We start from the raw sequence: 55,571 nt of genomic DNA on the forward strand, positions 1-55,571 counted from the left end.
CGAACAACGAGATCTTCGTGCCGCACCTGGGCAAGTGGCTCGAAGTGCGCTCGCGCTACCTCACCTGGGTCGACGGCCGGCTGGCGCAACTCGTGATCGCCACCGACATCACGCCGCGCCGCGACGCCGAGGAACAGGCGGCCGCGCAGGCCGACAAGGCCCAGTCGGCGAGCCGACTCATCACGATGGGCGAAATGGCGTCCAGCGTGGCGCACGAGCTCAACCAGCCGCTGACCGCCATCACCAACTACTGCAACGGAATGATGTCGCGCATCAAGGGGCAGACGATCGACACCGAAGCGCTGCTGGCCGCACTCGAGAAGACGTCGAAGCAGGCGCAGCGCGCGGGGCAGATCATCCAGCGCATCCGCTCCTTCGTGAAGCGCAGCGAGCCCAACCGCACGCCGGCCGACGTGGCCACCATGGTGAGCGAGGCGGTCGAACTCGCCGGCATCGAGCTGCGGCGGCGCAACGTGCGCCTGAACCACTACGTGGCCGCGCGGCTGCCGGTGGTGCGGGTCGACCCGATCCTCATCGAACAGGTGATGGTCAACCTGCTGAAGAACGCGGCCGAATCCATCGACATTGCCGATCGGCCGCTGGCGCGCCGCAGCGTCGAGCTGCGGGTGTTGCCCAAGGTCATCGAGGGCCACAACGCCATCGAGTTCTCGGTGCAGGACACCGGCAAGGGCCTGGCGCCCGAAGTGATGGACCGGCTGTACGAGGCCTTCTTCTCCACCAAACCCGAAGGCATGGGCATCGGGCTGAACCTGTGCCGCACCATCGTCGAGTCGCACCGCGGCCGGATGCAGGCGGAGAACATCTACAATGGTCCGGATGTGATCGGATGCCGTTTTTCCTTCTGGATTCCGGTGTTGGACGCTATCAGTTCCGTAGCTAGCGACGAGACAAAGGTACCTGCATGAGTTTGATTCCGAAGAAGGGCACGGTCTATGTCGTCGACGACGACGAAGCCGTACGCGATTCGCTGCAATGGCTGCTCGAAGGCAAGGACTACAGAGTCCGCTGTTTCGATTCCGCCGAATCCTTTCTCTCCCGATACGACCCGCGCGAAGTCGCCTGTCTGATCGTCGACATCCGCATGGCCGGCATGACCGGCCTCGAACTGCAGGATCGACTGATCGAGCGGCGCTCCCCGTTGCCCATCGTGGTCATCACCGGGCACGGCGACGTGCCGATGGCGGTCGACAGCATGAAGAAGGGCGCAATGGATTTCATCCAGAAGCCCTTCAACGACGAGGAACTCGTCACGCTGGTCGAGCGCATGCTCGAACATGCGCGCGGCGCCTTCACGCAGCACCAGCAGTCGGCCAGCCGCGACGCGCTGCTGTCCAAGCTCACGGGCCGCGAGGCGCAGGTGCTCGAACGCATCGTGGCCGGCCGCCTGAACAAGCAGATCGCCGACGACCTGGGCATCAGCATCAAGACGGTCGAGGCGCACCGCGCCAACATCATGGAAAAGCTCAATGCCAACACCGTCGCCGATCTGCTCAAGATCGCCCTCGGGCAGGCGGCGCCAGCGGCCAAGGCCTAGCAAACAGCTATCTCTTCGATAGCAACGAATGTCCACCACGCCTGCGCAAGCGGGCGTTTTTACTTGGAAAATCAGAACCGATGACCGCCCAACTGATCGACGGCAACGCCCTCGCCAAAACCATTCGCGCCGAAGTCGCCGGCCGCACCGCCGCGCTCAAGGCCCGAGGCGTGAACCCGGCTCTTTCCATCATCCTCGTGGGCGAAGATCCGGCCAGCCAGGTCTACACGAAGCACAAGGTCAACGACAGCGCCCAGACCGGCCTGCAGGCCACGCTCGAAACCTACCCCGCCGACCTGAGCGAAGCCGACCTGCTGGCGCGCATCCGCACGCTCAACGACGACCCGAAGGTGCACGGCATCCTGGTCCAGTTGCCCTTGCCGAAGCACATGGACAGCCAGAAGGTCATCGAGACGATTTCGCCCGCCAAGGACGTCGACGGCTTCCACGTCGCCAGCGCCGGCGCGCTGATGACCGGCGCCCCCGGTTTCTGGCCCTGCACGCCGCACGGCTGCATGAAGATGCTCGAATCCATCGGCTACGACCTGCGCGGCAAGCACGCCGTGGTCATCGGCCGCAGCAACATCGTCGGCAAGCCGATGGCCATGATGCTGCTCGCCAAGAGCGCCACCGTGACCATCTGCCACAGCGCCACGCAAGACCTGGGCGCCATCACGCGCCAGGCCGACGTGATCGTCGCCGCGGTGGGCAAGCTCAACCTGCTGACCGCCGACATGGTCAAGCCCGGCGCGGTGGTCATCGACGTGGGCATGAACCGCAAGGAAGACGGCAAGCTGGCCGGCGACGTCGATTTCGACGGCGTGAAGGAAGTGGCCGGCTGGATCACGCCCGTGCCGGGCGGCGTCGGCCCCATGACGCGCGCCATGCTGCTCGCCAACACCCTTGAAGCGGCCGAACGCGCCGCCAAGTAACTCTCATGGCCATGACGAACAACCCCCTCCTCGACTTCAACGATCTCCCGCTGTTCGACCGCATCCGGCCCGAGCATGTCGCGCCCGCCGTCGACGTTCTGCTGGCCGATGCCGAAACCGCGCTGCAGGCCGTGACGGCGGCCGAATTCCCGGCCGACTGGAATGCCATCTCGAAGGTGCTCGACGTGGCCTCCGAACGCTTCAGCCGCGCCTGGGGCGCCGTGGGCCACCTGAACGCCGTGGCCGACACGCCCGAGCTGCGCGCCGCCTACAACGAGGCCATGCCGCGCGTCACCGCCTTCTGGACCCGCCTGGGTTCGGACGAGCGGCTGTACGCCAAGTACAAGGCCATCGACGTGTCCACGCTCAACGCCGAGCAGCGCCAGGCGCATCGCAACGCAGTGCGCAACTTCGTGCTGGGCGGCGCCGAACTGCAGGGCGAGGCCAAGAAGCGCTTTGCCGACATCCAGGAGCGCCAGGCCGAGCTGAGCCAGAAGTTCAGCGAAAACGCCCTCGACGCGACCGATGCCTTTGCGTACTACGCGGCGTTCGGTGAACTCGAAGGCGTGCCCGAAGACGTGGTGAGCGCCGCGCGCTCGGCCGCCGAAGCCGATGGCAAGGACGGCTACAAGCTCACGCTCAAGATGCCGTGCTACCTGCCCGTGATGCAGTTCGCCAAGAGCAGCGCGCTGCGCGAAAAGCTCTACCGTGCGTACGTCACGCGTGCCAGCGAATTCGGCGACGCCGCCTTCGACAACACGGCGCTGATCACCGAGATCCTCGCGCTGCGCGAAGAAGAAGCGAAGCTGCTGGGCTACAACAATTTCGGCGAGCTGTCGGTCGTGCCGAAGATGGCCGAATCGCCCGAGCAGGTCGTGAAGTTCCTGCGCGACCTGGCCGTCAAGGCCAAGCCCTACGGCGAACGCGACCTGGCCGACCTGCGCGTCTTCGCGTCGGAGCAACTGAGCATCACCGACCCGCAGCCCTGGGACTGGAGCTACATCGGCGAGAAGCTCAAGGAAGCGCGATACGCTTTCAGCGAACAGGAGGTCAAGCAGTACTTCCCAGCGCCGAAGGTGATGGCGGGCCTGTTCAAGATCGTCGAGACGCTGTTCGAAGTGTCGATCCGCCGCGACAGCGCGCCGACCTGGCACCCGAGCGTCGAGTTCTATCGCATCGAACGCGCCGGGCAGAAGGTCGGCCAGTTCTACCTCGACCCCTCGGCCCGCGCTGCCAAGCGCGGCGGTGCCTGGATGGACGACGTTCGCGCCCGCTGGCTGCGCCCCGACACTGGCGTGCTGCAGACGCCCGTCGCGCAACTGGTGTGCAACTTCGCCAGCGGTGTCGACGGCAAGCCGCCGCTGCTCACGCACGACGACGTGACCACCCTCTTCCACGAGTTCGGCCACGGCCTGCACCACATGCTCACCCAGGTGAACGAGCGCGACGTCTCGGGCATCAGCGGCGTCGAGTGGGACGCGGTAGAGCTGCCGAGCCAGTTCATGGAGAACTTCTGCTGGGAGTGGGATGTGCTCAAGCACATGACCGCCCATGTCGACTCCGGCGAGCCGCTGCCGCGCGCGCTGTTCGACAAGATGACGGCCGCCAAGAACTTCCAGAGCGGGCTGCAGACGCTGCGCCAGATCGAGTTCTCGCTGTTCGACATGCTGCTGCACACCGAGTACCACGCCTCGGCGGCCCAGACAGGCGACGTGATGGCGCTGCTCGGCGCGGTGCGCAGCGAAGTGGCCGTGATGCCTTCGCCCCCCTTCAGCCGCACGCCGAACACCTTCAGCCACATCTTCTCGGGCGGCTACGCGGCCGGCTACTACAGCTACAAATGGGCCGAGGTGCTGAGCGCCGACGCCTACGCGGCCTTCGAGGAAACCGTGGGCGCCGATGGCGAACCGAACATCGAGACCGGCCGCAAGTACCGCCAGGCCATTCTCGAGGCCGGCGGCAGCCGCAGCGCGATGGATTCGTTCAAGGCCTTCCGCGGCCGCGAGCCCCAGCTTGATGCGCTGTTGCGACATCAGGGCATGGCGCAGGCCCAGCCCGCTTGATGCGGCGCTGAAGCTTGCGATACTCGGGCGATGCACACGATCCCTTACAAATTCTCACTGCATCGCCTGGGCGCGCGGACGGCAGGCGTCTGCCTCCTGCTCGTTGCTGCCGGCGCCATGGCGCAGTCGGTCTACCGCCAGGTCGACAAGAACGGCAAGGTCACTTTTTCGGACCGTGCCCCGGCCGCCAGCACCGAGCCCGCCTCGGGACCGCAAGGCGCCGTGGGTACACCGGCCGGCGCAGGCCTGCCTTACGAGCTTCGCCAGGTGGCGCAGCGCTATCCGGTCGTCCTGTACACGAGCGACGAATGCGCGCCCTGCGGCGCGGCGCGCTCGATGCTCGTCACGCGCGGCATTCCCTTCGATGAACGCACCGTCAAGAGCAACGAGGATATCGAGGCGCTGCAGCGCCTGAGCAGCCAGAGCTCGCTGCCGCTGCTCACCATCGGATCGCAGCAACTCAAGGGCTATGGCGACGCCGAGTGGTCGCAGTACCTCGACGCAGCCGGCTACCCGAAGAGCAACAGTCTGCCTGCGGGCTATCGCAACGGACTGGCACGCCCGCTGGTCGCCCAACAGGCGACGCCGGCGCCGCGTGCCGCCGCGGCACCGTCAGCACAACCCGCGCTGCCGCCCGCATCCAGCGAACCTGGTCCGAGCAACCCGGCCGGCATCAAGTTCTGAGCCTGGCCGCCGGCGGCCCTGCCCGGGCGCCGGTTCAGGCGAATTCCAGGGTCTTCACGCCCGCCGAGGTGCCCAGCAGGCAGACATCGGCCTTCTGGTGCGCGAAGACGCCGACCGTCACCACGCCGGGCCACTGGCTCACTTCGGACTCGAAGGCCAGCGGCGCGGTGATCCGCAAACCCGTCACGTCGACAATGTGCTGCCCGTTGTCGGTGACCAGCGGCAGCCCGTCCTTCTCGCGCACCTGCGCGATGCCGCCCATGGCGGCAAACTGCCGCATCACGCGGCGCACCGCCATCGGGATCACTTCGACCGGCAACGGAAAGGCGCCCAGCGTCTCGACCAGCTTGGACGCGTCGGCAATGCAGATGAACTTGCGCGACTGGGCGGCCACGATCTTCTCGCGCGTGAGCGCCGCCCCGCCGCCCTTCACCATGAAACCGCGATGGTCGATTTCGTCGGCTCCGTCGATATAGACGGCCAGTTCTTCCACCTCGTTGCTGTCGAACACCGGAATGCCCAGCGCGCGCAGGCGCTCTGTCGAGGCCACCGAGCTGGAGACGGCGCCCTTGATCTCGTCCTTGATGGTGGCCAGCGCGTCGATGAACTTGTTCACCGTGGAGCCGGTGCCGACGCCGACGATCTCGCCCTTGGCCACGTAGGCCAGTGCGGCGCGGCCGACCTGGGCCTTGAGTTCGTCCTGAGAAAGCGGGTTTGAAGGGGTTGCGGAGGCGGGTGCGGTCATCGCGGAGAATCCTTGGCTCATAGAAGTCCAGAATTATCCGATGCCCCTGCTGATGCCCTCCTCGCTTTACGGCCTCGCCCGCCCTTTCCTGTTCGGCTTCGACCCCGAGCATGCCCACGAAATCACGCTGGACGGGCTGGCGCGCACGCAGAACACGCCGCTGGCCTGCGCCTACTCGGCACCACGCGTGAACGACCCCATCGAGCTCGCCGGGCTGACATTTCCGAACCGCGTGGGCCTTGCGGCCGGGCTCGACAAGAACGCCCGCTGCATCGATGCCTTTGCCGCCATGGGTTTCGGCTTTGTCGAAGTCGGCACCGTCACCCCGAAGGGCCAGCCAGGCAACCCGAAGCCGCGCATGTTCCGGCTGCCGCAGCGCGACGCCCTCATCAACCGGCTGGGCTTCAACAACGACGGGCTCGACGCCTTCCTGGCCAATGTGCAGAAGGCGCGCTTTCGCAAGGGCGGCGGCAACAAGGCGCCGATGCTGCTGGGCCTCAACATCGGCAAGAACGCCGCCACACCGATCGAGCGCGCGGTGGACGACTACCTCGCCTGCCTCGACGGCGTGTACCCGCACGCCGACTACGTGACGATCAACATCTCGAGCCCGAACACCGCCAACCTGCGCTCACTGCAGAGCGACGAAGCGCTCGATGCGCTGCTCGGCGCGGTGGCCGAACGGCGCGAGGCGCTGGCCGCGCGGCACGACAAACGCGCGCCGCTGTTCGTGAAGATAGCCCCCGATCTGGACGAGGCCCAGGTGACCGTGATTGCCGCCACGCTGAAGCGCCACGGCATGGACGGCGTGATCGCCACCAACACCACGCTGGCGCGCGATGCGGTGAAAGGCCTGCCGCATGCCGAGGAAGCGGGCGGCCTTTCGGGTGCACCGGTGCGTGAATCGAGCAACCGCGTGATTTCGCAGCTTCGCGCGGCGCTGGGCGCGGGCTTTCCGATCATCGGGGTGGGCGGCATCCTGAGTGCGGCCGACGCCAGGGCCAAAATCGCCGCGGGTGCGGACGTGGTGCAGATCTACACCGGACTGATCTACCGCGGCCCGGGGCTGGTCCGCGAAGCCGCCCAAGCGCTGCTGCGCGATCGCAGCAAGGCCTGAGCTTTCGGCTTTTTCTTTTCGCTCAGCGCATGCGCCACAGCACGGGCGCAATGAACGCGGCCCAGCGCAACAGCCGCTTCGGCCGGATCACCACGACAGCGGCCGCGGCGACAACACCCGCGGCCACTGGGTGTGCGCGAGCGATACGCAGCGCCGCGGCACCGGCTGATTCATTCGACGGGGGCATTTCGCGCTCGCTCGCACCGCCTGCACCCTCCGCCGCGGCCGGCTGGGTTTCTCGTCCACCCTGCAAGGTCGCGATGCGCTGGCGCTGACGCTCCATGCGCGCGAGCAGTTCTTCGCGCGTCGCAGGCCGCGCGGGACGCGGCGACTCTTCGTCCTGATCCGGGTCCTTGCCAAGGCCGAACTGGTCCTGGACCCAGGCCCAGTCGCGTTCGAATTCATGGCGCGCCGGCACGAAGCTGTTGGACGCGTTGCGCAGCGTCAGCAGCAGGCCGACAGCCGCTGCCAGCCACAGCACCACCCACACACCCGCGACCGACCAGGCGGCCGTGATGCGGTACGGCGTTTCCCAGAAATGAACGACCACCGCCACAGACAGCAAAGCCACCGTGACCGTGGTCAGCCCCAGCACGGCGACCACGAGGAGGAGCATCAGCTTGAGGCGCTGTTTCTCGTCCTCCCAGGCCATGCGCAGCAGTTGCACCCGGTCTTCGGCCGCCAGGGCGCCCTCGGCCGCGGCGATGCGCAACCGACGAATCCGGGCGTCCAGCCCGAACAGGGACAGCAGCCTCATGGGCTGGCTCCGGTCATCCCCGACTGAAGGCTTCGGTTCGAGTTCAGGTCAGCGGCGGCCAAGCAACAGACCCACCAGCACGCCGACGGCCAGTGCGGCACCGGCGATCTGCCACGGTTCGTCGTGGGCGTAGGCGTTGGCGGAGTTGGCCGCTTCGCGGGCCTTCTTGGCGGCGAGCTTGCTCTTCTCTGCGGCGAGTTCGCGTGCGATGGCCAGCTTGGTGTCGATGCGCTGGCGCAGCGCCTTGATGTGGGGAACCGAATCCAGGTCCTTGCTTGCCAGCACGCCGCGCACGTCGCTTGCAATGTCTTCGGCTGCTGCTTCAAGATTTTGGGATGCACTCATTGGAATCTTTCCTCCGTGATGACACCGGCACCGCGCCGGCGGCTTCACGCCAGCAAATGGCGTGCTGTCATGTTACAGGCACAAAAGACCCTCGTGCGCGACGGACGCGCAGACTTTGACGCGCCTCGCGTCACGCATTCGCCAGCAGGCCGGCGACATGGCGACCGATGGCCAGGCTGCTCGTGAGCCCGGGCGATTCGATGCCGAACAGATTGACCAGGCCCGGCACACCATGCGATGCAGGCCCATCGATCACGAAGTCGGCGGCATGCTCGCCCGGCCCGGAAATCTTGGGCCGCATGCCCGCATAGCCCGGGATCAAGGCACCGTCGGGCAGTGCGGGCCAGTACTTGCGTACCTCTGCGTAGAAGCCCTCGCCGCGGGCCGGGTCCACGACCAGGTCGTCAGCCGATTCGACCCACTGCACGTCGGGTCCGAACTTCGCCTGGTTTCCAAGGTCGAGCGTCAAATGCACGCCCAAGCCACCCGGTTCGGGTACCGGATACACCAGGCGGCTGAACGGCGCGCGCCCCGAGAGCGTGAAATAGTTGCCCTTGGCGAAATACGCCTTCGGCACCGAAGAAAGAGGCAGTCCTTCGAAACGCCGGGCCAGTGCCGGAGCCCCCAGCCCGGCAGCATTGACGACGCTGCGGCAGCGCAGCGAAGTCCCGTCCTGCGCGACCAGGACAATGCCGCGGTCGCTGCACTCGGCATGCAGCACCGGCGATTTCAGCGCCAGCATGCCGCCGGCGTTCTCGAGATCCCCGAGCAGGCTCAGCATCAAGGCGTGGCTGTCGACGATGCCGGTACTCGGAGAATGAAGCGCCGCCACGCAATGCAATTGCGGCTCCAACTGGATCGCCTGCTGCGCGGTCATCAGCTCAAGGTCGTCGACACCATTGGCGGCGGCTTTGGTTCGAATCGCATCGAGCTGAGCCGCCTGCTCCGGTGACGTGGCCACGATGAACTTGCCGCAGCGACGGTGCGGCACGCCACGCTGCGCCGCATAGGCATAGAGCAGTTCCTTGCCTTCGACGCAAAGCCTGGCCTTCAGCGAGCCCTGCGGGTAATAGATGCCTGCATGAATGACCTCGCTGTTGCGCGAACTGGTTCCCGTGCCGATGGCACCTTCGGATTCCAGCACCAGCACCTCGCGGCCCGCCAGCGCCAGCGCGCGACCGACGGCCAAGCCCACAACCCCGCCGCCGATGACGGCGCAATCAATTTCGTCCATCGAGCGAGCTTAGCGCGGCTCGCACGCCGCGCACACTCACAACACGCTGGGCGGCGGCTCGGGATCGGTGGTTTCGTCGGGCGGCGTGCTCGGTCCTTGATCGGGCTCTACAGGCAGGTCCGGCGTGAGTGGAGTCGGAAGGTCGGGATGCGTGGCCATGGTGTTGCTCCTTTGGCCCAGGTTGTAGGCCTGTGCCATGGGAGCTGCGCCAGCGCTTGGCTGTACTTGCCGTCGGCGGGAGCCGACAGGTCAGCCACTGAGGCCGCGACGCCGAATGTCGCGCAAGGGGCACGAACGAACGGACAACAAAAAAGCGACCTGGAAATCCAGGTCGCTTTTTCTGATTTGGTGGGCGGTGGAGGTTTCGAACCTCCGACCCCAGCAGTGTGAATGCTGTGCTCTACCCCTGAGCTAACCGCCCTGAGACACTGCTTTTGAGTTCAGTGTCTTGAACACGTATCGCGTTGTGCGAAGCCTCAGATTATGCCACAGCTTTTTCGCTGTTCTGGCGAAACAGTGTTCGGCCACCGCTCGATTTGTCGAGCTGAGACAACACGGCCTCGTGCGCGGCGAGTTCCTGCTCGCCCGCCGCGATCACCGGCAGCGCGAACTGGCTCAGGTCGATGGCCACCACGGTGGTGCCCAGCGCCGGCTCGTTCGAGGCCACGTCGATCAGCAGCGCGTCCTGCCCGCGCGTAAGGTTGATGTAGACGTCGGCCAGCAACTGCGCATCGAGCTTCGCGCCGTGGAAGGTGCGGTTCGAACGGTCGACACCGAAGCGGTCGCACAGCGCGTCGAGCGAATTGCGTTTGCCCGGGTACACCAGCTTGGCCATGGCCAGCGTGTCGGTCACTTCGCTGACGAAGGTGCGCAACGGCGGCAGGCCGGCGCGCTCGAACTCCTTGTTGAGGAAGCCGACGTCGAAGGCCGCGTTGTGAATGATCAGCTCGGCGCCGCGCAGGTACTCGATGATGTCGTTGCCCAGCGTGGCGAACTTCGGCTTGTCGCGCAGGAAGTCGGTGGTCAGTCCGTGCACCTTGAGCGCGTCCTCGTGGCTCTCGCGCTCGGGGTTGAAGTAGATGTGCAGGTCGTTGCCGGTGAGCTTGCGATTGAACAGCTCCACGCAGCCGAGCTCGATGATGCGGTCGCCGTTCTCCGCCGAGAGCCCGGTGGTTTCGGTATCGAGAACGATCAGTCTGGACATCAGTGGTTTTCCTTGGCGTGGTTGATCGAGTACTTCGGAATCTCGATGGTCACATTCTCCTGCGCCAGGATCGATTGGCAACTCAGGCGCGACTGCGGCTCCAGGCCCCAGGCGCGGTCGAGCAGGTCTTCTTCACCCTCCTCGGCTTCGTTGAGCGAATTGAAGCCCTGGCGCACGATGACGTGGCAGGTCGTGCAGGCGCAGCTCATCTCGCAGGCGTGCTCGAGGTTGATGTGGTTGTCGAGCAGCGCCTCGCAGATCGAGGTGCCGGCGGGCGCGGTGATTTCGGCGCCCTGCGGGCAGTATTCGGGATGCGGGTAGATCTTGATCGTGGGCATGTTGTTGTTCTACAGGGATTCGACCTTGCGGCCCGAAAGCGCGCGCGCAATGCCCGCGTTCATGCGCTGAGCGGCAAAGGCCTCGGTGTCGTCGGCCAGTTTCTTGGTGGCGGCCTCGATGGCAGCCGCCTCGTTGCTCGCCTTGGCGGCTTCGCGCAGCCGCGCCATCGACGCGTCGATGACGGCGCGTTCCTCGGCGCCGAGCAGGTAGCCATCGGCGTCGAGCGCGCTCTGCGTGGCCAGCAGCATGCGGTCGGCATCGACGCGCGACTCGACGAGCGCGCGGGCCTGCATGTCTTGCTGCGCAGTGGAGAAGCTCTCCTGCAGCATGGTTGCGATCTGGTCGTCCGACAGGCCGTACGACGGCTTGACCGTCACGCTGGCCTCGACGCCGCTGCCCTGCTCCTTCGCGCTCACGCTCAGCAGGCCGTCGGCGTCGACGGTGAAGGTCACGCGGATGCGCGCCGCGCCGGCCGCCATCGGCGGGATGCCGCGCAGCGTGAAGCGCGCGAGGCTGCGGCAGTCGGATACGAGGTCGCGCTCGCCCTGCACCACGTGCAACGCCAGCGCGGTCTGGCCGTCCTTGTAGGTCGTGAAGTCCTGCGCCATGGCCGTGGGAATGGTCTGGTTGCGCGGCACGATGCGCTCAACAAGCCCCCCCATGGTCTCGATGCCGAGCGACAACGGAATCACGTCCAGCAGCAACAGCTCGCCCGCGCCGTTGTTGCCGGCCAGCTGGTTGGCCTGGATGGCAGCGCCGAGGGCCACGACTTCGTCGGGGTTCAGGTTGACCAGCGGCTCGCGGCCGAAGAACCCGGCAACGGCCGCGCGGACCTGCGGCATGCGCGTGGACCCGCCGACGAGCACGATGCCCTGCAGATCGTCGGGCTTGAGCCTGGCATCGCGCAGCGCCTTGCGAACGGCAGCGATGGTGCGGTCGGTGAGCGGCTTCGTGGCCGCGTCGAACTGCTCGCGGGCCAGATCGAACGTGACCGTTTCGCCCGCGACGCTCGCGCTGAATGCGGTCGATGCCGATTCGGTCAGTGCCTCCTTGGCGGCACGCGCAGCCACCAGCAAGGCGGCCTTGTCGGTGTCGCTGCCGGCTTGCAGGCCGGTCTGCTCGAGCACAAAACCGGCCAGCGCGTGGTCGTAGTCGTCGCCGCCCAGGGCCGAGTCGCCACCCGTGGCAATCACTTCGAACACGCCCTGCGTCAGTCGCAGGATCGAGATGTCGAAGGTGCCGCCGCCCAGGTCGTAGACCGCGTAGACGCCCTCGCTCGCGTTGTCGAGGCCGTAGGCGATGGCGGCGGCCGTGGGTTCGCTGATCAGGCGCAGCACATTGAGGCCGGCAAGCTGCGCGGCGTCCTTGGTGGCCTGGCGCTGGCCTTCGTCGAAGTACGCCGGCACGGTGATGACCGCGCCGTAGAGTTCAGCGTCGAAGGTGTCCTCGGCGCGGAAGCGCAACGTCGCAAGAATCTCGGCACTGATCTCGACGGGCGACTTCTCGCCCGCCAGGGTCTGTACCGTCACCATGCCGCCGTCATTGCTGCCGATGCGGAACGACATGGCCTCGCGGTTGGCGATGTCGGCCAGGCCTCGGCCCATGAGCCGTTTCACCGAGGTGATGGTGTTGGCCGGGTCCTGCGCGCGCGCGGCCAGCGCGTCGAAACCGATCTGGCGGCGGTCGCCCTCGAGGTAGCGCACGGCCGAAGGCAGCAGCACGCGGCCCTGGTCGTCGGGCAGGCACTCGGCCACGCCATTGCGCACGGAAGCCACCAGCGAATGCGTGGTGCCGAGGTCGATGCCCACGGCAATGCGGCGCTGGTGCGGGTCGGGCGCCTGGCCGGGTTCGGAAATCTGAAGAAGAGCCATAAGGGCCTATTGTCCCAACTGATCGAATTTGGCTTCGACGTCCTGTCCGAAGCGCTCAATGAACATGAGGGCTCTCACCTGCTGGGCGGCGGCGGGGTAGTCGCCCTTCTCGTCGATGAGCCAGTCGAGCGAAGACAGCGCGCGTGCTCGGCCCGCATCGACCTCGGCCTGCAGCTTCTCGAGCGCGGCGGTGTCCTCGACCTCGTCGAGCGCCTCGCGCCATTCCATCTGCTGCATCAGAAACTCCGGCGGCATCGCCGTGTTGTTCTCGGCGTTCAGCGGCGCGTCGTGCAGCTCGCAGATGTAGCTGGCGCGGCGCACCGGGTCCTTGAGCCGCTGGTAGGCCTCGTTGATGCGCACCGACCACTGCATGGCCACGCGCTGCGCCGCAGCGCCCTGTGCGGCGAAGCGGTCCGGGTGGGCTTCGCGCTGCAGCTCTTTCCAGCGTGCGTCGAGCGCCGCGCGGTCCTGCGCAAACGTCGCCGGGACGGCGAACAGTTGAAAGTCGGTGTCGTTCAGGTTCATGGCAAGAAAAAACCGCCAGCACATGACATGGTGGCGGCTGTGGTCGCGGTCAGCGACGGTGCATCAGATGCGAAAACTCTCGCCGCATCCGCAACGGTCGCGTTCGTTCGGGTTGATGAACTTGAAGCCTTCGTTCAGGCCTTCGCGCACGAAGTCGAGCTGCGTGCCGTCGATGTAGGCCAGGCTCTTCGGGTCGACCAGCACCTTCACGCCGTGGTCTTCGAACACCACGTCTTCGGGGGTGAACTCGTCCACGTACTCGAGCTTGTAGGCCAGGCCCGAGCAGCCGGTCGTCTTCACGCCCAGCCGCACGCCCACGCCCTTGCCCCGTTTACCGAGGTAGCGGGTGACGTGTCGCGCAGCGGCTTCGGTAAGCGTGACGGCCATGTCAGTGAACGGCTTCCGCAGCAGCTTCGGTCTTGACGCCGTGCTTGGCCTTGTAGTCGCTCACCGCCGCCTTGATCGCGTCTTCGGCCAGGATGGAGCAGTGGATCTTCACGGGCGGCAGCGCCAGTTCTTCGGCGATCTGCGCGTTCTTCAGCGCAGCCGCTTCGTCGAGCGTCTTGCCCTTGACCCATTCGGTCACGAGCGACGACGAGGCAATGGCCGAGCCGCAGCCGTAGGTCTTGAAACGTGCGTCTTCGATCACGCCGGTTTCGGGGTTGACCTTGATCTGCAGCTTCATCACGTCGCCGCAGGCCGGGGCGCCGACCATGCCGGTGCCTACCGAGTCGTCGCCTTTTTCGAAGGAGCCGACGTTGCGTGGATTTTCGTAGTGGTCGATGACCTTGGAAGAATATGCCATGGTGTACCTCTCAAACTTTGTTCAATCGTGGAGCCTTGGGCTGGCCTGGGTCAGTGGGCCGACCACTGGATCGTGCTGATGTCGACGCCGTCCTTGAACATCTCCCACAGGGGGCTCAGCTCGCGCAGCTTCGCGACGTTGTGCTTGATGGTCGAGATCGCGTAGTCGATTTCTTCTTCGGTCGTGAAACGGCCGATGGTCATGCGCAGGCTGCTGTGGGCCAGTTCGTCGCTGCGGCCCAGGGCGCGCAGCACGTAGCTGGGTTCCAGGCTGGCCGAAGTGCAGGCCGAACCCGACGACACCGCCAGGCCCTTGATGCCCATGATCAGCGACTCGCCTTCGACGTAGTTGAAGCTCATGTTCAGGTTGTGCGGCACACGACGCTCGAGGTCGCCGTTGATGAACACCTGTTCGACGTCCTTCAGGCCGTCGAGCAGGCGCTGCTGCAGGCGGCGCGCGTGGGCGATGTCGTCCTTCATTTCGAGCTTGGCGATGCGAAACGCCTCGCCCATGCCGACGATCTGATGCGTAGGCAGCGTGCCCGAACGCATGCCGCGCTCATGGCCACCGCCATGCATTTGCGCTTCGAGGCGAATGCGCGGCTTGCGACGCACGTACAGCGCGCCGATGCCCTTGGGGCCATAGGTCTTGTGCGAGGCGAGGCTCATCAGGTCGATGGGCAGTGCGGTGATGTCGATCTCGACCTTGCCGGTGGCCTGGGCCGAATCGACGTGGAAGATCACACCCTTTTCACGGCAGACGTTGCCCAGCGCAACCACGTCTTGAATGACGCCGATTTCGTTGTTCACGAACAGCACGCTGGCCAGGATGGTGTCGGGGCGGATCGCGGCCTTGAATTTCTCCAGGTCAACGAGACCGTTTTCCTCGACGTCGAGGTAGGTTACTTCGAAGCCCTGGCGCTCGAGTTCGCGCATGGTATCGAGCACGGCCTTGTGCTCGGTCTTCAGGGTGATCAGGTGCTTGCCCTTGCCCTTGTAGAACTGGGCCGCGCCCTTGAGCGCGAGATTGATCGACTCGGTGGCACCCGACGTCCAGACGATCTCGCGCGGATCAGCATTGATCAGCTCAGCGACCTGGCCGCGCGCCTTCTCGACCGCTTCCTCAGCCTCCCAGCCCCAGGCGTGGCTGCGAGATGCCGGATTGCCGAAGTGTTCGCGCAACCACGGAATCATGGCGTCGACCACACGGGGGTCCACCGGCGTGGTGGCGCCGTAATCGAGATAGATCGGGAAATGAGGAGTTACGTCCATGGCTGGCTCGTGCTGGCGTGGGGGTTGTTTTTTGATCTGGCGGCTCTTGGCGGCGCCCGCAGGCGCTGCCGACACTCAGGACTTGGCGAAGACGTTGCCGAGGGCGAACACCGAATTCGGCGCGTTCACACGAATCGGCTTGACCACCGGCTGGGCCGAGATCGCACGCTTGACGACCGGCTTGTTCTCGATCTGCACGCCCTTGGCGATCTGGTCGTCCACCAGCTTTTGCAGCGTGACGGAATCAAGGAACTCGACCATGCGCTGGTTCAGCGAGGCCCAGAGTTCGTGCGTCATGCAGCGGCCGGCTTCGCCGAGGCAGTTTTCCTTGCCGCCGCACTGGGTGGCATCGATGGGTTCATCGACGGAAACAATGATGTCGGCCACGGTGATGTCTGCCGCCTTGCGGCCGAGGCTGTAACCGCCGCCGGGACCACGGGTCGACTCGACCAGCTCGTGACGGCGCAGCTTGCCGAACAATTGTTCGAGGTACGACAGCGAAATTTGCTGCCTTTGGCTGATTGCAGCCAGCGTGACCGGACCGGTGTTCTGACGCAGTGCCAGATCGATCATTGCTGTGACCGCAAAACGGCCTTTGGTAGTGAGACGCATCGCAAGCTCCTTCAAGTGCTTACCGTTGAAATGACACCGCAGTCCCGGACCGCGGTGACTTCGTCTCCGCCCTGCCCGACCCCAGACACTGGTGAACCAGCTGGTAGGAGTCGGTCCTTCATCGCGAAGTTCTTTTTATGTTGTTGACTGTTTCGGTCAAGTATAACAGAAACCCCGAACTCTGCTCGGGTAAACCCCAGCGCGGTTCGCTTGAAGAATGCGAACCTCCGAACCAGGGCCAGCCGGACACCAGACCTACTGCGGCAAAACCGCGATGTTGTCGCCGCCGGACGCCCCGAACGCCCGCTCCCGCAGCAGCGCCAACTGGTCGCGCACCCGGGCGGCCTTCTCGAATTCGAGGTTCCGGGCGTGCTCCAGCATCTGCTTTTCGAGCCGCTTGATTTCCCGGGCGATGTCCTTCTCGCTCATGTCCTCGACCTTGGCACGCTCCAGGTCGAGCTTGGCCATTTCCTTGCCGGTCTTCTCGCTGTAGACACCGTCGATCAGGTCGCGCACCTGCTTGACGATGCTGCGCGGCGTGATGCCGTTGGCCTCGTTGTGGGCAACCTGCCGCGCACGCCGGCGCTCGGTTTCGCCAATGGCCAACTTCATCGAATCGGTCATCCGGTCGGCGTAGAGAATGGCCTTGCCGCTCAGGTTGCGCGCTGCCCGGCCAATGGTCTGGATCAGCGAGCGCTCGGAACGCAGGAAGCCTTCCTTGTCGGCGTCGAGAATCGCTACCAGCGACACCTCTGGAATGTCCAGTCCCTCGCGCAGCAGGTTGATGCCCACGAGCACGTCGAAGGTGCCCAGGCGCAGGTCGCGCAGGATTTCGACCCGCTCCACGGTGTCGATGTCGCTGTGCAGGTAGCGCACCTTCACCCCGTTGTCGCCCAGGTAATCGGTCAGTTGCTCGGCCATGCGCTTGGTGAGCGTGGTGATGAGCACGCGTTCGTTCTTGTCCACGCGGATGCGGATCTCGCCCAGCACATCGTCCACCTGATGCGTGGCGGGACGCACCTCGACCTCGGGGTCGATCAGCCCGGTGGGCCGCACCAGCTGTTCGACCACATTGCCCGCATGGTCCTTCTCGTACTGCGCCGGCGTGGCCGACACGAAGATGCACTGGCGCATGCGCGTCTCGAACTCTTCCAGCTTGAGCGGCCGGTTGTCCAGGGCGCTCGGCAGGCGAAAGCCGTATTCGACCAGCGTGGTCTTGCGGGCCCGGTCGCCGTTGTACATGCCGCCGAGCTGCCCGATCATCTGGTGGCTCTCGTCGAGGAACATCAGCGCGTCCTTCGGCATGTAGTCCGTCAGCGTGGCGGGCGGCTGGCCCGGCGCGGCGCCCGACAGGTGGCGGGTGTAGTTCTCGATGCCCTTGCAGTGGCCGATCTCGGCGAGCATCTCGAGGTCGAAACGCGTGCGCTGCTCCAGCCGCTGCGCCTCGACCAGCTTGCCCGCGCCCACCAGTTCCTTGAGGCGGCCGGCCAGCTCGATCTTGATGGTTTCCACCGCCGCCAGCACCTTGTCGCGCGGCGTCACGTAGTGGCTCGACGGGTACACCGTGAAGCGCGGCACCTTCTGCCGGATGCGCCCGGTCAACGGGTCGAACAGCTGCAGCGATTCGATCTCGTCGTCGAACAGCTCAAAGCGGATCGCCAGTTCGCTGTGCTCCGCCGGAAACACGTCGATGGTGTCGCCCCGCACGCGAAAGGTGCCGCGCGCAAAGTCCTGCTCGTTGCGCGTGTATTGCATGCGGATGAGCCGCGAGATCAGGTCGCGCTGGCCGACCTTGTCTCCCACGCGGGCAATCAGCCGCATCTCCATGTAGTCCTCGGGCGTCCCGATGCCGTAGATGGCGCTCACCGTGGCCACGATCACCGTGTCGCGGCGCTCCAGCACGCTCTTGGTGGCAGACAGCCGCATCTGCTCGATGTGCTCGTTGATCGAGGAGTCCTTCTCGATGAACAGGTCCCGCTGCGGCACGTAGGCCTCTGGCTGGTAGTAGTCGTAGTAGCTCACGAAGTACTCGACCGCGTTCTTCGGGAAGAACTCGCGGAACTCGCTGTAGAGCTGGGCCGCGAGGGTCTTGTTGGGCGCAAAGATGATGGCCGGGCGGCCCAGTTGCGCGATCACGTTGGCCATGGTGAAGGTCTTGCCCGAGCCGGTCACGCCCAGCAGGGTCTGGAACACCTCGCCGTCGTTCACGCCCGCCACCAGCCCCTCGATGGCCTTGGGCTGGTCCCCGGCGGGCGGATAAGGCTGGAAAAGCTCGAACGGAGAGCCGGGGTAGCGGACGAATTCGCCCTGTTTTGCAGGCCCGATCGGGTCCAGCTTCTTCAGGTCTGCTATGGCTTCGTTGTTCTCTGGCATGGCTGTTCCCGACAGGTGGCGATCACGCCGGTAAAATTCAAGGCAACCGGAAAGCGTAGCGCAAACCCGGTTGCCAGCGAAGCTTTCATCCCAAAGGACCTTTCCATGTCTATGTTCACCGCGGTCGAAATGGCACCGCGCGACCCGATCCTCGGCCTCAACGAGCAGTTTGCCGCCGACACCAACCCCTCCAAGGTCAATCTCGGCGTCGGCGTCTATTACGACGACAACGGCAAGCTGCCCCTGCTGCAGTGCGTGCAGGCGGCCGAGCAGAACATGATGAAAGCGCCCACGGCGCGTGGTTATCTGCCCATCGACGGCATCGTCGCGTACGACAACGCCGTGAAGGCATTGGTCTTCGGCGCCGACAGCGAACCCGTCACGTCGGGCCGCGTGGCCACCATCCAGGCCATCGGCGGAACCGGCGGCCTGAAGGTCGGCGCCGACTTCCTGAAGAAGCTCAACCCCAACGCCAAGGTCCTGATCAGCGACCCGAGCTGGGAGAACCACCGCGCGCTGTTCACCAACGCCGGCTTCGAGGTCGAAAGCTACCCCTACTACGACGCCGCCAAGCGCGGCATCGACTTCGACGGCATGCTGGCCGCCCTGAACGCGGCGCCCGCCGGCACGGTCGTCGTGCTGCACGCCTGCTGCCACAACCCGACCGGCTACGACATCACGTCGGCCCAGTGGGACCAGGTCGTCGCCGCCGTGAAGGCCAAGAACCTCGTGCCCTTCCTCGACATGGCCTACCAGGGCTTCGGCTACGGCCTGACCGAAGACGGCGCGGCCGTCGGCAAGTTCGTCGATGCCGGACTGACCTTCTTCGTGTCGACCTCGTTCTCCAAGAGCTTCAGCCTGTACGGCGAGCGCGTCGGCGCCCTGTCGGTGCTGTGCGAGAACAAGGAAGAAGCTGGCCGCGTGCTGTCGCAGCTGAAGATCGCCATTCGCACCAACTACAGCAACCCGCCGATCCACGGCGGCGCCGTGGTGGCCGCGGTGCTCGGCACCCCCGAACTGCGCGCCCTGTGGGAAAAGGAGCTCGGCGAGATGCGCGTGCGCATCAAGGCCATGCGCCAGAAGCTGGTCGACGGCCTGAAGGGCGCCGGCGTGAAGGAAGACATGAGCTTCATCACCACGCAGATCGGCATGTTCAGCTACTCGGGCCTGAGCAAGGACCAGATGGTTCGCCTGCGCAATGAATTCGGCGTGTACGGCACCGACACCGGCCGCATGTGCGTGGCCGCGCTGAACAGCAAGAACATCGAGCACGTCTGCGCCTCGATCGCCAAAGTCATCTAAGTGACAGCAAAGTGTGAGGGAATCGCCTTCGCGACGATTCCTTCACATTCCGTGGAAAAAGCACCCCGGCCTTGGCGTCCGTGTAGGGGTTAGGCCTCCTGCACCGCAGCGAAGGCACTGATATATTGCACTGCAACATTCCACTCCAACACCAGCGATGCTCTATCAACTCTACGAAGCCCAGCGTTCCCTGATGGAGCCCTTCTCGGACTTCGCCCAGGCAGCCTCCAAACTCTACGGCCCCGGCGCCGTGTGGGGCCAGATGCCCATGGCGCAGCGCATGGCCGCAGGCTACGACCTGCTCTACCGCCTCGGCAAGGACTACGAGAAGCCCGAATTCAACATCAAGTCGGTGAAGGTCGGCGGCGAAGATGTCGTCATCCAGGAAGCCATCGCACTCGACAAACCCTTCTGCGAGCTGCGCCGGTTCAAGCGCTTCACCGACGAGCCGCACATCCTCAAGACGCTCAAGAGCCAGCCCGTGGTGCTGATCGTGGCGCCCCTGTCGGGCCATTACGCCACGCTGCTGCGCGACACCGTGCGCACCATGCTGCAGGACCACAAGGTCTACATCACCGACTGGAAGAACGCGCGGCTGGTGCCGATGTCGGAAGGCGAGTTCCACCTCGACGACTACATCAACTACGTGCAGGAGTTCATCCGCCTGCTGCAGGCCGAGTACGGCAACTGCCACGTGGTGAGCGTGTGCCAGCCGACCGTGCCGGTTCTGGCGGCCGTGTCGCTCATGGCGAGCCGCGGCGAAGCGCTGCCGCTCACCATGACCATGATGGGCGGCCCCATCGACGCGCGCAAGTCGCCCACGGCGGTGAACAACCTCGCGATGAACAAGAGCTTCGAGTGGTTCGAGAACAACGTGATCTATCCCGTGCCGCAAGGCTTCCCGGGTGCGGGCCGCCGCGTGTACCCAGGCTTTTTGCAGCACACCGGCTTCGTGGCGATGAACCCTGACCGCCACGCCACCAGCCACTACGACTACTTCAAGGACCTCATCAAGGGCGACGACGCCAGCGTCGAGGCCCACCGCAAGTTCTACGACGAGTACAACGCCGTGCTCGACATGGACGCCGACTACTACCTCGACACCATCCGCACCGTGTTCCAGGAGTTCGACCTGGTCAACGGCACATGGGACGTCAAGAACCCCGAAGGCCAGGTAGAGCGCGTGCGCCCGCAGGACATCCGCGGCGCCGCCCTGCTCACCGTCGAAGGCGAACTCGACGACATCTCCGGCTCGGGCCAGACCGAGGCCGCGCACAGCCTGTGCACCGGCATCTCGGACAGCAAGCGCGAGCACTACGAAGTCAAGGGCGCGGGCCACTACGGCATCTTCAGCGGCCGCCGCTGGCGCGAACTGGTCTACCCGAAGGTGGTGAAGTTCATCGCAGCCAACGACGAGCCGCAGAGCCGCGCGGGCAACCGCGGCGAGCTTGCCGCCGAAGACACCGTGAAGCCGCCCCGCAAGACCGCCGCCGTCGCCGCCAAGAAGGCGCCGGCAAGAAAGGCTGCGACCGTGGCCGCGCCCGCTGTGCCCGCAGCGGCCAGGAAGACCGCCGCGCGCAAGAAGGCCGGCGCCAGCGCCGCGCGCTGAAGCGCGCCCGCCAAGCTCCAGTGAACGGACTCGCCGCGCGCATCAACGACGCACTGCCCCAGACGCAGTGCACCCGGTGCGGCTACCCGGACTGCGCCGGCTACGCGCAGGCCGTGGCAAACGAGGAAGCGGGCATCAACCAATGCCCGCCGGGGGGTGAGGAAGGTATCGCGCGCCTGGCGCTCATCACCGGGCGCCCCCCGCTACCGCTCAATCCCCAGTTCGGTACCGAAGGGCCGCGCGCCATGGCCGTCATCGACGAGGCCTGGTGCATCGGCTGCACCCTGTGCCTGGACGCCTGCCCGACCGACGCCATTGTCGGCATCAACAAGCGCATGCACACGGTGATCGAGGCGCACTGCACCGGCTGCGAGCTGTGCATTCCGGTGTGCCCCGTCGACTGCATCTCGCTCGAGGTCGAAACCCCCGGCCGCACCGGCTGGCAGGCCTGGTCTGCCGAGCAGGCCGCCAGCGCGCGGCGCCGCTACGAAGTGCACGGCAAGCACCGCAACACCGACGCCCGCCTGGCTGAAACGGCGCCCCAACCCGAAACCCCGCAGGACGCCGGCGCACGCAAGCGCGCCATCGTCGAAGCCGCGCTGGCGCGGGCACGTGCCGCTTCACAGCAACGCACCCAGGGGACGAAGCCATGACCCTCGACACCCTGCTCATCTACGCCGTCGCATCGCTCGCGCTGGCCCTGATTCCGGGACCGACGATGCTGCTGGCGCTGTCCAACGGCATCGAGGGCGGCATGCGCCGCGCGAGCTGGGGCATTGCGGGCGCATCGCTCGGCAGCATCACATTGATCGCGGTGGTCGCGCTCGGGCTGGGGTCGCTGCTGGCGGCTTCGGAATGGCTCTTCAACGCGATACGCGTCGCCGGCGTGGCCTACCTCGTGTGGCTGGGCGTCAGGCTCTGGCGCAGCGAGGCGACCGATCTCGGCGCCGTGCTGGCCAAGTCGCCGCTCGAAGTTCGCCCGCACGGCCGCATCGCGCTGCTGCGCAGCCTGGCCGTGGCGCTGTCGAACCCGAAGACCGTGCTGTTCTTCGCAGCCTTCCTGCCGCAGTTCGTCGATATTGCGAAGCCGCAAGGTCCGCAGTACCTGCTGCTGGGCGCTGTGTTCGTCGCGCTCGACACCTGCGTGATGCTGGCCTATGCCGGCGCCGGCACACAGGCCGTGCGCTTTCTTTCGCAGCGCGGCGTGAAAGCCATGAACCGCGGCTGCGCAGCCGGCATGTGGCTGCTGGCCGCTACCCTTGCCGTGTGGCGCCGCCCCGGCGCTTGAAGAGCAACAGCAGCACCCCCGCCAGCACCACGCCCACGGCGTACCACTCGAAGCGCGTGACCGTTTCGCCGGCGATCCACACGCCCAGCAGCATCGCGATCACCGGATTCACGAAGGTGTAGCTCGACGCCAGCGCGGCCGGTGCCCTCGCCAACAGCACCATGTAGGCATTGAAGGCGATCAGCGAGCCGAACACCACGAGGTAGAACCACGCGGCCACCGCCTCGGCGTGCAAGGGCCAATTCAGCGTTTCACCGGACACCGCGGCCAGCCCCATCAGCACCACGCCACCACACAGCATCTCGCTCGCGAAACCCATCGCGCCGGGCGCCAGCGGCAGGCCGCGCTGGCTCAGCACGCTGCCGAGCGACCAGCAGCAGCAGGCGATGCAGATCGCCAGCAAGCCTTCGGGCGAAGACCGGAAGCCGGTGCCCTGCGTCAGCATCAGCACGCCGACAAGCCCGAGCGCAATGCCCGCTGCCTCCAGCCGCGACGGCTTCACACCCCAGATCAGGTTGAGCAGCGCAATGAGCAGCGGAATCACCGCGATGAACGCGACGACCAGCCCAGAGCCGATCGACACCTCGGCACTGGCCGTGCCGCCCATGCCGCCGCCCAGCATCAACGCGCCGACGATGAAGGCATTGCGCCATTGCACCGGCGACGGCCACGGCGCCCCGCGCCAGCGCATCCACACGATGAGCAGCACGCCCGCGCAGAGGAAGCGCGAGCCCATCTGCAGGAACGGCGGAAAGCTCACGAGCGCGTACTTGATCGCGAGGTAGGTCGAGCCCCAGACCACCCAGGTGGCGGCAATGCACAGCCACAGCAGCAGCGGCAATCCGGAGCGCCCGGCAGACGTGGGCTTGGCTGGAGAAGCGAGGGTGGCCATGGCCGAGGGAAGTCTCTTGTTGGTATGTGAAGGCAGCCATGGTATGAAAGCCAACCTCCGGCATCCATGCGACTTTCATGGTTCTGCCCTCTTCCAACCGTTGATTTGAAGGAGTTGCATGGACTTCACCTTGACACCCACGCTGGATGCGCATGACACCCGCATCCTGGCCGAACTGCAGAACGATGCGCGCCTGACCTTGGCCGAACTCGGCCGCCGCGTGCACCTGAGCCAGCCCGCCGTGACCGAACGCGTGAAGAAACTGGAGGCCGCTGGCGTCATCAGCGGCTACCGCGCCACCGTGAACCTGGGCAAGCTGGGCTACGGCATCCGCGCCATCATCCGCGTGGGCCGTGCCGACTACGCACGCGTGGTCGAACTGGTGCAGCAGACGCCGGAATGCGTCAATGCCTACAACGTGACAGGGGAAGACAGCTGGATCCTCGAGATCGCTGTGATTGACGTGAGCCACCTCGATGCGGTGGTCACCAAGTTCTGCATCCTCACGGAGACGGCGACCTCGATCATCCTGAACCCGGCGCGCGAGCACCAGGCGATGCTGCCGCCCCGGCGTTCCGACGTGAAGCCGCCGATCAGGAAAGTGCTCAACGCGTAGCTGCGAACGCGCTGAAAGCCGCCACCACTTCCGGCGGCGCCTGCACCATCTCGATCAGCACGCCCTCGCCCGCAATCGGAAACTCGTCGTTCGCCTTCGGGTGCAAGAAGCAGATGTCGAAGCCGGCCGCGCCCTTGCGGATGCCGCCGGGCGCAAAACGCACGCCCTGCGCCGTGAGCCATTCGACGGCCTTGGGCAGGTCGTCGATCCACAGGCCCACATGGTTCAGCGGCGTCGTGTGAACGGCGGGCTTCTTCTCGGGGTCCAGCGGCTGCATCAGGTCGACCTCGACCTTGAACGGACCCACGCCCATCGTGCAGATGTCCTCGTCGACGTTCTCGCGCTCGCTCCTGAACGTGCCCGTCACCTCGAGCCCCAGCATGTCGACCCACAGCTTCTGCAGCCGCAGCTTGTCGGTACCGCCGATGGCGATCTGCTGGATGCCCAGCACCTTGAAAGGACGTGTGACGGTGGTCATGCGGCGCATCCCTCTTCGCTTGTTGCCTGAACCTGGCGGGCCTGCAGGCCAAGCCTGCGCAGCAGCACCGTGTCGGCCTCGACGTCGGGGTTGCCGGTGACCAGCAGCTTGTCGCCGTAGAAGATCGAGTTCGCGCCGGCCATGAAGCACAGCGCCTGCACCGCGTCGCCCATCTGCTGGCGCCCCGCCGACAGCCGCACGCGCGCGGTCGGCATGGTGATGCGCGCAACCGCGATCATGCGCACGAAGTCGAAGGGGTCGACCGGCTCCGAATCGGCCAGCGGCGTGCCCGGCACGCGCACCAGGCTGTTGATGGGCACCGACTCCGGGTAGGGGTTCAGGTTGGCCAGCTGCGCGATGAGCCCGGCGCGGTGCACCGGCGCCTCGCCCATGCCGACGATGCCACCGCAGCACACGCTGATGCCGGCGCTGCGCACGTGGGCCAGCGTGTCGAGCCGGTCCTGGTAGGTGCGCGTGTCGACCACGTCGGTGTAGTACTCGGGCGCCGTGTCGAGGTTGTGGTTGTAGTAGTCCAGGCCCGCGGCCTTGAGCTGGTGCGCATGGTGCGGCTCCAGCATGCCCAGCGTGGCGCATGTCTGCAGGCCCAGGCCCTTGACGGCCTCGACCAGCACGGCGACCTTCTCCACGTCGCGGTCCTTGGGCGCGCGCCATGCGGCGCCCATGCAAAAGCGCGTGGCGCCGGCGTCCTTGGCGGCCTGCGCGGCGCGCACCACCTCGTCGACCTCCATGAGCTTCTGCGCCTTCACGCCGGTGTCGAACTCGGCCGACTGCGGGCAGTAGCCGCAGTTCTCGGGGCAGCCGCCGGTCTTCACCGACAGCAGCGTGGCCAGCTCGATGTCGCCGGCGGGAAAGTGCGCGCGGTGCACGGTCTGCGCCTCGAACAGCAGGTCCATCAGCGGCCTGTCGAGCAGCGCCTGGATGGCCTCGACGGACCAGCGTACGTCACTCGTCGGTGCCGTGGCCTTCGACGGCCGGTGCAGCGTGATCGCCTGTTGCAGGTCGTTGGCACCCATCAGTTGAACTCCATGATGATCTGGTCCACCGCGAGCGACTCGCCCTTGTTCGCGGAAATCTTGCCCACCACGCCGTCCTGCGTGGCGAACAGCACGTTCTCCATCTTCATCGCCTCGATCACGGCGAGCTTCTCGCCGGCCTGCACCTGCTGCCCCGGCTGCACCGCCACCTCCACCAGCAGGCCCGGCATCGGCGACATCAGGAACTTGCTCAGGTCCGGCGGCGCCTTGTAGGGCATCAGTTCGAGCAGGCGCGCGCCCAGCGGCGACAGCACCATCGCCTCGATCTGCGTGCCGTCGTGCGACACGCGCAGTGCCAGCGGGTTCTTGCCAGCGCCGCGCTCCACCTGCGCGGTGAAGGGCTTGTCGTTGACGATGCCCGTCACGCGAATCGCACCCAGCGCAAAGCTGCTGTCGATCTTGTAGCTCTTGCCGGCCACGGACACCGCGCTCGCGCCGGTCTTGCCCTGGAAGTCGCTGACCGACACCGGGTGGTGCACGTGCTTGCCTTCGGGCCCCATTTCGACCACCACGAACTGCTCGCCCACCTTCACGCCATGGCCTTCGAGCTGACCGCTGATGCCCGAGGCACGCGCACGATAGCGGCGGTGCACGTAGGCAGCCAGCGCCACCAGGAACGAGGGATCGGTGTGCGGCACGTCTTCCGCATGGAAGCCCTTGCCGTAGTGCTCGGCGATGAAGCCGGTGTTGAAGTCGCCCGCCACGAACTTCGGATGCGCCAGCAGCGCCGCCTGGAACGGAATGTTGCTGCTCACGCCGCGGATCACGAAGCCGTTGAGCGCCTCGCGCATGCGGGCAATCGCATGCTGGCGGTCCTTGCCGTGCACGATGAGCTTGGCGATCATCGAGTCGTAGTACATCGGGATCTCGCCGCCGTCGTACACGCCCGTGTCCACGCGCACGCCTTGCAGGTGTTCGGTGTCGCTGGCGAACATGGTCTGCGCCGGCGGCTGGAACTTCACCAGGCGCCCGGTCGAGGGCAGGAAGTTGCGGAACGGGTCTTCGGCATTGATGCGGCACTCGATGGCCCAGCCGTCGCGCTTCACCTGCTCCTGCGTGATCGGCAGCTTCTCGCCGGCCGCCACGCGGATCATCAACTCGACCAGGTCCAGCCCGGTGATGCATTCCGTCACCGGATGCTCCACCTGCAGCCGCGTGTTCATCTCCAGGAAGAAAAAGCTCTGGTCCTTGCCGACCACGAACTCCACCGTGCCCGCGCTCTGGTAGTTCACCGCCTTGGCCAGCTGAACCGCCTGTGCGCCCATCGCCTTGCGCGTGGCGTCGCTGATGAAGGGCGAAGGCGCCTCCTCGATCACCTTCTGGTGGCGGCGCTGAATGGAGCACTCGCGCTCGTTCAGATAGATGACGTTGCCGTGCGAATCGCCCAGCACCTGGATCTCGATGTGGCGCGGCTCCTCGACGAACTTCTCGATGAACACGCGGTCGTCGCCGAAGCTGTTGCGCGCCTCGTTGCGGCACGAGGTGAAGCCCTCGAAGGCCTCCTTGTCGTTGAAGGCCACGCGCAGGCCCTTGCCGCCGCCGCCGGCCGAGGCCTTGATCATCACCGGGTAGCCGATGCCCTGAGCAATTTCGACGGCGCGCTCGGCCGTCTCGATGGCGTCGTTCCAGCCCGGAATGGTGTTGACCTTGGCTTCATTGGCGAGCTTCTTCGAGGCGATCTTGTCGCCCATCGCCGCGATCGAGTGGTGCTTGGGCCCAATGAAGACGATGCCCTCTTCCTCGACCTTGCGCGCGAAGGCTTCGTTCTCCGACAGGAAGCCGTAGCCGGGGTGCACCGCCTCGGCGCCGGTCTTCTTGCAGGCCGCGATGATGCGGTCGGCCTGCAGGTAGCTCTCGCGGCTGGGCGCGGCGCCGATGTGCACGGCCTCGTCGGCCATCTCGACGTGTCGGGCTTCCTTGTCGGCGTCGGAGTACACGGCGACCGTGAGGATGCCCATTTTCTTCGCGGTCTGGATGACGCGGCAGGCGATTTCGCCGCGGTTGGCGATCAGGATCTTCTTGAACATGTTCTTCTTCTCCGTACCGCTCACAGTGGAATATTGCCGTGCTTGCGCCACGGGTTCTCGAGCTTCTTCTCGCGCAGCATCACCAGAGAGCGGCAGATGCGCTTGCGCGTCTCGTGCGGCAGGATCACGTCGTCGATGTAGCCGCGTGCGCTCGCCACGTAGGGGTTCGCGAAGCGTGCCTTGTATTCGGCTTCGCGCGCAGCCAGCTTCTCGGGGTCGTTCTTGTCCTCGCGGAAGATGATTTCCACCGCGCCCTTCGCGCCCATCACCGCGATCTCGGCGCGCGGCCATGCGAGGTTGACGTCGCCGCGCAGATGCTTGGAAGCCATCACGTCGTACGCGCCGCCGTAGGCCTTGCGCGTGATGACGGTGATCTTGGGCACCGTGCATTCCGCGTACGCGTAGAGCAGCTTGGCGCCATGCTTGATGATGCCGCCGTACTCTTGGCCGGTGCCAGGCATGAAGCCTGGCACGTCGACGAAGGTGACCACCGGAATGTTGAAGGCGTCGCAGAAGCGCACGAAGCGCGCGGCCTTGATGCTGCTCTTGATGTCCAGGCATCCCGCCAGCACCAGCGGCTGGTTGGCCACGATGCCGATGGTCTGGCCTTCCATGCGCGCGAAGCCGATCACGATGTTCTTCGCGTAGTCGGGCTGCAGCTCGAAGAAGTCGCCGTCGTCCACCACCTTCAGGATCAGTTCCTTGATGTCGTAGGGCTTGTTCGGGTTGTCGGGCACCAGCGTGTCGAGCGAATAGTCGGGCCGGTCGGCAGGGTCGCCCTGGCCGTTGTTGCCCAGTCGCACCGGCGGCTTCTCGCGGTTGTTCAGCGGCAGGTAGTTGTACAGGCGGCGCAGCATCATCAGCGCCTCGACGTCGTTCTCGAACGCCATGTCGGCCACGCCGCTGCGCGTGGTGTGGGTGATGGCGCCGCCGAGCTCTTCGGCGGTCACGCTCTCGTGCGTCACGGTCTTCACCACTTCGGGGCCGGTGACGAACATGTAGCTCGAGTCCTTCACCATGAAGATGAAGTCGGTCATGGCCGGTGAATACACCGCGCCGCCCGCGCACGGGCCCATCACCATGCTGATCTGCGGCACCACGCCCGAGGCCATCACGTTGCGCTGGAACACGTCGGCATAGCCGCCCAGCGACGCCACGCCTTCCTGGATGCGCGCGCCGCCCGAGTCGTTCAGGCCGATGACCGGTGCGCCGACCTTCATCGCCTGGTCCATCACCTTGCAGATTTTTTCGGCATGGGCTTCGCTGAGCGCGCCGCCGAACACGGTGAAGTCCTGGCTGAACACGAACACCAGGCGCCCGTTGATCATTCCGTAGCCGGTGACCACGCCGTCGCCGGGGATCTTCTGCTCGGCCATGCCGAAGTCGACCGAGCGGTGCTCGACGAACATGTCCCACTCTTCGAAGGTGTTGTCGTCCAGCAGCAGCTCAATGCGCTCGCGCGCCGTGAGCTTGCCCTTGGCATGCTGCGCGTCGATGCGCTTCTGCCCGCCGCCGAGGCGCGCCTTGGCGCGGCGCTGTTCGAGTTGTTCAATCAGTTCTTGCATGGTGTGTTCCGAAGCTGTGGTCCTGAATTTCTCTGCGATGTGCGATGTGATCTGCAGCCGTCAAAGGCGCGCGGTGATGGCCGCCGCCGCGAGCAGGCTGCGCGCCGCCGTGGAGGCCGGCAAGGTGCCCTGCGCCACCTGTTGTGTGAGCTGAGGCAGGAGCTCGCGCACCTGCGGGTGGTGTTTGAAAGCCTGCTTCAGCCCGGCGTCGATGCGCTCCCACATCCACGCCGTGGCCTGCTTTTCGCGCCGCCGGGCGAGCTTGCCGTTGGCGGTCTGCAGTTGCCTGAACTGGGCGACGGCGTCCCAGAACGCGTCGACGCCTGTGCCCGCGAGTGCGCTGAGCTGCAGCACCTTGGGCAGCCAGAAGCGCACTTCGGCGCCGCTGTGCGCGTCGTGCACCGCATGCGCGTGGTCCGGGTTGCCCTGGTGGCCGAAGAGGCGCAGCGCCGAGGTGATCTGCGCCTGCGCGCGCGTGGCGGCATCCTTGTCGATGTCGGCCTTGTTGATGACCACGAGGTCGGCGATTTCCATCACGCCCTTCTTGATCGCCTGCAGGTCGTCGCCGGCGTTGGGCAGCTGCATCAGCACGAACATGTCGGTCATGCCCGACACCGCCGTCTCGCTCTGGCCCACGCCCACGGTCTCGACGATGACCACGTCGTAGCCAGCGGCCTCGCACACCAGCATGGCCTCGCGTGTCTTCTCGGCCACGCCGCCCAGCGTGCCGCTCGACGGGCTCGGGCGGATGTAGGCGCGCTCGTGCACCGACAGGCGCTCCATGCGCGTCTTGTCGCCGAGGATGGAGCCCCCCGACACGGTGGACGACGGGTCGATGGTGAGCACCGCCACGCGGTGGCCCTTGTCGATCAGCAGCAGCCCCAGCGTTTCGATGAAGGTCGACTTGCCGACACCGGGAACGCCCGAAATGCCGAGGCGAAACGACTGGCCGGTGCGCGGCAGCAGCGCGGTGAGCAGTTCATCGGCCTGCGCGCGATGGTCGGTGCGCGTGGATTCGAGCAGCGTGATGGCCTTGGCGATGGCACGGCGTTGGGCCATGCCCGGCGAACCGGTGACGGCACCTTCCAGCGCCTGCACGGTGTTCAGCACGCCGCCTCCGACGCCACGTGCCATCGGTAGTGCAGGTCGACGCCCTCCTCGCCTTCGAGCACGAAGCCGTGCCGCAAGTAGAAGCGATTGGCGTCGCTCTCCACCAGCGCGGTGAGCGCGATGTCGCGCTGCTGTTCGCGCGCCTGCGACTTGGCCCAGTGCAGCACCCACTCGCCGATGCCCAGGCCCTGGAAACCGGTGCGCAGGTAGAGATGGTCCAGGCGCAGCGCATCGGCGCCTTCGGGCTTGAGCGTGACGAAGCCCACGCGCTGGTCGCCGTCGAGCACGATGTGGTGCATGAAAGGCACCACGAAGCCCGCGCTCAGGCGCTCGCGCGAACGCTCGGGGTCGAAGCGGCCCACGCGTTCCAGGCTGGGGCGCATCGCATCGACACGCAAGGCCAGCATGGCCTCGAAATCGCTGGAATCGACCGGCTGCAGCGACAGCCGCGACAAGAGATCGCTCACGTCGGTGCTTTTCTTCAGGCCGCGACGGCCGCGCGAATCTGCTCCAGCACGTCCTTCGCGCTGGCCGGAATGGGCGTGCCCGGTCCGTAGATGCCCTTGACGCCGGCTTCGTACAGAAAGTCGTAGTCCTGCCGCGGAATCACGCCGCCGACGAACACGATGATGTCGTCCGCACCCTGCTTCTTCAGTTCCTCGATGATGGCCGGCACCAGCGTCTTGTGGCCGGCGGCGAGCGTGCTCACGCCCACGGCATGCACGTCGTTCTCGATGGCCTGGCGCGCGCATTCCTCGGGCGTCTGGAAGAGCGGGCCCATGTCCACGTCGAAGCCCAGGTCGGCGAACGCCGTGGCCACCACCTTGGCGCCGCGGTCATGGCCATCCTGCCCGAGCTTGGAGATCATCACGCGCGGACGGCGGCCCTGTTCTTCTGCGAAGGCGTTGATCTCGGTCTTCAGTGCTTCCCAGCCTTCGGCCGAGTCGTAGGCGGCTGCGTACACGCCGGTCACCTTCTGCGTGTCGGCGCGATGGCGGCCGAAGATCTTTTCGAGCGCGTCCGAAATCTCGCCCACCGTGGCGCGCAGGCGCACGGCGTCGATGCTCAGCGCCAGCAGGTTGCCGGTGCCGTTCTCGGCGGCGTCGGTCAGCGCATCGAGCGCGGCCTGCACCTTGGCGGTGTCGCGCGAGGCGCGAATGGTCTGCAGCCGCGCCACCTGCTGGTCGCGCACCTTCACGTTGTCGATCGACAGGCTGTCGATCGCGTCCTCGGTCTTCAGCTTGTACTTGTTGACGCCCACGATCACGTCCTTGCCGGAGTCGATGCGCGCCTGCTTCTCGGCCGCGGCCGCCTCGATCTTGAGCTTGGCCCAGCCGCTGTCGACCGCACGGGTCATGCCGCCCATGGCCTCGACCTCTTCGATGATGGTCCAGGCCGCATCGGCCATGTCCTGGGTGAGCTTCTCCATCATGTAGCTGCCGGCCCAGGGATCGATCACGTTGGTGATGTGGGTCTCTTCCTGGATGATCAGCTGCGTGTTGCGCGCGATGCGCGAGCTGAACTCGGTGGGCAGCGCAATGGCTTCGTCGAGCGCGTTGGTGTGCAGGCTCTGCGTGCCGCCGAACACCGCGGCCATCGCCTCGATGGTGGTGCGCACCACGTTGTTGTACGGGTCCTGCTCGGTGAGGCTCCAGCCCGAGGTCTGGCAGTGCGTGCGCAGCATCAGGCTCTTGGGGTTCTTGGGCTCGAACTCCTTCATGATGCGGCACCACAAGAGGCGAGCGGCGCGCATCTTGGCCACTTCGAGGTAGAAGTTCATGCCGATGGCCCAGAAGAAGCTCAGGCGCCCGGCGAAGCCGTCCACGTCGAGGCCCTTGGCCAGCGCGGTCTTCACGTACTCCTTGCCGTCGGCAAGCGTGAAGGCGAGTTCGAGCGCCTGGTTGGCGCCGGCTTCCTGCATGTGGTAGCCGCTGATGGAGATCGAGTTGAACTTGGGCATGTGCTGCGCCGTGTACTCGATGATGTCCCCGATGATCCGCATGCTAGGCGCCGGCGGAAAGATGTACGTGTTGCGGACCATGAACTCCTTGAGGATGTCGTTCTGGATGGTTCCGCTCAGCAGCTCCTGCGACACGCCCTGCTCTTCGGCCGCGACCACGTAGCCCGCCAGCACCGGCAGCACGGCGCCGTTCATCGTCATGGACACGCTCACCTTGTCCAGCGGAATCTGATCGAACAGGATCTTCATGTCCTCCACCGAATCGATTGCCACGCCGGCCTTGCCGACGTCGCCGGTCACGCGCGGATGGTCGCTGTCGTAACCGCGGTGGGTGGCCAGGTCAAAGGCCACGCTCACGCCCTGCCCGCCGGCGGCCAGCGCCTTTCGGTAGAAGGCGTTCGATTCCTCGGCGGTGGAAAAACCCGCGTACTGCCGAATGGTCCAGGGGCGCACCGCATACATGGTGGCCTGCGGGCCGCGCAGGTAGGGTTCGAAGCCGGGCAGCGTGTCGGTGTACTTCAGGCCCTGCAGGTCGGCCGCGGTGTACAGCGGCTTGACGGTGATGCCGTCGGGCGTGATCCAGTTCAGCGCGTTCACGTCGCCACCCGGCGCGGACTTTGCGGCGGACTTGGCCCAGGCACCGAGGTCGGCGGGCTTGAAGGTGGGGTCGGGAGTGCTGCTCATGAGGGGGCCGTTCGCAGTGTCTGCAGGGTATTCGCAAATTCGCCTGCACGGATTTGCAAGCCGGGCGCGAGTCTAACCCATCCATAATTATTAATTCAAACGTCTTTTTTGAAGTACAGTCCGGCCCATGTCCGCCGTCACCCTCACCCCCCGCGCCCTCTATGAAGAGGTGGCCGAGCTGCTGCGGCAGCGGATCTTCCGGCGCGAGCTGGAGCCCGGCAGCTGGATCGACGAACTCAAGCTGGCCGAGGAATACGGCATCAGCCGCACCCCGCTGCGCGAAGCGCTGAAGGTGCTGGCGGCCGAGGGCCTGGTGACGATGAAGGTGCGGCGCGGCGCCTACGTCACCGAGGTGTCGGAGCAGGACCTGGCCGACGTGTACCACCTGCTCTCGCTGCTGGAGAGCGACGCCGCGGGCGTGGTGGCCGAGCGCGCCACCGACGCGCAGCGCGCCCAACTCAAGGCGCTGCACGCGGAACTCGAAGCCGCGGCCACGCCCGAAGACCGCGAGCACTTCTTCGCGGTGAACGAGCGCTTCCACATGCAGCTGCTGGCCATCGCCAACAACAAGTGGCGCGACCAGATGGTGGCCGACCTGCGCAAGGTGATGAAGCTCAACCGGCACAACTCGCTGCTGAAGGCCGGCCGCATCGGCGAATCGCTGGCGGAGCACCGCGCGGTGATGGCGGCCATCGAGGCGCGCGACGCCGAAGCCGCCATGGCCCGCATGCGGGAACACTTCCAGAACGGCCTCGAAGCCGCCGCATAGCCCTCCCCCAGGCTGCGCGGCACGGCGTGTCCGCTGCGTTGTGCTTCAGTCCAGGTTGAGGGTGCCGGCCTCGCCGGCAATGCGCTGGGCGGTTTCCAGCAGCAGCGGCACGATGCGCGCCACCATCGCGTCCTTGGGCAGCAGGTAGGCCGGGCCGCCGCAGCTGACCGCGTAGCGCTCGCCGCCCGGGCCTTTGAGCGCAAAGCCCAGCGCGTGAATGTGCGGATTCCAGTCGCCGAAGGAGCCGCAGTAGCCGAACTGCATGTACTCGTCGAGGCCGGCCATCAGGCGCGGTTCGATGGCGCTCCAGTTCTCCCCGCTTTCCAGCCGGATCTGCTCCAGCAGCACCGACTGCTCGGGCTCGGGCAGCGAGGCCAGGTAGGCCCGGCCGGCAGCCGAAGTGGCGATGGTCATGCGCGTGCCCACCTCGATGCGCGAGCTGATGACCACCGAGCGGGGCCGCAGCGAATCGATGACCACGATGTCCACGTCGTCGCGCACGCCCAGGTGCACGCTCACGCCGGCCGACTCCGAGAGCTGCGCCAGGTAGGGACGCGCCATCGTGCGCAGATCGAAATGCCGCAGGTAGCGGCTGCTCATGTCCAGCAGCGCCGGGCCCAGGCTGAAGCGCTCGCTGTCCTGTGACTGTCGCAAGTACCCGGCGCTCACCAGCGTGGCCGTGAGCCGGGACACCGTGGCCTTGGGGATGCCGGTGGCATCCGCCAGTTCGCGATTGCCTGTGGGGGCCGCCGCCATGCCTATGACCTTCAGCAGGGCTAGGCCCCGGGCGAGCGCACTTACTTCTTCCTTGCCGCCAATCGCGTCCTTCATGTATCCGAACCTTTTTATTTCCCTGAACTCCTTATTTTTCAGCAAAAAACGGTTGACGCGCCACTTATCAAGAAGTAGCGTTTTTTGAAACGATGTTTCAGTCTGACGGAGTGCGCGGCCGCAAGGGCCGTGGCTGGGCTGTTCGGGCTCAGGCGGCCTGGGCGACCGGCTCGTGCGCCAGGGCCATGACTTCGTGCGCCGGACGCGTCTTGAGCTTGTGGTCGCTCCAGACCTGGCGCCAGCGGCGCGCACCGGGCAGGCCGTTGCGCAGGCCCAGCATGTGGCGTGCGATCGACCACCAATTGGTGCCGTGCGCGGCCGCTTCGCGGGCCATGTAGTCGCACATCAGCGACTCGACCTCTTCGCGCGTGAGCGGCTGCGGCGTGGCGCCGTAGAACTCGGCGTCCCACTCGGCCAGCCACCAAGGGTTGTGGTACGCCTCGCGCCCCACCATCACGCCGTCGAGCAGGCGCAGGTGCTCATGCACTTGCGCGTTGACCGAGATGCCGCCGTTGATCGAAAACTTCAGCGCCGGAAAGTCGTGCTTCAGCCGGTGCACCAGCTCGTAGCGCAGCGGCGGAATCTCGCGGTTCTGCTTCGGGCTCAGGCCCTGCAGCCAGGCGTTGCGCGCATGCACGATGAAGGTCTGGCAACCCGCCTCGCTCACCGTGCCGACGAAGTCGCGCACGAACTCGTAACTCTCGATCTTGTCGATGCCGATGCGGTGCTTCACGGTGACCGGAATGTCGACCACGTCGACCATCGCCTTCACGCAATCGGCCACCAGCTGCGGCTCGTTCATGAGGCAGGCGCCGAACGCGCCGCGCTGCACGCGCTCGCTTGGGCAGCCGCAGTTGAGGTTGATCTCGCCGTAGCCCCATTCCTCGCCAAGCTTGGCGCAGTGCGCCAGGTCGGCCGGCTCGCTGCCGCCGAGCTGCAGCGCCAGCGGGTGCTCTTCGGCGTTGAAGCGAAGATGCCGTGGCACGTCGCCGTGGATCAGCGCGCCGGTCGTCACCATCTCGGTGTAGAGCAGCGCGTGGCGCGACAGCAGGCGATGGAAGTACCGGCAATGCCTGTCGGTCCAGTCCATCATGGGTGCAACGGAGATGACCTTCTCTTCCAAAACGCGCGATCCTGTGGTTGTCTGCATGGGCCCGGACATCGGGCAGGCAGGCCCCGGAGTTTCTCACGCAGCCCTTTCCGTGCGCTGCCGCACGGCCATGCAATTCCTCCGCGTCAGCCGAAGCAGCGGCGGAACCAGCGCTTCAGGCCTTCACGGCTCGACCAGCGACTGCGACCGCTCCAGCACCGCCGTCAGCTGCTCGACCGTGTAGGGCTTGCGCAGCCACACCGTGCCCTTCATGGCCGTGGCCGGCTCCGATTGCCCGGTCACGAAGATCACCGGCACCCGGTGAGCGCTCAGCAATCGCTCGGCGAAGTCATGCCCCGACAGCGCGGGCAGGCCGATGTCAACCAGCACCACGTCGAAGGCGCCGTCGAAGAAACGCGCAATGGCCGCTTCTGCGCTCTTCACGCCCGTGGCCCAGTGCCCCATCGCTTCGAGCAGTTTCAAGGTGGTGGCCAGCGTGTCGGCGTCGTCCTCGACAAGGAGCACACGAAGCTTTTTTTGTTCTTCCGAGGATGAAAGCGGTTCGGTTGTCATTGATTTGCATTTTTCCAGACAAACCGTCGCCGTGCCGCGCGCAGGGTGGGCTTCGCACAGGGATCTACGGCAGATGGCGGCGTTGTCCGACTCGCCACCCCGTCTCGAAGGAGACAATCGAGGCGTCGGCACGAGACAAGCCGAGCCATAACTCAAAGACCGAAGCGCTTTTTCGCCTCAAGATGACCCGCATCTACCTCATCGAAGACAACCCCCTGATCGCCGACACGCTGACCGACGGCTTGCAGCACTTTTGCGAATGCGACGTCATCGGCAACGCCACGACGTCCGACGACGCGATCCACTGGCTCAAGGAAAACCCCGAGGGCTGGGACGCGGCGGTCATCGACATCTTCCTGGCAGAGGGCAACGGCCTGACCGTGGCGCAGTACCTCAAGGAGCACAAGCTGCCGGCCCAGCGCACGGTGGTGCTCATGAACTATGCGAGTTCCGAGGTGCGCGAAGGCGCGCTGTCCGCGGGGGTCGATGCGGTGTTCGACAAGTCGCTGGAGCTCGAGGCCTTCTACGCGTTCTGCAAGCAGCTGAACATTTCACCGCGCCGCTGAAGCAGACTCGGGGCATGACCACATTGCCTCCGCCCATGCTCGACGCCGCAGGGCTGAAACAACTCGCACAGGCATCCGCTCCCACGGTGTCGCCCTGCCCTTGCCGGCTCGAAGGCGCCACGGCCTGGGAAAGCATCACCGAAGAGCGCTGGCCCGATGCCTTGATGCAGCGCGTCGGCACGCTGCGCGATGCCGAGCTTCATGAGCCGACCTTCGAGGAATGGCACCCCGCCGGCACACGCTACGACTCACCCGACGCGCCGATTTCGGTGCGGCACTTTCCGTACAACCGCTGCGACGTCTACCGTTGCGCGTCGTGCACGCGGCTCGTGCTGCGCTACACCGAGTTCGGTGGCTACTACGTCGATCATCGCGTGCGCGTGGTCGATGCGGCGCTGATCACCGACTGACCGGGCCGGGTCACCCCCTCTCGCCCATGAGGTGCGCGGCCAGCGCGCGAAAGGCCGGCATCGACGTCGGCAGGTGGGCGTTCGCCGCCAGCGGGTGTGAGGCGAAGCGCGCCACCACCATCTCGGCCACCGGGTCGATGTGCAGCACCTGCCCGTGGATGCCTTGCGCAGTGAACGTGCCGTGCGCGTCGTGCGCCACCCACCACATGTTGCGGTAGCTCCAGCCGGGCAGCCGCGTGTAGCCCGCGAGCGCGAAGCGCGCCGCATCGGCCCCGCGCCGGATCTCCGCGACCACCGCCTCCGGCACGATCTGCTTGCCGTTGAAGAAGCCGCCCAGGCGCATCGTCTCGCCCAGCCGCGCCAGGTCGCGCAGGCCCGTGCACAGGCCGCCGCCGGCGAAGTCCGCGCCCTGCCCGTCGACGGCGAAGGCGGCGTCCTGCTCGGCGCCCAGGCGCGACCAGATCAGCTCGCTCAGTACCTGCGCCAGCGGCTGCCCCGCCGCGCGGCCGATCAGCCAGCCCAGCACGTCGGTGTTGACCGTGCGGTATGCAAAGGCCCGGCCGTGCGCGCCCTGCCCCTGCACGGTCTGCAGAAACTGCCGGTAGCCCTCGGCACCCGCGTAGCCCGCGGGGCGCGGCAGCAGCTCGCCGGCGCGCGCGTGCTTCCACACGCCGGCCTCGGGGTCGGCGTAGTCCTCCGAATAATCGATGGCGGTCGTCATGTCCATCACCTGCCGCACCGTCGCGCTGCCGAAGGCGCTGGCGCCCAGCTCGGGGACGTAGTGCGTGACGAGCGCGTTCTCGTCCAGCGTGCCGTCGGCCGCGAGCATCGCGCCGAGCGTGCCGACCACCGACTTGGTGACCGACATCGCCATGTGCTGGCCGTGTTCGTCCAGCGCACCGAAGTAGCGCTCGTACACGATGCGCCCGCGGTGCAGCACCACCGCGCCGTCGGCGCAGATCGCCTCGAGCGCGCCCGGCCAGTCGGTCGGTGCGCCGTCGCCGAAACGCGCGAAGCGCAGCGCATCGAGCTCCGGCCGCAGCGCGCGCGGCAGCACCGACACCGGCCCCGGTCCGCGCGGCACGTTGCGCGTGGGCTGCAGCTCGCGCAGGTGCGAAAAGGCCCAGCGGTTCTGCGGCGCCTGGAAGACCGGGCGCTCGCGCGGGCGTTGCACTTCAGCGCCGGCCAGGGGGAATCCGTCGCGCCAGCCATCGGCCAGCGCGGTGTTGTCGTGGTGTGTCATGAAGTGGTGGTGTTCAGTCGCCCAGCACGCCCCGCACGCGGCGTTCGAGCAGGTCGCTGGCGCGGCCCAGGTGCAGCCGCATGTGTTCGGACGCGGCGGCCAGGTCGTTGCGCTCCACCGCGTCCAGGATCTCCAGGTGCTCGTGACACGACTTGTGCAGCAGGTCGATGTTCACGAGCGGGTAGTCCGACAGGTCCGACATGCGGCGCAGCCGGTTCTGCTGGCGCACCGCGTCCAGGATGAAGCGGTTGCCCGAGGCGCTGGCCAGCAGCTCGTGGAACTGTGCGTTGGCCTCGAAGAAATCCATCCACGAATAGCGCGAGGCATGCGCCAGCAGTCCCTGCTGGCGTTCCCTGCAGGCAAGCAGCCGCTGCTGGTCGACCTCGAACCCGGGCTCGCGCAGGCCGGCGCATTCGACGGTCAGGCGAAACCGGTAGCTCTCGCGCTCGCTCTCGACCGAGTCCAGCGTTTCGGTGAACTCCCAGCGCTGGTAATGGCGCCCGCGCAGCACGCCGTCCTGCAGCAGCGTGGTGAGCACGGTGCGCAGCAAGGGGCGCGGCACGGCGTAGCTCTGCGCCAGCTCCAGCTCGTTGACGCGGGTGGGCAACTTGCCCGCGAGGCGGTCGCGCAGCAGCCGGTAGTAGAGCGTCTTCTCCTCGTCTTCGGGCATCTCGCGCCGCGCGCGGCCCAGCGTCTCGCGGTCGGCGACCAGGGTGTAGCCGCGGTTGGGCACATGGGCCAGCAGGGCACGTTCATGCAGGAAGCGCAGCGCGGCGCGCACCGGCGTGCGCGAAATGCCCAGGCGCCCGGCCAGGTCGGCCTCAGTCATGTGGCGGCCGTTTTCGTAGCCGCCCGCCAGCGCCTGGTCGAGGATGTAGCGGCTCACGCGCTGGGTGAGCGGCGGGATCGGTCGGTCCATCTGTTCGGCCATCGAAGGGGTCTCCGGAATCGCGGGGGCTGGAGGCCGATCATCGCCGGGTCTTTGTATTTTTGACGGCAAAAAACCATGTACATCTCATGTCAAAAATACAATTTGGGTTTCAAGATCGGCCCCACGACGACCCGAGAGCCGGGTCGCTTCCAACGGAGAAAACCTCGTGGCCCCAGCCGACACCCTGTCTTCGCGCACTGCAGCGCCGCACCCGACCGCTTTGCCCGCATCGCCCGCATCCCTCGAGGCGTTCTGGATGCCCTTCACCCCCAACCGCAAATTCAAGCAGGCGCCACGCCTGATCGTCGGCAGCGAAGGCCTGTACTACGACCTGGCCGACGGCCGCCGCGTGCTCGACGCCATTGCCGGCCTGTGGTGCGTGAACGCGGGGCACCGCAACCCGCGCATCAGCGCGGCCATGAAGGCGCAGATCGACGTGCTCGACTACGCCTCGAACTTCCAGATCGGCCACCCCGGCGCCTTCGCGCTGGCCGAGCGCCTCGCACAAATGGCGCCGGCGGGCATCGACCATGTGTTCTTCACCAACTCGGGCTCCGAGTCGGTCGACACCGCATTGAAGATTGCCCTGGGCTACCACCGCGCACGCGGCGACGCGGGCCGCTACCGCCTCATCGGCCGCGAGCGCGCGTACCACGGCGTGGGCTTCGGCGGCATCTCGGTGGGCGGCATCGGACGCCAGCGCAGCACCTTCGGGCCGCTGCTCAACGGCGTGGACCACCTGCCGCACACGCTCGACCTGGCGCGCAACGCCTTCTCGCGCGGCGAGCCCGGCCACGGCATTGACAAGGCCGATGCGCTGGAGGCGCTGCTCACGCTGCACGACGCATCGACCGTGGCCGCCGTCATCGTCGAGCCCGTGGCCGGCTCCACCGGCGTGCTGCCGCCGCCGCGCGGCTACCTGAAGCGCCTGCGCGAGATCTGCGACAAGCACGGCGTGCTGTTGATCTTCGACGAGGTCATCACCGGCTTCGGCCGCCTGGGCGCCAACTTCGCGGCCGACCTGTTCGGCGTGGTGCCCGACCTCATCACCACCGCCAAGGGCCTGACCAACGGCGCGGTGCCCATGGGCGCGGTGCTGATGCGCGGCGCGGTGCACGATGCGTTCATGCAAGGCAGCGTCAGCGCCGTCGAGCTCTCGCACGGCTACACCTACTCGGGCCATCCGCTGGCCTGCGCGGCCGCCATGGCCACGCTCGACGCGTACACCGAGGACGGCCTCATCGCCCAGGCCGGCGCGCTGTCGCCCTACTTCGAGGAATGCCTGCACGCGCTGCGCGGCCTGCCCGGCGTGGCCGACGTGCGCAACGTGGGCCTGCTCGCCGGCGTCGAGCTGCAGACCTGGGCCGCGGGCCCCGGCACCCATGCGCAGGCCGTGGCGCAGCATTGCCTGGACAGCGGCGTGCTGGTGCGCTCGGTGGGCGACACCATCGCGCTGTCGCCGCCCTTCACGCTGGAGCGCAAGCACATCGACCAGATCGTCGACAGCCTGCGCACCGCCATCGCGCAGACCGCGCAGGCCACGGACACGGCCGCCTGAAACCCCTGAGAGAGCAATCCATGGACATCGAATCCTTCCCCCTCTACGACATCGAAGGCGACGCCCTGCAGTGCGGCCGGCAGTACGGCCGCGCCGCCGGCGACCGCATCGACCTGAGCCTGCGCACCTACCGCGCCGCCTTCGAGCGCGTGGGCCTGAGCTGGGACCGCACCCGCGCGCTGGCGCGCCGCTTCATGCCGATGATCGAGGCCTTCGACGCCGGCATGCTGCGCGAAATCGAGGGCGTGGCCGAAGGCGCGGGCGTGCCGGCGGAAGACATCGTGGCGCTCAATGCGCGCAGCGAAATGCTCTACGCCTTCCAGCAGCTCGAAGCCACCGAGCCGCCCGACGGCTGCACCGGCGTGGTGGTCATGCCCTCGGCCTCGCGCGACGGCAAGCTCATCCACGCGCAGAACTGGGACTGGCGCGTCGAAAGCCTGGAGCTCGGCGTGGTGCTGCGCATCCAGCCGGCCAAGGGCCCGTCGATGCTGACCTTCGCCGAAGCGGGCACGCTGGCGCGCGCCGGCCTCAACAGCGCGGGCATCGCCGTCACCGGCAACTTCATCAAGGCCGACGGCGACGGCAGGCAGCAGGGCGTGCCGCTCGCGCTCATTCGCCGCGGCATCCTGCAGTCTGAGCTGTACGCCAACGCGCTGGGCGTGGTGTGCCGCACGGCGCGCTCCATCTCCAACAACATGATCCTCACGCACGCCGAGGGCGAAGCCGTGAGCCTGGAGACCTGCCCCGAGCAGGTGTTCTGGCAGCAGCCCGAGGCCGGCATCCTGGTGCACGCCAACCACTTCAAGACGCCGGCCGCGCTCGCACGCGTGGTCGACCGCAGCCTGGAGACCACGCCCGATTCGCTCTACCGCGACCGCCGCGTGACCGAAGCCCTGCACCTGCAATGCCAACGCGCCGGCGGCCTCGCCGAGCAGGACGTGCTCGACGCGCTGCAGGACCGCTTCGGCGCGCCGCGCGCCGTGTGCCGCAGCCCGAGCGCGGGGCCCGGCGGCGCGTCGTCGGCCACCGTGGCAACCATCGTGATGGACCCGGCGGCACGAAAGATGCGCATCGCACCGGCGCCCTTCAGGGCCCACCGCTTCACCGAATATTCCCTCTGACCCGTTTTCGCCCAGCCCACGCCAGGAGTGTTGCCATGAACCTACCCGTGCCCCCCTCTCGCCCACCCTCTGCATGGCGCACCGCGGCCCTGGTGCTGGGCCTGGGCGCCGCCGCTGCAGCCGCTGCCTCGGCATCGGCGCAACCCGCCGCCGGCGCCGGCCAGACGCTGCGCATCCAGATCAACTCCGACATCCGCACCACCGACCCCGGCGGCAACCGCGACGACAACACCGACAACGTGCTGCTGCACGTGGGCGAAGGGCTGGTCGCGCTGCGCGAGGACACCTCCGTGGGCCCGATGCTGGCCAGCAAGATCGACACCTCCGCCGACGGCCTGACCTACACCTTCACCCTGCGCGACGGCGTGAAGTTCCAGAACGGCGCCACGCTCGTGGCCGACGACGTGGTGTGGAACTGGCAGCGCTACCTCAAGCCCACCAGCGGCTGGCGCTGCCTGCCGGAGTTCGACGGCAAGGGCATGACCAAGGTGCTGGCCGTGGAGGCGCCGAACCCGAAGACGGTGGTCTTCAAGCTCGAACGCCCCAGCGCACTCTTCCTCACCATGATGGCGCGCCCCGACTGCGGCAGCGCCGCCATCGTGCACCGCAGCTCCGTCGGCCCCGACGGCGCGTGGAAGGAACCCGTGGGCACCGGCCCCTACAAGCTCAAGGAATGGAAGCGCGGCCAGTACGTCGAGCTCACGCGCTTCGACGGCTACACCTCGCGCGCCGAGCCGCGCGACGGGCTCACGGGGGGCAAGAAGGCCGAAGTCGAGAACCTGCGCTTCGTCGTCATTCCCGACTCGGCCGCCGCCAAGGCCGCGCTCTACAGCGGCGGCATCGACGCCTTCATCAGCCCCAGCCCCTCCGACGTGATCGAGGTGCGCAAGCGCACCGACGTGCTGGTCGACACCACGCCGGTGATGACCATGGTCGCGCTGCTGCTCCAGACCAACGACCCGGTGCTCAAGGACGTGCGCGTGCGCCGCGCACTGGCGCTGTCGCTCGACACCCCCGAAATTGCGCGCACCGTGACCGAAGGCCTCTCGGCCGTCAACAACTCGGTGGTGCCTTCGTCCAGCCCCTACTACGACGCGGCGCAGGCCGGCGGCTTCAAGCGCGACCTCGCGGCCGCCAGGAAGCTGCTCGCCGAGGCCGGCTACCGCGGCCAGCCGATCCGCCTGATCGCCAACAAGCGCTACGAGGCGCTGTACTCGGCCGCCGTGCTGGTGCAGGCCATGGCGTCGGAGGCGGGCATCAACGTCGAGCTCGAGGTGCTCGACTGGGCCACCCAGCTCGACCGCTACACCAAGGGCCAGTACCAGAGCATGGCCTTCATCTACTCCGCGCGCATCGACCCCTCGCTCAATTACGAGATGGTGTCCGGCGACAAGGCCAGCCAGCCGCGCAAGGTGTGGGACAGCCCCTATGCGCAGGCGCGCCTGACCGAATCGATGGTGTCGCGCGACAAGGCGCGCCGCCAGGCGCTGTTCGACGAGATGCACAAGCAGATGCTGCAGGACGTGCCGATGATCGTGCTGTTCAACGCCAGCGACGCCACCGCCATGCGCAAGAACGTGGTCGGCTTCAAGGGCTGGGCGCCGGCCAAGCCGCGCTTCTGGAACGTGCGGCTGGCAGCGGCCGGCTGATAGAGGGACCGCATCTTCATGCTCGCCTACCTCCTGCGCCGGATCGCGATGACGATCCCGACGCTGCTGCTGGTCTCCATCGCGGTGTTCGCCCTGATGCGGCTGATTCCGGGCGACCCGGTGCTGCTCATGCTGGGCGAAGGCGCCGACCCTTCGCAGCTCGCGCTCATGCGCCACCAGATGGGGCTGGACCAGCCCCTGCCCGTGCAGTACGTCGTGTGGCTGCGCCATGCGCTCACCGGCGACCTCGGCGTGTCGACCACCAACGGACTGGCGGTGCTGCCGCTGATCTGGGAGCGCTTTCACGTGAGCGCCTTCATCGTGCTGGTCGCGGTGGCGCTCGCCTCGCTGATCGCCGTGCCCGCCGGCCTCGTCGCCGCCTGGCGCAAGGATCGGCCGACCGACCTGGCCATCATCGGCGCGGCCACGCTGATGCTGTCGGTGCCCAGCTTCTGGCTCGGCCTGCTGCTGCTGATGTTCTTCGGCCAGTACCTGGGCTGGCTGCCGGTGGTGGGCTACGTGCCGCTGTCCGAGAACTTCTCGCAGGGCGTGCTCTACGTGATTCTTCCGATCGTCACGCTGCTGCTGGTGGAGACTGGCGTGCTCACGCGCATGTCGCGCGCCAGCACCATCGAGATCCTGCGGCTCGAATACGTGACGCATGCGCGCGCCAAGGGCGTGCCCGAGTCGCAGGTGCTGCGCCGCCACGTGCTGCCCAACGCCTTCAACCCCACGCTCACCATGATCGGCCTGATCCTGGGCCACCTGCTCAGCGGCATCGCGGTGCTGGAAACGGTGTTCACCCTGCCCGGCCTGGGCCGCCTGATGATCGATTCGATCTTCGCGCGCGACTACCCGGTGCTGCAGGGCTGCCTGCTGTTCACCGCCTGCATCTACGTGGTGATCAACCTGATCGTGGACATGTGCTATCCCCTCTTCGACCCCCGGGTCTCGGTGCAGTGAAGAAGCTCAAGACCCATACCCTCATCGGCGGCGTGCTCATTGCGGTGCTGCTGGTCCTGGCCGTGCTGGCGGCCGTGTGGACGCCCTACAACCCGCTGGGCATCGACCTGCGTTCCAAGCTGCAGCCGCCTTCCATGGCGCACTGGCTGGGCACCGACGAATTCGGCCGCGACGTGGCCAGCCGCGCCATGCAGGGGGCCGCCACCAGTTGCCTGGTCGCATTGCTCACGGTGACGCTGGCCACCGCCATCGGGCTGGTGGTGGGCGTGGTCGCGGGCTTCGTGCGCGGCTGGACCGACCGCGTGCTCATGGCCTTCAACGACACGCTGCTGGCATTCCCGGGCCTGCTGCTGGCGCTGGGCGTGATGGTGATCGTGGGCGCCAACAAGTGGGGCATCGTGCTGGCGCTGAGCATGGCCTATGCGCCCTCGGTGGTGCGCGTGGTGCGCGGCACCGTGCTGTCGCTGCGCGAGCGCGAATACGTGGAGGCCTCGCGCATGATCGGCAACAGCGAGATCTACACCATGTGGCGCCACATCCTGCCCAACTGCGTGGCGCCCGTCGCGGTGCTGGCCACCAGCATGTTCGGCTGGGTGCTGCTGTCGGAAAGCGCGCTGAGCTTTCTCGGCCTGGGCGTGCCGCCGCCCGCGCCCACCTGGGGCAACATGCTCGCGAGCGCCCGGCCCTACATGGCCTCGGCCGTGTGGCTGTGCGTGGTGCCGGGCCTGTGCATCGCGCTCACGCTGCTGGGCATCAACCTGTTGGGCGAATCGCTGCGCGACCGGCTCGACCCGCGCACGGAGAAGGCATGAACACACCCTTGACCCCCCCCGTGCTGTCGGTCGAGCACCTGAAGATCGAGCTGCGCCACGGCACCCAGCCGCTGGTGCACGACCTGTCCTTCGACGTGAAGCCCGGCGAGTTCCTCGCGGTGGTCGGCGAATCGGGCAGCGGCAAGACCATGGCCGCGCGCGCCATCCTGCAACTGCTGCCACCGGGCATTGCGCAGACCGGCGGGCGCATCGTGTTCGACGGCGAAGACCTGAGCACACGTGACGTGAAAGCGATGCGCCCCATTCGCGGCCCCGGCATCGGCATGGTGTTCCAGGAGCCGATGGTCTCGCTCAACCCCGTGCACCGCATCGGCGAGCAGATGGCCGAGGGGCTGCGCATGCACACCAAGCTCTCGGCCGCGGAGATTCGCGCGCGCATTCTGGACATGCTGCACCGCGTGCAGATTGCCGACCCCGAGCGCTGCATGCACGCCTACCCGCACGAGTTCTCGGGCGGCATGCGCCAGCGCATCATGCTGGCCAGCGTGATGCTGCTGAAGCCGCGCCTGCTGATCGCCGACGAACCGACCACCGCACTCGACACGCTGAGCCAGCGCGAAGTGCTCGACCTGATGGTGGGCCTGGCGCGCGACAACGGCACGGCCGTGCTGCTCATCACGCACAACCTCGGGCTGGTGGGCCGCTATGCGCAGCGCGCCATCGTGCTGGAGAAGGGCCGGCTGGTGGAGACCGGCGACGTGCCCGCCATCCTCGTCGAACCGAAGCAGGCCTACACCCGCAAGCTGGTCGATGCGCTGCCGCGCCGCCAGGCCGCCAAGGCGCAAAGCGCCGTGCAACAGCAGCCGCTGGTGCAGGTGCGCGGCCTGTGCGTGAGCTACCCCGGCGCGCGCGCCGGCCTGTTCAAGCGCCATGCGCCGCAACGCGTGATCGACACGCTCGACCTCGACATCCACCCCGGCGAGATGGTCGCGCTGGTCGGCGGCAGCGGCTCGGGCAAGACCACGCTGGGCCGCGCCATCCTGCGGCTCGCGCCGTCGCAGGGCGGGCAGATCCTGTTCCGCGGCGAAGACGTGCGCACGGCCGACCGCGCCGCGCTGCACCGCTTCCGGCTGGCCTGCCAGCTGGTGTTTCAAGACCCGTTCTCTTCGCTGGACCCGCGCATGCGCGTGCAGGACATCGTGGCCGAGCCGCTGCGCCACCTGCCCTCTCTCGACGCGGCGGCACGCGTGCGGCGCATGAAGGAAACGCTGGACGAAGTCGGTCTGGACGGCCTGGGCGCGCGCTACCCGCACGAGCTGTCGGGCGGGCAACGCCAGCGCGTGGCGATTGCGCGTGCGCTGGTGCGCCGGCCTGCCTTCGTGGTGGCCGACGAGCCCGTGTCCGCGCTGGACATGACCATCCAGGCGCAGGTGCTGCGCCTGTTCCAGAGCCTGCAGGCGCACCACGGCTTCGCCTGCCTCTTCATCAGCCACGACCTTGCGGCCGTCGAGCAGATCGCCGACCGCGTGATCGTGATGGAGCGCGGGCGCATCGTGGAACAAGGCCCGCGCGACGCGGTGTTCGACGACCCGCGCCATGCCTACACGCAGGCGCTGCTCGCGGCCACGCCGCGGCCTCTTGCCACCTTGGCCCCCCTTGCCGCCCTGAACATCGCCGGCCCCCCCGTTCCCGAGAAGGCCTTCGCGTGACGTCTACTTCGCCGTACTCCTGGCTCGACCCTTCAGCGCCGCCGCCGCTCGACCCGCAGATCGTCGAGTTCATGCGCCTCATGGCCGCCGAGGGCGGGCGCTACCCGAAGCGCCACACCATTCCCATCGCCGAGGGCCGCGCCAACGCGGAGAAGGTGCGCGCGCCGTGGACACAAGGCGGCCCGCAGATGGCGCGCACCGTCGAGCGCCATGTGCCGACCCGCCATGGCGACGTGCGCATCCGCGTGCACTACCCCGAGGCCCGCAGGCTGCAAGGCGCGCTGGTCTACATCCACGGCGGCGGCTTCGTGCTGTTCAGCCTGGACACCCACGACCGCGTGATGCGCGAGTACGCGGGCCGCGCGGGCATCGCGGTCGTCGGCATCGACTACACGCGCGCACCCGAGGCCCAGTTTCCGCAGCCGCACGACGAATGCGTGGACGTGATGCGCTGGCTGCGGGCGAACGCGCGCACGCTCGACATCGACCCCGCGCAGCTCTTCATCGGCGGCGACTCGGCCGGCGCCAACCTGTCGGTGGGCGCCTGCCTGGTGCTGCGCGAAAGCGGCGATGCGCTGCCGCTGGGCATGCTGCTGAACTACGGCGCCTACAGCACCGAGTTGTACCGCGAGTCGGCGGTGCGCTACGGCGCGGGCGAGTACGGCCTGTCGCTGCACATGATGGTGTGGTTCTACGGCCTGTACCTGCGCAAGCCCGACGACTTCCGCGACCCGCGGCTTCACAGCCTGACGGCCCGGCTCGACGGCCTGCCGCCCGCGTGCATGGTCGTCACGGAGTGCGATCCGCTGTACGACGACAACGTGCTGATGGCACGCGCCCTGCGCGCCGCCGGGGTGGCGGTGACCGACACGCTCTACCCCGGCACCATCCACGGTTTTCTGGAAGCGGTGTCCGTCGCCGACGTGGCCGGCCGCGCCTTCGACGATTCGGTGCGCTGGCTGCGCACGCTGGCCCAGGGCTGAGCGCGCATGTACACACCCAAGCCCTACATCGAGGCCGACCTCGCCACGCTGCATGCCGGCATGCGCGCATGGAGCTTCGCCACGCTGGTCACCGTCGGCGCGCAAGGCGTCAATGCCACGCACCTGCCCTTTCTGCTCGATGCGCAGGACGACACGGCGGGCGGTGGCCCCGGCCTGCTGACCACGCACCTGTCGAAGAAGAACCCGCAGTACGCCGACCTGTGCGCGGGCGGTGAGGCACTGGCCATCTTCCATGGCCCGCATGCCTTCGTCACGCCCAGCTGGTACGTGAAGCAGAACACCTTCCCCACCTGGAACTACACCGCCATCCATGCGCGCGGCACGCCCCGCGTGGTCGAGGACCGCCTGGCCGTGCATGCGGTGCTGCGCCGCACGGTGGCGGTGTACGACACACCGCTGGGTGGCGGATGGAACTACGACGCGATGCCCTTCGACTTCGTGGCGCCGCGGCTGGACATGATCGCGGCGGTGGAGATTCCGGTGCGCGTGCTCGAGGGCAAGTACAAGCTCAACCAGGACCGATCCGAAGAAGACCGGCGGGGCGTCATCGCGGCGCTGGAGCGGCTGGGCGACGCGCAAGGCGTGGCGGTGGCCGGCCTGATGCGCCGGCAGATGGAACAGACCCGGGCGGTGTGAAGCAGCGCGGCACAATCGTCCGCGTGCCTTTTTCCAAACACCTGCCCGCCGGCCTTGCGCTGGCCCTCGCCCTCACGCTCGCCCTCACGCTTTCCCTCGCCGCGCCTGCGATCCACGCCGCGGAGCCGGTGCTCCTCGTCACTTCGCCCACCGCGCTGCAGGCCGCAGAAAAATCCGGTGCCGGTTTCTCTCACTGGGCCGCTGATGCGCCAGCCTCCGCAGGCGGCATCGCGACCAACCAGGCGCTGATGCGCTCACCCGCGTGGCGCTCCATCGCCGAGCCGATCGGCCAGAGCCTCGCGGGCATCCAGCGTCGTGACAGGCAGGCCGGCGTCGGCATCTCGAAATACCCCCACCGCCTGTTCGACGCGCGCTGGCTCGCGAGCCCCGATGCCTGGTTCGAACTGGTCGGCGTGGCCAACCGCATGGACCGCCGGCCCTTCCAGAGCGGCGCATGCGGCGAGACGCGGCTGGTGTACCGGCTGGCCTACCGCACGGCGGCGATGCAGTCGCGCCTGCCGATGACTGTCAACGTGGAGCTGCGCGGCGACGCGCCCGATGCGAACGGCAGTTGCGCCAGTGCCGCGAAACGCTGGCAGCCGCCTGCGGCTTCGATGAGCGGCGAGGCGCTGGGCCGCTGGCTCGTGTCGGCAGACGGCCCGCTCGCGCCGCAACGCCTGGCACCGGCGCGCATCGCGCAGATCACCACCAACCTGCAGAGCGTGCGCTGGCCGTCGGCGGTGCGGCCCGACCTGGGCGGGCATGCCGAGTACATGCTGCGCGCCTTCCGCTGGAACGCGGTTGCCGGGCGCTTCGACTTGGCGACGCTGGAGAACACGCCCGACGTCGCGAAGCTGAAGGCCGATGCGCCGCTGCGCAAGGAGCTGCAGCAATGGATTGCGCAGCCGGCCAACCTGCGCGCGCTCGACGAAGCCACGCTGCAGATTCCCGAGAAGTTCCTGGCGACAGAAGCCACCTCGGTGGCGCCGCGCGGGCTGGAACGGCTTGCCAACCAACCCTTCGCGCAGGTCTTCCCAGCGGGCGAGTGGCAGGCCGTCCAAGGCAGCCGCACGCTGAAGTCGCCGCAGGCCGTGTTGCGCCGGCTCGACGACCTGAGCTGCGCGGGCTGCCACCAGAGCCGCGCGGTCGCGGGCTTTCATTTGCTGGGTGTGGACCGGCGCGGCGCATCGCGCACCTTCACGCCGGGCAATGCGCTCGCCGTGCCGCACTCGCCGCATGTGCAGGACGAGCTGGCGCGGCGTGCCACGTACGTGAAGGCGTCGCTGTCGATGCCGCGGCCCGATCCGTTCCGTCCGCTCGCCGAGCCCGACGAACCTGGCGCGCCGAACGCCGCGCCCGAGAAAGCCACGGTCGGCGCACGCTGCGAGCCCACGCGCATCACGCAGTCGGCCAACCCCTGGCTGGACCGCGCGCAGAAGCTGCCGCGCGTCGCCTGCGAAGGCGCGGCCTCGGTGTGCGAGACCACGTCGGTCGGCTTCCCCGGCGGCATGTGCTCCGGCCCCTGCGACCCGAACGACAAGAACGGCACCTGCGGCGGCATCGCGGTCCTCAGCGACTTCAACAGCTGCCTCGCCACGAAGAAGCCGTTCGGCGAATGCCTGGCCAGGCACACGCGGCCCGGCAACCTGCGCAGCTGCTCGGCGCAACAGGCCTGCCGCGACGACTACATCTGCGCGCAGGCCGAGGGTCAGGCCGAGGGGAACGGCGCGTGCATTCCGCCTTACTTCCTGTTCCAGATGCGGGTGGACGGGCATTCGTGAAGGGGGCTCCCGTACTGCTCCCGAATGGCGAGGCGTGCCGGCATTCGCTGACGGCCAAAGTCCAACTGGCGGACCAGGGAGCCATTGCTGGAGCCAGATGAGATCGCCGACCGCGAAAAATACCAAATTCTGGGGATACCCTTCGACACTTTTTTTAACAATGATTGACATTTAGAACCCCGTGCACGCTCGTCGGCAGGGGTTCTTCTTGTTGAGTCATACAACCATAAAGAGGGGACAAGATGCTTTTCAGTCATGCGAATTCGGTCGCGCGAATCGGCGCCGTGGCCGGTGCGGTCATGCTGGTGGCATCGTGCGGCGGGGGTGGAAGTGGCGGATCTTTTCTGCCGGTGGTCGCGCCGAACCCTCCCGCGACGGTGCCGCCCGTCGTGAATCATTCCATCGGCGGCACGGTCACCGGCCTTGCCGGTCATCTGGTACTGCAGAACAACGGGGGTGACGACCTGAAGCTGTCGGCCGATGGCAAGTTCACCTTTGCAACGACCCTGGTCGAGGGCTCGGACTACAAGGTCCGCGTTCGCACCCAACCCCTGTGGCAGTTCTGCACGGTCACCAAGGACACCGGCAAGGCCTCGGCCGACGTGAGCGACGTGGCGGTGGCCTGCTCGGCCGCGGTGGCCAAGGTCGAGACGCTCGCCGGCACCGGCTCCTCGGGCACCGCCGACGGCAAGGGTACGGCCGCATCGTTCGACCTCCCATACGGCATCGCACTCACCAAGAATGGTGGTCTGTTCATCGGCGACTGGGCAAACAACCTCTTGCGCAAGATTTCGCCCGAGGCCGACGTCACCACGTTTGCCGGCAACGGAGTCTTGGCGTCGGTGGACGGCAACGGCCTCAACGCTTCGTTCAAGGACCTGGCCAGCTTCACAGTGGATGCGACCGACACCGCCTTCGTCGCGGACGCCCAGGGCCATCGAATCCGCAAGGTCACGCCGGCGGCCGACGTGACCACGGTGGCGGGCAATGGCACGAACACCACGACCGATGGCAACGGAACCGCCGCCACCTTCAACACGCCCATCTCGGTGGCCGTGGATGCTGCCGGCAATCTGTACGTTCTGGAGTATTCCGGCGCCGTCGTTCGCAAGATCTCTCCCAACGGTGATGTCATCACGCTGGCCGGCAGCAGTCCGCAGGGCTTTGCCGACGGCACGGGAAGCGCCGCGAAATTCGGGCGCGGCTACAACATTGCCATCGATGCGTCAGGCAACCTCTACGTCGCCGACAGCAGCAACCATCGAATTCGCAAGATCACCCCCACCGGCGTGGTCACGACCCTTGCAGGGACGGGAACGCCCGGCGCCATCGATGGACCCGGCAACTCCGCGACCTTCTCCGATCCCCGTGGCGTGGCTGTCGATGCGGACGGCAATGTCTACGTGGCCGATTTCGGCAGCAGCCTGTTGCGCAGGATCACACCGGCAGGGGTTGTCTCCACCCTCGCCGGCCAAGCGGGTGTGACAGGTGGGCAAGACGGCATCGGCGCGGCTGCCACGTTCACGCAGCCGCAAGGGCTCACGATCAACGCAGCGGGCACGCTGTTTGTCGCCGACACCTTCGGCAACTTGATCCGCAAGGTCACGCCGGTTCAGGCGCCCTGAGGCGTGCTGCGGCGCGCCGCGGCGATGTGCGCCGAGCGCGTCGCCGCGTGCAAGAAGCGCGTGCGCGCTGATCAGAGCTCGGGGGGAAAATCGGCCGGCAGGCCGGCGAGCCCCGCCGCTACCAGCGGCGCCAGCCGCCTCTGCGGCGGTGAGCGGCGATGCAGGCCGCGCGATGTTGTCAGGCCCCTGCCCTCACCCCAGGCCAACGCGCCCTCACTCCTCCTCGTACCACCTGTCCTTCGCCAACATCACCCTGTGATGCCCATGCCCCGACGGCATCATCGGAAAGCAGTTCTCCTGCGCCGCCACTTCGACGTTCAGAAAATACGGCCCCTCGCTCGCCAGGCATTCCGCCAGCGCCTCTTCCAGCTCCGCCGGATCCGTCACGCGCCGCGCACCCCAGCCGAAGGCCTTGGCCAGCGCCACGAAATCGGGCAATGCCTCGTTCCAGCTGTGGCTCAGGCGGTTGCCGTGGTTCAGCTCCTGCCACTGGCGCACCATGCCCATGTAGCCGTTGTTGCACAGCACCAGCTTCACCGCCGCGCGGTGCTGCACGGCCGTCGACAGCTCCTGGATGTTCATGAGCACCGACGCATCGCCGCTCACGCACACCGCCAGCGCCTCCGGGTGGCCGACCTGCGCGCCGATGGCGGCCGGCAGGCCGTAGCCCATGGTCCCCGCCCCGCCCGAGGTGAGCCAATGCCGCGGGCTGTCGAAGCGCAGGTACTGCGCGGCCCACATCTGGTGTTGGCCCACGTCGGTCGACACGATGGTGTCGCGCCCCGTCGCCTCGATGGCCTGCTGCAGGCTCGACATCAGCTGCTGCGGCAGGATCGCGTCTTCCCGCGCCTCGAAGGCCAGGCAGTCTTCGCCACGCCAGCGCTCGATGCGCGCCCACCACGGCGCGAGCCGCTCGGGCGCGAAATGCTCGGGCAGCAGCGCCAGCAGGCCCTCGAGCACAGCGCCGCAGTCGCCCACCATCGGCACGTCGACCTGCACCACCTTGTTGATGCTGCCGGGGTCGATGTCGATGTGGATCTTTCGCGCATGCGGGCAGAACTCGTCGAGCTTGCCGGTCACGCGGTCGTCGAAGCGCGCGCCGACGCACACCACCAGGTCGGCCTCGTGCATGGCCAGGTTGGCCTCGAGCATGCCGTGCATGCCCAGCATGCCGATGAACTTCGGGTCGGATGCGGGGAACGCGCCCAGCCCCATCAGCGTGAGCGTGCACGGTGCATGCAGCAGGTTCACCAGCCTGGCAAAGGCCTCGCACGCGGCGGGCCCCGAGTTCACCAGCCCGCCGCCGCCGTAGATCACCGGGCGGCGCGCGGTCGAGAGCAGGTCGGCGGCGCGCTGCATCATGGCCTTGGGCGGCAGCGGCGCGCGGTGGGTGCGCAAGGCGCGCAAGGGCCTCGACGGGTTGGCCTCGGGCTGGCGGCCCAGGCGGTCGAGCTGGATGTCCTTCGGCACGTCGAGCAGCACCGGGCCCGGCCGGCCGGTGGTGGCGATCTCCAGCGCGCGGCGCACCAGCGCGGGCACGTCGTCGGCCGAGCGAACCTGCTTGTTCCACTTGGTCACCGAACGCGACATGCCCAGCGCGTCGCTCTCCTGGAAGGCCTGCGTGCCGATGACGGCGGTGGCCACCTGCCCGCTGATGCACAGCACCGGCACCGAGTCGCTCATGGCGTCGAGCAGCCCGGTGATGGTGTTGCCCACGCCCGGCCCCGAGGTGACCAGCACCACGCCTACGCGGCCGGTGCTGCGCGCATAGCCTTCGGCCGCGTGCACCGCCGCCTGCTCGTGGCGCACCAGCACATGGCGCAGCCGCGGCTCGCCATGCAGCGCGTCGTACAGCGGCAGCGCGGCACCGCCGGGGTAGCCGAAGATGGTGTCCACGCCGCACTCGACCAGCGTGTCGAGCAATGCTTCGGCGCCGTTGCGCATACGGGCTGGCGCCTCGGTGTGAAGGGACAGGGTGGGCGTGAGGGGTAGGTCGAGCAGTCGCATGCCGTCAATTCTTCCGGTTTGAGCGCAAAATAAGCATCTTTCTTTTGGCTCTTTGGACGCGATTCATGAAAATCAATCGGCAAATCCCCGGTGATGGCGAAGGATCTTTCGACAAGACCGACCTGGCGATCCTGCGCGTGCTGCTGCTCGACTCGCGCAAGACGCTGCAGGACATCGGCAACGAGGTGGGTCTGTCGCCCACCAGCTGCTGGACGCGCATCAAGAAACTCGAGGCCACGGGGGTCATCAAGCGCTACACGGTGGACATCGACCCGGCCAAGCTCGGCTACCACGACTCGGTGATCGTGCAGGTCACGCTGGAGAGCCACACCGACGAAACCCTGTACGACTTCGGCCGCACGCTGGCCACCATTCCAGAGATCCAGGAGGCCTACCTGGTGTCGGGCGACTACGACTACTACATACGCATCGCCGTGCGCGACACGCGCGACTACGAACGGCTGCTGCGCGAAAAGCTCTACAAGATTCCCGGCATCCGGCACAGCAAGTCGCACTTCGTGCTGCGCGTGCTGAAGGAGGCCAGCGTGCCCATCATTTGACGGGAAGGTGGTGCGAACGCGCGGGCCGCGGAATCAGAGCCTGATCAGCTCAACCCGCCGGTTCTTCGCGCGCCCCGCCTCGTTGTCGTTGGGCGCCACCGGCTCCGACGCACCGGCACCGCGCGTGGTGAAGCGGCGCGGATCCACCCCCGCCTTCACCAGCACTGCAATCACCGCCAGCGCACGTCGCTTGGACAGGTCGTCGTTGTGCTTCGCCTCGCCCTGCGCATCGGTGTGGCCCACCACCGACAGCTTGAGCGGCGGGTTGCCGCGCATGAGCTTGGTCATCTCGTCGAGCGTGGGTTGAGACTCGGGCTTGATGACGTCCTTGTCTAGGTCGAACAGGATGCCGTAGAGATTGATGCGCCCGGTTTCGGCCAGGCTCTTCTGCATGGCCGTGGCGTCGACGAACACGATCTTGTTGTCTTCCATCGCCTTGGTTTCCACCACCCGCACGAAGGCGTGGTTGCCGACGTCGGCGTTGTGCTCGGCCAGCGCGATGCTGGCGTACACGGTGCCGGTGGGCCCGGCCTTCTTCGCGAGCAGGTAGCGCCCGCTCACACCGAAGTAGTTGCGCGCGTAGTCGCCACGGCTGCCCAGGCGCGGCCATTCGGGGTTGTCGAAGGCCAGCGCAAAGTCGTAGGGCGTGTTGGTGTCCACGCTGTTGGGGCGCGGCTTGTAGCAGGAGGCGTTGGCCGTGCCGCAGCTGAACAGCACCTCGAAGCCCTTGGCCTTCAGGCTGGACTCGTAGTTG

General features: G+C 67.1%; 54 protein-coding genes and 1 tRNA gene (2 of these 55 running past the window's edge). 25 read left to right on the forward strand and 30 right to left on the reverse strand.

Features of this window, described 5'->3' with window-relative positions; translation table 11 throughout:
- The 5 genes from AC1DJH_RS08705 to AC1DJH_RS08725 form a co-directional block, all read left to right on the forward strand.
- A protein-coding gene (locus tag AC1DJH_RS08705; protein WP_478185401.1) for a PAS domain-containing sensor histidine kinase crosses the window boundary here: on the forward strand, window positions 1-926 show its 3' end. 1,615 nt of this gene lie to the left of the window's left edge; only the last 926 of its 2,541 coding nucleotides appear in the window; its start codon lies beyond the left edge, outside the window; it ends in the stop codon at window positions 924-926.
- A complete protein-coding gene (locus AC1DJH_RS08710) occupies window positions 923-1,555 on the forward strand; it encodes a response regulator transcription factor (protein WP_012747279.1) in 633 nt (210 codons plus the stop codon). Before AC1DJH_RS08705 ends, AC1DJH_RS08710 begins: the two co-directional genes overlap by 4 nt.
- An 80-nt stretch (window positions 1,556-1,635) precedes the next feature.
- The gene (folD, locus tag AC1DJH_RS08715; protein ID WP_435438583.1) at window positions 1,636-2,487 is read left to right on the forward strand and encodes a bifunctional methylenetetrahydrofolate dehydrogenase/methenyltetrahydrofolate cyclohydrolase FolD; all 852 of its coding nucleotides are present in this window, start codon (window positions 1,636-1,638) and stop codon (window positions 2,485-2,487) included.
- Between the two features lie 5 nt (window positions 2,488-2,492).
- Window positions 2,493-4,550: a M3 family metallopeptidase gene (locus AC1DJH_RS08720; protein ID WP_478185402.1), complete on the forward strand. Its 2,058-nt coding sequence runs from the start codon at window positions 2,493-2,495 to the stop codon at window positions 4,548-4,550.
- Window positions 4,551-4,580: 30 nt separating this feature from the next.
- Window positions 4,581-5,234, forward strand: coding sequence for a glutaredoxin family protein (locus tag AC1DJH_RS08725; protein WP_478185403.1), 654 nt, complete (start codon window positions 4,581-4,583; stop codon window positions 5,232-5,234).
- A 34-nt stretch (window positions 5,235-5,268) separates the two neighbouring features.
- Here AC1DJH_RS08725 and rpiA read toward each other — a convergent pair whose 3' ends face one another.
- On the reverse strand, window positions 5,269-5,979 hold the full coding sequence (rpiA, locus tag AC1DJH_RS08730; RefSeq protein ID WP_478185404.1) for a ribose-5-phosphate isomerase RpiA: 711 nt from the start codon (window positions 5,977-5,979) through the stop codon (window positions 5,269-5,271).
- A 40-nt stretch (window positions 5,980-6,019) separates the two neighbouring features.
- Between rpiA and AC1DJH_RS08735 the strand changes: the two genes are divergently transcribed.
- Entirely contained in the window at window positions 6,020-7,096 is a 1,077-nt protein-coding gene (locus AC1DJH_RS08735) for a quinone-dependent dihydroorotate dehydrogenase (protein WP_478185405.1), read from the forward strand.
- A 22-nt stretch (window positions 7,097-7,118) separates the two neighbouring features.
- On the opposite strand, the gene AC1DJH_RS08740 is transcribed toward AC1DJH_RS08735, so the two are convergent.
- The 14 genes from AC1DJH_RS08740 to uvrB form a co-directional block, all read right to left on the reverse strand.
- Window positions 7,119-7,853, reverse strand: a complete 735-nt coding sequence (locus AC1DJH_RS08740; RefSeq protein WP_478185406.1) for a phage holin family protein — start codon at window positions 7,851-7,853, stop codon at window positions 7,119-7,121.
- Window positions 7,854-7,901: 48 nt separating this feature from the next.
- Window positions 7,902-8,198: a glycine zipper domain-containing protein gene (locus AC1DJH_RS08745; RefSeq protein ID WP_007828200.1), complete on the reverse strand. Its 297-nt coding sequence runs from the start codon at window positions 8,196-8,198 to the stop codon at window positions 7,902-7,904.
- Between the two features lie 130 nt (window positions 8,199-8,328).
- Window positions 8,329-9,432, reverse strand: a complete 1,104-nt coding sequence (locus AC1DJH_RS08750) for an NAD(P)/FAD-dependent oxidoreductase (RefSeq protein WP_478185407.1) — start codon at window positions 9,430-9,432, stop codon at window positions 8,329-8,331.
- A 36-nt stretch (window positions 9,433-9,468) separates the two neighbouring features.
- Window positions 9,469-9,591, reverse strand: a complete 123-nt coding sequence (locus tag AC1DJH_RS08755; RefSeq protein WP_435438576.1) for a stereocilin — start codon at window positions 9,589-9,591, stop codon at window positions 9,469-9,471.
- 187 nt (window positions 9,592-9,778) lie between these two features.
- A tRNA-Val gene (locus AC1DJH_RS08760) sits at window positions 9,779-9,853 on the reverse strand.
- A gap of 60 nt (window positions 9,854-9,913) precedes the next feature.
- A complete protein-coding gene (gene dnaQ / locus AC1DJH_RS08765; RefSeq protein WP_435438575.1) occupies window positions 9,914-10,636 on the reverse strand; it encodes a DNA polymerase III subunit epsilon in 723 nt (240 codons plus the stop codon).
- Window positions 10,636-10,974, reverse strand: coding sequence for an ISC system 2Fe-2S type ferredoxin (fdx, locus tag AC1DJH_RS08770; RefSeq protein WP_435438574.1), 339 nt, complete (start codon window positions 10,972-10,974; stop codon window positions 10,636-10,638). The genes dnaQ and fdx overlap by 1 nt, the downstream gene beginning before the upstream one ends.
- A gap of 9 nt (window positions 10,975-10,983) precedes the next feature.
- The gene (gene hscA / locus AC1DJH_RS08775; protein ID WP_478185408.1) at window positions 10,984-12,846 is read right to left on the reverse strand and encodes a Fe-S protein assembly chaperone HscA; all 1,863 of its coding nucleotides are present in this window, start codon (window positions 12,844-12,846) and stop codon (window positions 10,984-10,986) included.
- 6 nt (window positions 12,847-12,852) lie between these two features.
- A complete protein-coding gene (hscB, locus tag AC1DJH_RS08780; RefSeq protein ID WP_472114636.1) occupies window positions 12,853-13,371 on the reverse strand; it encodes a Fe-S protein assembly co-chaperone HscB in 519 nt (172 codons plus the stop codon).
- A gap of 63 nt (window positions 13,372-13,434) precedes the next feature.
- A complete protein-coding gene (gene iscA / locus AC1DJH_RS08785) occupies window positions 13,435-13,758 on the reverse strand; it encodes an iron-sulfur cluster assembly protein IscA (RefSeq protein ID WP_007828190.1) in 324 nt (107 codons plus the stop codon).
- 1 nt (window position 13,759) lies between these two features.
- Window positions 13,760-14,176, reverse strand: coding sequence for a Fe-S cluster assembly scaffold IscU (gene iscU / locus AC1DJH_RS08790; RefSeq protein WP_116907255.1), 417 nt, complete (start codon window positions 14,174-14,176; stop codon window positions 13,760-13,762).
- 50 nt (window positions 14,177-14,226) lie between these two features.
- On the reverse strand, window positions 14,227-15,447 hold the full coding sequence (locus tag AC1DJH_RS08795; protein WP_478185409.1) for an IscS subfamily cysteine desulfurase: 1,221 nt from the start codon (window positions 15,445-15,447) through the stop codon (window positions 14,227-14,229).
- A gap of 75 nt (window positions 15,448-15,522) precedes the next feature.
- Entirely contained in the window at window positions 15,523-16,059 is a 537-nt protein-coding gene (gene iscR / locus AC1DJH_RS08800; RefSeq protein ID WP_093237517.1) for a Fe-S cluster assembly transcriptional regulator IscR, read from the reverse strand.
- Between the two features lie 255 nt (window positions 16,060-16,314).
- On the reverse strand, window positions 16,315-18,432 hold the full coding sequence (uvrB, locus tag AC1DJH_RS08805) for an excinuclease ABC subunit UvrB (protein WP_472114627.1): 2,118 nt from the start codon (window positions 18,430-18,432) through the stop codon (window positions 16,315-16,317).
- Between the two features lie 105 nt (window positions 18,433-18,537).
- On the opposite strand from uvrB, the gene AC1DJH_RS08810 reads away from it, so the two are divergent.
- The 4 genes from AC1DJH_RS08810 (at window position 18,538) to AC1DJH_RS08825 (ending at window position 22,631) form a co-directional block, all read left to right on the forward strand.
- Complete coding sequence (locus AC1DJH_RS08810; protein ID WP_478185410.1) at window positions 18,538-19,734, forward strand: amino acid aminotransferase; 1,197 nt, start codon at window positions 18,538-18,540, stop codon at window positions 19,732-19,734.
- Window positions 19,735-19,891: 157 nt separating this feature from the next.
- Window positions 19,892-21,343, forward strand: coding sequence for a polyhydroxyalkanoate depolymerase (locus AC1DJH_RS08815; RefSeq protein ID WP_478185411.1), 1,452 nt, complete (start codon window positions 19,892-19,894; stop codon window positions 21,341-21,343).
- Window positions 21,344-21,363: 20 nt separating this feature from the next.
- Complete coding sequence (locus AC1DJH_RS08820) at window positions 21,364-21,996, forward strand: RnfABCDGE type electron transport complex subunit B (protein WP_478185412.1); 633 nt, start codon at window positions 21,364-21,366, stop codon at window positions 21,994-21,996.
- Window positions 21,993-22,631: a LysE family translocator gene (locus AC1DJH_RS08825; RefSeq protein ID WP_478185413.1), complete on the forward strand. Its 639-nt coding sequence runs from the start codon at window positions 21,993-21,995 to the stop codon at window positions 22,629-22,631. The genes AC1DJH_RS08820 and AC1DJH_RS08825 overlap by 4 nt, the downstream gene beginning before the upstream one ends.
- Here AC1DJH_RS08825 and AC1DJH_RS08830 read toward each other — a convergent pair.
- Window positions 22,597-23,523 (reverse strand): EamA family transporter, encoded by a 927-nt coding sequence (locus tag AC1DJH_RS08830; RefSeq protein WP_478185414.1) that lies wholly within the window; start codon window positions 23,521-23,523, stop codon window positions 22,597-22,599. The genes AC1DJH_RS08825 and AC1DJH_RS08830 overlap by 35 nt on opposite strands.
- Window positions 23,524-23,641: 118 nt before the next feature.
- On the opposite strand from AC1DJH_RS08830, the gene AC1DJH_RS08835 reads away from it, so the two are divergent.
- On the forward strand, window positions 23,642-24,139 hold the full coding sequence (locus tag AC1DJH_RS08835; protein ID WP_478185415.1) for an Lrp/AsnC family transcriptional regulator: 498 nt from the start codon (window positions 23,642-23,644) through the stop codon (window positions 24,137-24,139).
- Here AC1DJH_RS08835 and AC1DJH_RS08840 read toward each other — a convergent pair.
- From AC1DJH_RS08840 to scpA, 7 genes are read right to left on the reverse strand one after another with little or no spacing between them, the layout of a single operon-like run.
- The gene (locus AC1DJH_RS08840) at window positions 24,129-24,617 is read right to left on the reverse strand and encodes a VOC family protein (RefSeq protein WP_478185416.1); all 489 of its coding nucleotides are present in this window, start codon (window positions 24,615-24,617) and stop codon (window positions 24,129-24,131) included. The genes AC1DJH_RS08835 and AC1DJH_RS08840 overlap by 11 nt on opposite strands.
- Window positions 24,614-25,651, reverse strand: coding sequence for a biotin synthase BioB (bioB, locus tag AC1DJH_RS08845; protein WP_478185417.1), 1,038 nt, complete (start codon window positions 25,649-25,651; stop codon window positions 24,614-24,616). Before bioB ends, AC1DJH_RS08840 begins: the two co-directional genes overlap by 4 nt.
- On the reverse strand, window positions 25,651-27,699 hold the full coding sequence (locus AC1DJH_RS08850) for an acetyl-CoA carboxylase biotin carboxylase subunit (RefSeq protein ID WP_435484064.1): 2,049 nt from the start codon (window positions 27,697-27,699) through the stop codon (window positions 25,651-25,653). Before AC1DJH_RS08850 ends, bioB begins: the two co-directional genes overlap by 1 nt.
- A gap of 20 nt (window positions 27,700-27,719) precedes the next feature.
- Window positions 27,720-29,264 (reverse strand): acyl-CoA carboxylase subunit beta, encoded by a 1,545-nt coding sequence (locus AC1DJH_RS08855; protein WP_478185418.1) that lies wholly within the window; start codon window positions 29,262-29,264, stop codon window positions 27,720-27,722.
- 60 nt (window positions 29,265-29,324) lie between these two features.
- Window positions 29,325-30,323 carry a methylmalonyl Co-A mutase-associated GTPase MeaB gene (meaB, locus tag AC1DJH_RS08860; protein ID WP_435484782.1) on the reverse strand — a complete coding sequence of 333 codons (999 nt, stop codon included), beginning with the start codon at window positions 30,321-30,323 and terminating at the stop codon, window positions 29,325-29,327.
- 44 nt (window positions 30,324-30,367) lie between these two features.
- Window positions 30,368-30,841, reverse strand: a complete 474-nt coding sequence (locus AC1DJH_RS08865; RefSeq protein ID WP_478185419.1) for a GNAT family N-acetyltransferase — start codon at window positions 30,839-30,841, stop codon at window positions 30,368-30,370.
- Window positions 30,842-30,855: 14 nt separating this feature from the next.
- Window positions 30,856-33,018 carry a methylmalonyl-CoA mutase gene (scpA, locus tag AC1DJH_RS08870; protein ID WP_478185420.1) on the reverse strand — a complete coding sequence of 721 codons (2,163 nt, stop codon included), beginning with the start codon at window positions 33,016-33,018 and terminating at the stop codon, window positions 30,856-30,858.
- A gap of 127 nt (window positions 33,019-33,145) precedes the next feature.
- On the opposite strand from scpA, the gene AC1DJH_RS08875 reads away from it, so the two are divergent.
- On the forward strand, window positions 33,146-33,787 hold the full coding sequence (locus AC1DJH_RS08875; protein WP_472114601.1) for a GntR family transcriptional regulator: 642 nt from the start codon (window positions 33,146-33,148) through the stop codon (window positions 33,785-33,787).
- Window positions 33,788-33,832: 45 nt separating this feature from the next.
- Here the strand turns inward: AC1DJH_RS08875 and AC1DJH_RS08880 are convergent, their stop codons facing one another.
- From AC1DJH_RS08880 to AC1DJH_RS08890, 3 genes are all read right to left on the reverse strand, one after another.
- Window positions 33,833-34,618 carry an IclR family transcriptional regulator gene (locus tag AC1DJH_RS08880; RefSeq protein WP_472114598.1) on the reverse strand — a complete coding sequence of 262 codons (786 nt, stop codon included), beginning with the start codon at window positions 34,616-34,618 and terminating at the stop codon, window positions 33,833-33,835.
- A gap of 148 nt (window positions 34,619-34,766) precedes the next feature.
- Complete coding sequence (gene dusA, locus AC1DJH_RS08885; RefSeq protein WP_478185421.1) at window positions 34,767-35,768, reverse strand: tRNA dihydrouridine(20/20a) synthase DusA; 1,002 nt, start codon at window positions 35,766-35,768, stop codon at window positions 34,767-34,769.
- 123 nt (window positions 35,769-35,891) lie between these two features.
- Window positions 35,892-36,233 carry a response regulator gene (locus AC1DJH_RS08890; RefSeq protein WP_435484069.1) on the reverse strand — a complete coding sequence of 114 codons (342 nt, stop codon included), beginning with the start codon at window positions 36,231-36,233 and terminating at the stop codon, window positions 35,892-35,894.
- Between the two features lie 230 nt (window positions 36,234-36,463).
- On the opposite strand from AC1DJH_RS08890, the gene AC1DJH_RS08895 reads away from it, so the two are divergent.
- Window positions 36,464-36,847 (forward strand): response regulator, encoded by a 384-nt coding sequence (locus AC1DJH_RS08895; RefSeq protein WP_435438554.1) that lies wholly within the window; start codon window positions 36,464-36,466, stop codon window positions 36,845-36,847.
- Window positions 36,848-36,861: 14 nt separating this feature from the next.
- On the forward strand, window positions 36,862-37,257 hold the full coding sequence (locus tag AC1DJH_RS08900; protein WP_478185422.1) for a hypothetical protein: 396 nt from the start codon (window positions 36,862-36,864) through the stop codon (window positions 37,255-37,257).
- 10 nt (window positions 37,258-37,267) lie between these two features.
- Here the strand turns inward: AC1DJH_RS08900 and AC1DJH_RS08905 are convergent, their stop codons facing one another.
- Window positions 37,268-38,500 (reverse strand): serine hydrolase domain-containing protein, encoded by a 1,233-nt coding sequence (locus tag AC1DJH_RS08905; protein WP_478185423.1) that lies wholly within the window; start codon window positions 38,498-38,500, stop codon window positions 37,268-37,270.
- Window positions 38,501-38,513: 13 nt separating this feature from the next.
- Window positions 38,514-39,431, reverse strand: a complete 918-nt coding sequence (locus AC1DJH_RS08910) for a GntR family transcriptional regulator (RefSeq protein WP_478185424.1) — start codon at window positions 39,429-39,431, stop codon at window positions 38,514-38,516.
- Between the two features lie 166 nt (window positions 39,432-39,597).
- Here AC1DJH_RS08910 and aptA point away from each other — a divergent pair, with 166 nt between their 5' ends.
- The 10 genes from aptA (at window position 39,598) to AC1DJH_RS08960 (ending at window position 52,250) form a co-directional block, all read left to right on the forward strand.
- A complete protein-coding gene (gene aptA, locus AC1DJH_RS08915; protein ID WP_478185425.1) occupies window positions 39,598-40,989 on the forward strand; it encodes an omega-aminotransferase AptA in 1,392 nt (463 codons plus the stop codon).
- A gap of 20 nt (window positions 40,990-41,009) precedes the next feature.
- Entirely contained in the window at window positions 41,010-42,110 is a 1,101-nt protein-coding gene (locus AC1DJH_RS08920; RefSeq protein WP_478185426.1) for a C45 family autoproteolytic acyltransferase/hydolase, read from the forward strand.
- A 35-nt stretch (window positions 42,111-42,145) separates the two neighbouring features.
- On the forward strand, window positions 42,146-43,759 hold the full coding sequence (locus tag AC1DJH_RS08925) for an ABC transporter substrate-binding protein (protein ID WP_478185427.1): 1,614 nt from the start codon (window positions 42,146-42,148) through the stop codon (window positions 43,757-43,759).
- A gap of 18 nt (window positions 43,760-43,777) precedes the next feature.
- Complete coding sequence (locus AC1DJH_RS08930) at window positions 43,778-44,722, forward strand: ABC transporter permease (protein WP_478185428.1); 945 nt, start codon at window positions 43,778-43,780, stop codon at window positions 44,720-44,722.
- A complete protein-coding gene (locus AC1DJH_RS08935; protein WP_478185429.1) occupies window positions 44,719-45,534 on the forward strand; it encodes an ABC transporter permease in 816 nt (271 codons plus the stop codon). Before AC1DJH_RS08930 ends, AC1DJH_RS08935 begins: the two co-directional genes overlap by 4 nt.
- On the forward strand, window positions 45,531-47,204 hold the full coding sequence (locus tag AC1DJH_RS08940) for an ABC transporter ATP-binding protein (protein WP_478185430.1): 1,674 nt from the start codon (window positions 45,531-45,533) through the stop codon (window positions 47,202-47,204). The genes AC1DJH_RS08935 and AC1DJH_RS08940 overlap by 4 nt, the downstream gene beginning before the upstream one ends.
- Window positions 47,201-48,187, forward strand: a complete 987-nt coding sequence (locus AC1DJH_RS08945) for an alpha/beta hydrolase fold domain-containing protein (protein ID WP_478185431.1) — start codon at window positions 47,201-47,203, stop codon at window positions 48,185-48,187. Before AC1DJH_RS08940 ends, AC1DJH_RS08945 begins: the two co-directional genes overlap by 4 nt.
- Window positions 48,188-48,193: 6 nt before the next feature.
- Window positions 48,194-48,844, forward strand: a complete 651-nt coding sequence (locus AC1DJH_RS08950; RefSeq protein WP_478185432.1) for an FMN-binding negative transcriptional regulator — start codon at window positions 48,194-48,196, stop codon at window positions 48,842-48,844.
- A gap of 23 nt (window positions 48,845-48,867) precedes the next feature.
- On the forward strand, window positions 48,868-50,625 hold the full coding sequence (locus AC1DJH_RS08955) for a hypothetical protein (protein WP_478185433.1): 1,758 nt from the start codon (window positions 48,868-48,870) through the stop codon (window positions 50,623-50,625).
- 242 nt (window positions 50,626-50,867) lie between these two features.
- Window positions 50,868-52,250 (forward strand): NHL repeat-containing protein, encoded by a 1,383-nt coding sequence (locus tag AC1DJH_RS08960; RefSeq protein WP_478185434.1) that lies wholly within the window; start codon window positions 50,868-50,870, stop codon window positions 52,248-52,250.
- Window positions 52,251-52,463: 213 nt separating this feature from the next.
- Here the strand turns inward: AC1DJH_RS08960 and ilvB are convergent, their stop codons facing one another.
- Window positions 52,464-54,257 carry a biosynthetic-type acetolactate synthase large subunit gene (ilvB, locus tag AC1DJH_RS08965; RefSeq protein ID WP_478185435.1) on the reverse strand — a complete coding sequence of 598 codons (1,794 nt, stop codon included), beginning with the start codon at window positions 54,255-54,257 and terminating at the stop codon, window positions 52,464-52,466.
- 65 nt (window positions 54,258-54,322) lie between these two features.
- Between ilvB and AC1DJH_RS08970 the strand changes: the two genes are divergently transcribed.
- A complete protein-coding gene (locus AC1DJH_RS08970) occupies window positions 54,323-54,817 on the forward strand; it encodes an Lrp/AsnC family transcriptional regulator (RefSeq protein ID WP_472114553.1) in 495 nt (164 codons plus the stop codon).
- A gap of 33 nt (window positions 54,818-54,850) precedes the next feature.
- Here the strand turns inward: AC1DJH_RS08970 and AC1DJH_RS08975 are convergent, their stop codons facing one another.
- Window positions 54,851-55,571 carry the 3' portion of an OmpA family protein gene (locus AC1DJH_RS08975; protein ID WP_478185436.1) on the reverse strand. Its footprint extends 269 nt past the window's final position, so 721 of the gene's 990 nt are visible here — the last part of the coding sequence; its start codon lies off the right edge, out of view — the gene reads right to left on this strand; the stop codon is at window positions 54,851-54,853.

The sequence above is a fragment of the Variovorax sp. 10N412 genome (genome assembly GCF_056394985.1).

Bases quoted from the DNA above. Each gene is read 5' to 3' on its own strand.
- AC1DJH_RS08710 (WP_012747279.1), top strand. From the start codon at position 923: ATGAGTTTGATTCCGAAGAAGGGCACGGTCTATGTCGTCGACGACGAC.
- folD (WP_435438583.1), top strand. From the start codon at position 1,636: ATGACCGCCCAACTGATCGACGGCAACGCCCTCGCCAAAACCATTCGC.
- AC1DJH_RS08720 (WP_478185402.1), top strand. From the start codon at position 2,493: ATGGCCATGACGAACAACCCCCTCCTCGACTTCAACGATCTCCCGCTG.
- AC1DJH_RS08725 (WP_478185403.1), top strand. From the start codon at position 4,581: ATGCACACGATCCCTTACAAATTCTCACTGCATCGCCTGGGCGCGCGG.
- rpiA (WP_478185404.1), bottom strand. From the start codon at position 5,979: ATGACCGCACCCGCCTCCGCAACCCCTTCAAACCCGCTTTCTCAGGAC.
- AC1DJH_RS08735 (WP_478185405.1), top strand. From the start codon at position 6,020: ATGCCCCTGCTGATGCCCTCCTCGCTTTACGGCCTCGCCCGCCCTTTC.
- AC1DJH_RS08740 (WP_478185406.1), bottom strand. From the start codon at position 7,853: ATGAGGCTGCTGTCCCTGTTCGGGCTGGACGCCCGGATTCGTCGGTTG.
- AC1DJH_RS08745 (WP_007828200.1), bottom strand. From the start codon at position 8,198: ATGAGTGCATCCCAAAATCTTGAAGCAGCAGCCGAAGACATTGCAAGC.
- AC1DJH_RS08750 (WP_478185407.1), bottom strand. From the start codon at position 9,432: ATGGACGAAATTGATTGCGCCGTCATCGGCGGCGGGGTTGTGGGCTTG.
- AC1DJH_RS08755 (WP_435438576.1), bottom strand. From the start codon at position 9,591: ATGGCCACGCATCCCGACCTTCCGACTCCACTCACGCCGGACCTGCCT.
- dnaQ (WP_435438575.1), bottom strand. From the start codon at position 10,636: ATGTCCAGACTGATCGTTCTCGATACCGAAACCACCGGGCTCTCGGCG.
- fdx (WP_435438574.1), bottom strand. From the start codon at position 10,974: ATGCCCACGATCAAGATCTACCCGCATCCCGAATACTGCCCGCAGGGC.
- hscA (WP_478185408.1), bottom strand. From the start codon at position 12,846: ATGGCTCTTCTTCAGATTTCCGAACCCGGCCAGGCGCCCGACCCGCAC.
- hscB (WP_472114636.1), bottom strand. From the start codon at position 13,371: ATGAACCTGAACGACACCGACTTTCAACTGTTCGCCGTCCCGGCGACG.
- iscA (WP_007828190.1), bottom strand. From the start codon at position 13,758: ATGGCCGTCACGCTTACCGAAGCCGCTGCGCGACACGTCACCCGCTAC.
- iscU (WP_116907255.1), bottom strand. From the start codon at position 14,176: ATGGCATATTCTTCCAAGGTCATCGACCACTACGAAAATCCACGCAAC.
- AC1DJH_RS08795 (WP_478185409.1), bottom strand. From the start codon at position 15,447: ATGGACGTAACTCCTCATTTCCCGATCTATCTCGATTACGGCGCCACC.
- iscR (WP_093237517.1), bottom strand. From the start codon at position 16,059: ATGCGTCTCACTACCAAAGGCCGTTTTGCGGTCACAGCAATGATCGAT.
- uvrB (WP_472114627.1), bottom strand. From the start codon at position 18,432: ATGCCAGAGAACAACGAAGCCATAGCAGACCTGAAGAAGCTGGACCCG.
- AC1DJH_RS08810 (WP_478185410.1), top strand. From the start codon at position 18,538: ATGTCTATGTTCACCGCGGTCGAAATGGCACCGCGCGACCCGATCCTC.
- AC1DJH_RS08815 (WP_478185411.1), top strand. From the start codon at position 19,892: ATGCTCTATCAACTCTACGAAGCCCAGCGTTCCCTGATGGAGCCCTTC.
- AC1DJH_RS08825 (WP_478185413.1), top strand. From the start codon at position 21,993: ATGACCCTCGACACCCTGCTCATCTACGCCGTCGCATCGCTCGCGCTG.
- AC1DJH_RS08830 (WP_478185414.1), bottom strand. From the start codon at position 23,523: ATGGCCACCCTCGCTTCTCCAGCCAAGCCCACGTCTGCCGGGCGCTCC.
- AC1DJH_RS08835 (WP_478185415.1), top strand. From the start codon at position 23,642: ATGGACTTCACCTTGACACCCACGCTGGATGCGCATGACACCCGCATC.
- AC1DJH_RS08840 (WP_478185416.1), bottom strand. From the start codon at position 24,617: ATGACCACCGTCACACGTCCTTTCAAGGTGCTGGGCATCCAGCAGATC.
- bioB (WP_478185417.1), bottom strand. From the start codon at position 25,651: ATGGGTGCCAACGACCTGCAACAGGCGATCACGCTGCACCGGCCGTCG.
- AC1DJH_RS08850 (WP_435484064.1), bottom strand. From the start codon at position 27,699: ATGTTCAAGAAGATCCTGATCGCCAACCGCGGCGAAATCGCCTGCCGC.
- AC1DJH_RS08855 (WP_478185418.1), bottom strand. From the start codon at position 29,264: ATGCAAGAACTGATTGAACAACTCGAACAGCGCCGCGCCAAGGCGCGC.
- meaB (WP_435484782.1), bottom strand. From the start codon at position 30,323: ATGGCCCAACGCCGTGCCATCGCCAAGGCCATCACGCTGCTCGAATCC.
- scpA (WP_478185420.1), bottom strand. From the start codon at position 33,018: ATGAGCAGCACTCCCGACCCCACCTTCAAGCCCGCCGACCTCGGTGCC.
- AC1DJH_RS08875 (WP_472114601.1), top strand. From the start codon at position 33,146: ATGTCCGCCGTCACCCTCACCCCCCGCGCCCTCTATGAAGAGGTGGCC.
- AC1DJH_RS08880 (WP_472114598.1), bottom strand. From the start codon at position 34,618: ATGAAGGACGCGATTGGCGGCAAGGAAGAAGTAAGTGCGCTCGCCCGG.
- dusA (WP_478185421.1), bottom strand. From the start codon at position 35,768: ATGCAGACAACCACAGGATCGCGCGTTTTGGAAGAGAAGGTCATCTCC.
- AC1DJH_RS08895 (WP_435438554.1), top strand. From the start codon at position 36,464: ATGACCCGCATCTACCTCATCGAAGACAACCCCCTGATCGCCGACACG.
- AC1DJH_RS08900 (WP_478185422.1), top strand. From the start codon at position 36,862: ATGACCACATTGCCTCCGCCCATGCTCGACGCCGCAGGGCTGAAACAA.
- AC1DJH_RS08905 (WP_478185423.1), bottom strand. From the start codon at position 38,500: ATGACACACCACGACAACACCGCGCTGGCCGATGGCTGGCGCGACGGA.
- AC1DJH_RS08910 (WP_478185424.1), bottom strand. From the start codon at position 39,431: ATGGCCGAACAGATGGACCGACCGATCCCGCCGCTCACCCAGCGCGTG.
- AC1DJH_RS08920 (WP_478185426.1), top strand. From the start codon at position 41,010: ATGGACATCGAATCCTTCCCCCTCTACGACATCGAAGGCGACGCCCTG.
- AC1DJH_RS08925 (WP_478185427.1), top strand. From the start codon at position 42,146: ATGAACCTACCCGTGCCCCCCTCTCGCCCACCCTCTGCATGGCGCACC.
- AC1DJH_RS08930 (WP_478185428.1), top strand. From the start codon at position 43,778: ATGCTCGCCTACCTCCTGCGCCGGATCGCGATGACGATCCCGACGCTG.
- AC1DJH_RS08940 (WP_478185430.1), top strand. From the start codon at position 45,531: ATGAACACACCCTTGACCCCCCCCGTGCTGTCGGTCGAGCACCTGAAG.
- AC1DJH_RS08950 (WP_478185432.1), top strand. From the start codon at position 48,194: ATGTACACACCCAAGCCCTACATCGAGGCCGACCTCGCCACGCTGCAT.
- AC1DJH_RS08960 (WP_478185434.1), top strand. From the start codon at position 50,868: ATGCTTTTCAGTCATGCGAATTCGGTCGCGCGAATCGGCGCCGTGGCC.
- ilvB (WP_478185435.1), bottom strand. From the start codon at position 54,257: ATGCGACTGCTCGACCTACCCCTCACGCCCACCCTGTCCCTTCACACC.
- AC1DJH_RS08970 (WP_472114553.1), top strand. From the start codon at position 54,323: ATGAAAATCAATCGGCAAATCCCCGGTGATGGCGAAGGATCTTTCGAC.